Genomic DNA, 57,671 nt, shown 5'->3' on the forward strand with positions numbered 1-57,671 from the left:
GGTGGAGGTGAATGCCGTCTATGGGCTCACCGTGAAGGGGGACAGCGCGACGACCGTGGGGGGCAATCAGATGGAGATGGATGGCAATCCCATCCAGGCATTGCTCTCGCTCGCCGTGAAAGCCGCAACGGAGGCGGCCAAGGCGGAGGCGGAGCGCGCGCTCCAGAAGCTGGATCAGGCGGTCGCCGCGAAGGTGAACCAGGTGATGGGGCCGGTCCAGGCGCTCCAGGGCAAAGCCGAGAGCCTGGGCGGCGCCATGGAGGCCGTGAGCCGCGGGAACCTCGGCGCCACCGCGAGCGTCTTCGGCGCGGCTTCGAGTTTGCCTTCGCCGTCCGCATTCGGCGCCTCGCTCGGCGATGCAATGGCCGTCGCCGCGCCTGCCGCGTCGGGGAAGGCCTCCAGCGCGCTCGGGCTCGATACGCTGGTGAAGGGCGCGATTGACGCGGGCGCGGCGGGCCTCGGCGAGGCGCTCGGGCTCGACGGCGGCGGTGGCGGCGGTGCTTCGGCGGCGAACGTGGCGGGGCCGGACGGGGCCGTGGGAGGCAATTCGGGCTCCGACAGCGCGACAGGGCCGGGGCATTCGGTCAACGTTTGCTCGTCGACCCACGACGAGACGATCGGGAGCCTCAAGGTGACGATCGCCGCGGCTGGCATTCATACGACGGTGAATGGCGCGCGCACGCAGGATGTCGGCGCCGCGCGCGTCGAGCTCGTCGCGGGCACGCGCGCGGAGACGTGCCTAGCCGACAAGACCGAAAAAGCCCTCGGCCTCGTCGTCGTCAGCGGCGCACCAGAATCGGAGACCGTCGGCGGGAGCCGGACGACGATGGTGGGCGGGGCCGTGCTGGACAAGATCGGCGGCTCGCATACCGTCGTGGCCAAGAGCAAAGGGATGTTCGTCGGAGCATTCCACAAGGTGGATGCGTCGGAGTCCATCGTGTTCAAGTGCGGCGCGAGCGAGGTGGTGATCGACGGCGGAGGGATCACCATCAAGTCGCCGCTCGTCACGATCACGGCGCCGAACGTGAAGGAAAAGGGGAACGTGTCGCAGCTATGAGGAGAGCATGGACGCGCCGCGCTTGAACAACAAGAGCGAGTTTCGAGTCTCGCCCCTCCCGCTGATCGGCAAGGACGGCGAGCGGCTCGTCGTCATCGTGAAAGCGACGTTCGTGCTCGTGCCCGGGGAGGGAGAGGTCGAATTCGCCGAGCGAGCGCAGCAGCGCGCCATTCGCGGCGCGGACGTGCCCTGGGGGGATCCGGAGAAGAGCAGCATCAAGTATCCTTCGGACCTCTGCGTGACGAAGCCGGGTACGGACGTCATCGTGGTCGCGTCGGCGCATGCGCCCGGCGGGAAGGCGGTCCCTTCGTTCGACGCGGGGGTGCGGGTCGGGCCGCTCGAGAAAATCGTCCGCGTCTTCGGCCTTCGGGTCTGGGAGGCGAAGGGCAGCGGGCTCTCGGCGCCGCGTCCCACCACGGGAATCGAGCTTCGTTATGATTACGCGTGGGGCGGGCTCGATACGAGCGACCTGATTCGCCCGGTGGAGGAGCCTCGCAACCCCGTGGGCCTCGGAATCGCGCGTGATCCGGAGATGTTGACGCACAAGCCCGCGCCCTTCATCGAGGATCCCTCGCAGCCCATTCATTCGGTGAGCACGCGCCCGCCCCCGGCGGGGCTCGGCGCGATCGGCCGGCACTGGGAGCCGCGGCGGCGTTTTCTCGGTACCTATGATGACGCCTGGCGAAAGCAGCGCGCGCCCCTCTTGCCGCTCGATCACGACGACCGAGCGAATCTCCGTGCGTCGCCGGGGCTCACCGCCGTGCCTCCGTTGCGTGGAGGCGAGGACGTGGCCTTGCTCAATCTGACGCCCGGCGGAGGGACCACGAGCTTTCGGCTGCCGAAGATCCGTGTCGCGGTGACCCTGAAAGCAAAGGATCGAGCGCCCGAGACGCTGGCTCCCCATGTCGATACGGTCCTCATCGATACGCTCGCATCGAACGGGGTGGCCGTGGAGCTCGTGTGGCGCGCCGCCTTTCAGCCCCCGCGTCGCATGAAAGACGCCGAGATCATCGTCGTCGAAAAGGAGGCCGCGTGAGCGCCGTCGGGGTCGTGAAGGTCGGGGCGCGGACGCCGATCGGGCTCGATGCCCGGCAGACCGGTTTTCTGCTCCGCGCCGGATTTCCGGCAATGACAGAAGCGCCCCTCGCGGACGCGGCGGGTGAGCCCATCACGATGGGGTTCGTTCCGACAATCGACCCGCGCATCATGGGGCCCGAGCGGCTTTCGCTCCTCGCGAGGCCTGCATTCGAGGAGGTGGCTTCGCCGCTTGGCCACACGAAGACGCAGGTGCACATCACGCTGGATGAGGGATATGTCGAGGCGCGGGCGGCGGCGCGGGAGCTCGCCGCCGTCGTGCGACGCGCGTTGCCGGATGCGACCGTGGAGATATTTCCCCGGGGCGAGGCGGCCCTCGGCGCGCTCCTACCGGAGGCGCTGCGCGCGCTCGCATCGAGGGAGACCGACGCCGTGGTGCTGGGGGGCGTGCACAGCGATTACGATGCCGCCGCGATCCGCACGCTCGAAGAGAGCGGGCGATTGTTCTCTCCGGACAACCTCGACGCCCGCATCCCGGGAGAGGCGGCGGCATTCTTCGTGCTGATGCGCTACGCGGACGCGCGCCGCCGGGGATTTTCGCCCCTCGCGCGCGTGCTCGGCGTGGGGAGCGGGAGGGAGCGTGCACGGCCCGATAACGAGGCGCCGGCCTACGAGGCGTTCGGACTGACGAACGCCGTGCAGCAAGCGGTCGAGCCGCTCGCGAGGTCCGGGGCGAAGGCCGGGTGGATGCTCACGGATCTGACGGGCGAGATGCGTCGGCTCAGCGAGTGGCAATCCGCGTTTGTCAGGGCGCAGGACGGGCTCGAGTCGCCCTATTTCATCGATTCGCCGGCGCAGCGCATCGGGTATCTGGGGGCTGCGGCGATACCGCTGTTCGTCGTGATGGCGGCGACGGCCTGGGAGCATGGATATGCGCCTTCGCCCGTCGCCATGGCGATCGCGGGGAGCGACGGCGGAGAGCGGGCCGCGGTGGTGCTGTCGAGCGCAAAGCGAGACTGAGGCAGGAGGCACGGGCATGAGCGTCACGGCATGCATGATGGATTGCGTCACGTCGAAATCGGGTCACCAGATGGTGCCGCTCGCGGTGAGCGTATGCACGACCCCAGCGGCACCGAGCCCGATCCCGGTGCCGTATCCGGTGACGGCGCAGTCGATGGCCGGCATCAAAGACGCTCCCGTGCGGACGAAGATCGAGGGCGGGAAGATCCTGACGGTGGGGGCGTGTTTCAAGATGTGCATTGGCAATCAGCCCGGGACATTGAAAGAGGTGGTCAGCGTCAACACGGGCGGGCCGTGCTTCATCGTGATGGGAGCGCCGGTCGTGTTCGTGGAGCTCGGGATGCAGGGAATCACGGGGAGCCCGGGATTCATGAACAAAGGGGGAGGCTGAGCCATGCCCACGTCACCGGCGCCGGATGCGGCGGCCCCGCCGGGGATGTGCCCGGGCGTGGTGGTCAAGGGCGGGGGAATGGGGAGCGGGGGCGGGGATGGAGATGGGAGCGGGGGCGGGAGTGGGAATGGGGGGGATGGGAGTGGGAATGGGGATGGGGCTGGCGGGGATGGGAAGGGGGCGCAGGGGGCGCCGGACTACAAGAAGTATCCCGAGTGCGGGTATGCGTCGCATCCGGTCGATGTGGTCACTGGGCGCGCGTTTACCCACCCCATCGTAGATCTGGAGCTTCCGGGTCCGCTGCCGCTCGTCTTCCACCGGATGTACAGTTCCAAGATGGCCGATCGAGACGTGGGGCTCGGTTACGGCTGGGGACACACGTTCGGCTGGGAGGTCGAGGTCGGGCGGCGTGGGATTCGCGTGTGGAATGAGCAGGGGATCGCCGTCGATTTTCCCATGGTCCCGGTCGGCGGCGAGGTGATCGGCCCGTGGGGATGGGTGCTGCGCCGTGAAGCGTGGGGGTTCGTGGTCGACGCGGATGACGGGGTGTGGCGCTCGTTCTCGGCCAGCGCCTCAGGCAGCAAGCGTCATCGCCTCGTTTCCATTCACGATCGCAACCGGAACGAAATCCGCTTGAAGTACGCGGAAGAACGCATTGTAGAGATCATCGACAGCGCCGGCCGGAGCGTCCGTGTTCGAACCACGCCCGACGGGAGAATGACCTCGATCGAGGTCAATAACGCTCTTTCGCAGGGAAAGTGGATCGCGTTCGCGCGGTACGAATACGATGAACGCGGGAATCTCGTGAAAGCCACAGACGCCTGCGGTTACAGCTCGACGTACCGATACGATGAGCACCATCGGATGACGATGGATACCGATCGTGTCGGGTTGACGTTCCATTTTCGCTACGATGAGCAAGACAGATGCGTCGAGTCGTGGGGGCAATACTTGGGAACGGCCGATCCGAGCCTGGGATCTCGCCCATTGCCTGCACGCCTGCGCGACGGCGTCACGACTGCCAAAGGCATCCATCATTGCGCATTGTTTTACGGACCCAATGGCTACACGGAGGTGTCCGATTCCACCGAGGTGCGCCGCTATTTCGGGAACGAGCACGGCACGCTCGACAGGCGCGTCGAGGGCGGGGCGACGATCTCCGCCACCTACGATGACCATGGCCACATGCTGTCGCGCACGGACGCGATGGGCGGCACCGTGGTCTACAAACGCGACGCTCGCGGGCGGCTGCTTCAGTTGACCGACGTTCTCGGACGAACGACGACCTTCGAGCGTGACGCGTACGGGCTCGTGACCCAAGTCATTTCACCCGCAGGCGGCGTGCGGAAGATCCAGCGGGACCGCTGTGGAAATCCCGTGCTGCAGGTAGACGAGGTCGGCGCCATCACTTCGTGCAAATACGACGATCGCGGGGCCCTGATCGAGCTGACGGATCCATCGGGTCACCTGACCACGTACGCCTACGACGCCCACGGCAACCTCGCGTCGGTGAAGCACGCCAATGGGGCGGTGTACCGTTATACCTACGACGCGCTGGGCCGGCGGCTCTCGGAGACGGATCCGCTGGGGGCGACACGCCGTTACACTTATTCGGACAGGGGCGAGCTCGTCGCCATGAGCGATCCCCTCGGTGGGGTGAGCCGCTACGCTTACGACGGCGAAGAGCGGATCGTGGCCATGACGAGTCCCACGGGCCGCGCGACGCACGTGGTATGGGGTGGATACCACAAGGTCTGCGGGGTGCAGGACGGGAACGGCCACTGGGTGAAATTCGTCTATGACGCGGAGGGGCAGCCTCTCGAGATCCACAACGAGCTCGGGGAGGTGCATCGCTACGAATACACTCCGAACGGGTTCATCCTCTCCGAGACGACGTTCGACGGGACAGAGACGCAATACCGCTACGACCACGCCGGACAGCTCGTCCAGATCAGGGACGCGCTCGGCAGGGTGACGCAACTCGTGCGTAATGCGGTCGGCGCCGTCGTCGAGCGCCACCTGCCCGGCGGGATCATCGAGACGTTCGAGCACGACGGGCTCGACAATGTCATTCGGACCAGCAATGGTCACAGTACGGTGCTCCTCGAGAGGGACATCACCGGGCGTATTCTCCGCGAAACCCAGCTGTTCGGCGACGTATCCCACTCGATCGAGAGCCGGTGGAGCCCCTGGGGGGATCGCCTGGAGCGGCGGACCTCCCTGGGCAGCCATATCCAGCACCAGCACGACACCAGCTCGGGGAAGGACCACCTGCTCCTGGCACCGCGGCAGGCGGTGCGGCGGGAGTTTGACCTTCTCGGTCGCGAGGTCGCCCGGAACCTCCCGCGTGGAGGTCGGATCGAGAGCGCCTTCGACGTGGCAGGGCGGCTGGTGCGCCGCGGCGTATCCTCACCGTTTCCGTCACACGACACCGGGCAGGGACACCCCGAATGGGTGGGCGAGCGAAGCGATGGCCGTACCTTCCAGCAGACGTACATCTACAATGCGGAGGGAGAGCTCGAGGCGATCATGGATCACCTCCAGGGACCGCGGCGATACGTGCACGATCCCATCGGCCAGCTGCTCGCCGCGACACCTGCGTCCATGCATGGTGAGCTGTTCCGCTTCGATGCGGCCGGCAACATACACGAGGTCACCCCGCACGGCCCCGTTCCCACCGAATATGGTCAGGGCAATCGTCTCCTGCAGTGGGGGCCGTCACGGTACCGCTGGGACGAGCTCGGGCAGCTCGTCGAAAAGAGAACCTTGACGGATCGTGGCGCCGAGCGCGTGACACGTTATGCGTGGGGGACAGCAGGGCAGCTCCTGGCTGTCGAGCGTGATGATATACGGGTCGAATTCACGTACGATCCCTTTTTCAGGCGCATCGAGAAGCGAGTGCTGAAAAGGACCGCGCCGGATCGCTCGGCCGTTCTCGTGTCGCGGACTCGTTTCGTATGGGATGGCAACGTCCTTGCGCACGACGTCGAAGAAACGCTGACGGCGGCCGGCGATCCCGTGGTCTCGGAGAGATCTTATTGCTTCGAGGAGGGGGGATTCGTACCGCTGGCACAGCGGGAATCACGGCGCTACAAGAATGATGTCGTCGAGGGCGACTGGATTTACTACGTGAACGGCCCCGCCGGTGCTCCGGAGCGCCTCGTGGCGGCGGACGGCACCATCGTGTGCGAGATCCGGTTGTCCGCGTGGGGCCATGCGGAGCTCGCGCGGTGTGAGTCGACCAAGACGCCCATTCGTTTTCAAGGTCAGTACGAGGACGAGGAGACCGGCCTTTATTATAACGGATTCCGCTACTACGATCCCGAGACGGGCCGTTATATCAGCCAGGATCCGCTCGGCATCGCCGGCGGCCTCAACCTGTATCGATACGTCGAGGATCCGCTGGGCCGGATCGACCCCCTGGGGCTCGCTGGTCGATGCACGTGCACGATCATCACCAAGGAGCCTGTTGGCGGAAAAAAGAAGTTCACGGGCGACAGCTCCGACGCAGAGGGGCACCACAAGGCCGTGAACAAGGCCCTCAGCAAGACGGCGCTCCCCAAAGGGGTTGACAAGCCGGGACACCCCAAGGGTGTTTGTGCCGAGCCCCGGGCAATGACCGGCTATCTCAACGCCTGGGAAGCGGAGCACGGTAAGATCGAGAACCACGCAGATCTGCAGAAAGCGCTCAACAACATCAAATCGATCGATCCCCACGACAACGTTCTCGATAAACGCAAGAAGCTATGCAACTGGTGCAGACAATTCTTGCCGGCACTTGGTGGGAAGAAGTTGCTCGACAAGGCGAAGCAGGACGGCGCTGTCGATTGATGCACGCACCCCCAGTGCCCATTGTGGTCTAAATGGGCCATGTCACGATGGTATTCCGATGACGCTCAGCTCGAAGACGCTCGCATTGTTCTCCCCACGCGCGCAGACGATCCTGCGGCACGCGCACCGCACCGCCCCTGCGCGGCGGCAGGACATCATCGCGAAGCTCGCAGCGGTGGGGCGCCCGGCGTTCGAAGCGGTCGTGGACTTCGAGCGACAGTTCGGAGGACTTCGTTTCCTTGTGGGACCCGCTGGCGAGAAGCAGGAGTTCAAGCTCGGCATCGAGTGGCACGAGCCTCGGCCCAAGCCTGGCGACAAGGACGATCCGGAACGGACGATGGTCCCCATCGGCTGGGGATGGAACGAATACGAACAGCTGTTCATGAACGAGCGAGGCGAGGTGGTGAGTTCCTTCGACACCATCTCGATGAAGAGCTCATCCATCGTTCGTTACATCGAGCAGCTCGCCATTGGACTCACACCCCGCTGGAAGCCCCCGAGCTTCACGGTGGTCCTGAGACCGGCGCTCGGAGAGCGCTTGGCGCGGGCGCTTGCCCTGCGCTGCGTGGAGGAGGCTTCGGACGAATACAAGGCTTGGTGGCGTGGCCACGGGCTCTTCCTCCAGCAGGTGCTTTTCCCGGCGAGCTGGCAGGCTGGTCATACCACCATCCAGGCCCGCTCCATCGATGACGCGGTCCGTGCAATCGAGATGGCGGGCGCCCTCGAACCTGGGCTGATGGTCGAGGTCGGGTCGAACCCGCTGAAGATGACACGACCGACGAAAAGCCGGCGGGCTCACGCGCCATCCATCGACGCATGGGCGAGCGTTCCAGGCGCTCGCCGATACCCGTACGCAAATGAGTCGCCGCACATGAAGGGCGCCGTGTGGATGCTGAAGAAGCGCGGGACGCACATCATTGAGCAGTATCGCGTCTACGAGGACGAAGACGGTGAGCAAGAGTTGCTCGCGTGGGATACCTTCAAGGCGAGCGGCGGGACGTCTAGGGATATGGAGGGCTAAACGTCACCTCATAAACCGTCCAGGAGGTCGATTCGCTCCAACATCCTACTTTATGGGTTCAATCTAACGAGCACCTGTCCGGTCGTCGGCACATTTGATTGCACGACAGATGCAGGTGTGGACCTGACAGACCCTCCGTGGGCGCTTGGTTTGTCCCCGGAGCTTGTTGAAATTGGAGGCAGTTCGTAACGGACTTCCTGAAGAAAGGTCAGGTACCCCCGCCGAAGTTCGTGCCTCCCGAGGACGAGTGATCCGCGCAATCGAGCAGGCTCGCGCGCAGTCCCCGGGTGGAGAGCCGTCCGACCTGCGCCCTCTCGTCCTCCACGCGTGGAGCCGCGCGCACCACGCGCTCGAAGGCGCGGTGTCGCGAGAGGAGCGCGTCCCGTGGCTCGCGCGCTCGCTGGGAGCTCGCACCCTCTTCGAGCGACTCGGGGCACGATTCCCGAGCTCCGGGTATGCGCTTTATGATGTCTTCGCCATCGCAGAGCGCCTGTCATTCCCGGCACGCGAGCGTGTGCTGGGCATCGCCGCTCGCCAGGTCGAGGCGCGCGCGGGGGAAGAGTATTTATCGTGGTTGGCCATGCTCGCGCGCCTCTCCCCGGACGGGCGGAGGGCGGAGCTGCTGCGCGAGGTCGATGCTCGGATTTCTGCGCTGCCGGAGCTGAAACACCGCGTCGCCGCCGCTGCCGAAAGGCTCGATGCCGTGCCGGAGGGCGCGACAGGCCTCATCCGCGAGGTCCTCCGGTGGCTCCTCGCGTGCAAGCGTCTGCCGCCCTTGGCGCGTCGGTTCTTTATGCGGATCCCCGAGGCCGACTGGGCTGCTCTGCCAACCGACGAGGCGCGCGCGGTCGTTGCACGCTGGCAGGCGGACACGAACAGCTTTTGGGAAAAGACAGGGCCTTTCCGGGTCGGTCATGTCCCTGGCTGGCTGAAGGAGGAGCTCGAGCAAAGCCTTCTCCGCGAGGCCGTAGCCATGGATTCGTCCGACCGGCTGCAAGCCCTCTCGGAGCTCGTCGAGCACGTCGGGGGAGCGGCGCGCGCGACGATGTCGCAGGCGTTCCTCGCGGAGCCCGCGCCCGTGCTCCGCGAGAATGCCCGCGCCGTCCAGAACTGGGCTCCGGTGGCCACCTTGGAAGAGCTTCGTCACCTCGAGCGCGAGCTCCTCCCGCTCACGGGCGAGTGGGATGACGAAGCCCTTCTGGCCTTGACCGAGCGAGCGGCAGCGCTCGGCGAAATGGAGCTGGCCCGCGTATTTCAGGCGGCAATCGTGGATGAAGAGACCCAGCGCTATGGGCGGCTCTCCATCGTCTTCCGGAGCGGAACGTTCCAGGAGGTAGAACCGCTGCTGCGCCCCTATCTCGACGAGGAAGAAGCGTCGGGTGATCTCCCCTGGGTGGCCGAAGAGCTCCGGGACGCCGTCGATGTCGCTCGCTTTGCGGATGTCATTGCCACGGCCGCGTCGGGGGCCAATCGGCTCTCTGCATGGGCGGTTGCCTTTCCCCGGCTCTCGGAGGCGCAACGACAGGCGCTCGCACCGGCGGTATCCGCGGCCGTCGAGGACGCGCTCCGCGCTCCGGCCGAGGAGTCCGACGGCTCGCTCTACGAGATGCTGCCGTGGTTCTCGGAGGAGAACTTGCTCACGATATGGCGGAGGCGCGCGGATCCGGCCGTCTGGCAGCCGACCGACGCCGAGACGACGCGCCTCTTCTCCTATGACCGCGGGTATGTCCACCCGGAGTGGCTTTCAGCCATTGTCCTGCGCCTTGGCGGCGAAGATGCTCTCGTCGACTGGGCACGGGCCGAGGACCAGGTGGAGGGATTGATTTCGGGAATGCGCGTTGATAGCTGACCTCGCGCAAACGCGGAATTGTGGTTGTACGCTTTCTTGCACCCGGCGCTGACCGACCAACTCAACGCCTGGGAAGCGGAGCACGGTAACATCGAGAACACGCAGATCTGCAGAAAGCGTTCAACAATATCAAATTGATCGATCCTCACGACGCACCAATCGAGTGGCTGGCATGACGCCCGGGGTCTTCGGAGGGTCTGGCGAGAACAACGACTGGGGGCCCGTTTGACGGCGCCGCGAGGTTCTGCTTGACCACTCGTTTCTCATACCCGCTCCTCTGCAAACGACGCCGGCCGGCCCTGGGGTCCTCATGAGCTTGCGGGACATCGACCACTACGACATCAACGCATGCCTCGCGGAGGACGGCACCATGTGGCGCTACGACTCGAATTGGGACGAGTGGTCACGAACCAGTGACTCCGCGAGCACCTTCGTCGCCCGCATGGCGCTCTGGGGGCATCCCGACGAAGCGCCCATTCACAGTTCGTCGTCGTCGTTCGGCCAGCCGCTCGCACGTGCGCTCGGCCTCGAAGAGATCGAGGAGGCCAGCGATTCCGTAGCGACGTTCTATGCGGGTGAAGCCGCGCTGGTATTCGAACGGAGGACGCCCGACGGCACCGTGACGCGAATGCGGGAGCTGCGCCCCGAGGCGGTGCTCGCCTGGGACGCGCTCACGTCTCCGACATGAAGTGACGGCGCTTCTTCACCTCCGCACGACCCCCTCCCACCCCCGCAAGCTCTCCACCTGATCCGCCACGAAATCATGCGGATCGAACCGCACCCACCGCCCCGTCCGCGCCGCGAGCTCCCGCGCGAGCCGCCGCCGGTCCTCCGCCGAAAGCGAAAGCCTGTCGAGCTCGTACAGCGACACCGACGTCGAATACGTTTGTCCCCGCCGATACCTGAGCTTCCGATCGAACCGCCCGCCATGCTCGGCCCAGTACGCGCGCCATTTCTCCGGATCGGTCGACGGCGCCTCCACCGTATCCATCGATCCCGCCGGCGGCCGGTCTCGCGCGTCGCTCACGAGCTCTGCCAGCGAGACCCGCCCCCGCGCTGGCTCCGGGTTTGGATCGACGAACGCCGCCTCCTCGAGCGCCTCCGGCGCAAGCTCGATCTCCTCGATCAAATTTGCACCGAGCATCCGATCGAGCGCCTCCGCTGCGGCGAATCGTACCGCCTCGTCGTCACCCTCCAGCCGATCGATCAGCGTGGGAACCGCTTCTCCCAGCCCCGCCCACCCGACGGCCTCGATCGCCGACGGCGTCGGCGATCGCCGCATCCTTTCGAGCAACCACGACGCGTCGCTCTCCCGCGCCACGATCGCGAGCCGCACGAACGCGCGCTCCCCGAGCGCACCTTCCGCGGCCGCGCGCGCCGCCGCCGCTGCCCGTGGGTGCGCTGCGATCGCCATGGCGTCGAGGGCCGCTGCCTGCACGTCGAGATCCTCGTGCGCGAGCGCCCGCGTGAGCGCCCGTTCGAGGCCCGCATGCCGCTGCATCGCGATCGCAGGCAATGCCAGCGCGAACACGCGTGCATCTTCCTCCACGCAAAGCTCCTCGAGCTCGCTCGCCGTCAGCCAACCGCGATGGCCGAGCACTTCGACTGCGATGGCCCTGCATCCTAGCTCGGGAGATCGGTACAGCGCGCGCAGCACATTCGGCACGAACGGGTTCGGCGCGAGTTTCATCGCCGACACGAACGCCTCGGCGACCGCGGGATCACCCGGCCCGAATCGATGGAGCACTCGCTCCGCGCACGACAGCGCGTCGCGCCCTTCCAGGCAGCCGCCGACCATCGCGGCCGCGAAGATCCGCATGGGATCCGCGGCAGGCGCGTCCATCGCCCACGGCTCGAGGTATGCGACCGCGGGAGATCCCAGCGCGGCCACCGCGTCGATGGCTGCGATCATCCGTAGCTCCAGGCTTTGACACGCGCGCCAATCATCGCCGCGTAGCGGGGCTCGTTGCACCCCGAGCATCCCGATCTCCTCGAAGCACGAGCGCGCCCAGCGGCGAACGAAGGTCTCTTCGGAGATCGCTCCCTCCGGCGCGAACGCGAACCCGGGCGGAGCTTCCTCGTGGGCCGCGACGGGCTCCTGCCGCGCCGCGCGTTTTGGCGGCGCGAGGGGGGCTTTCGCCTTTTCTTTCGTGAGGCGACGCATCGCCTCGGCGGCCTCTCGGAGCTCCTCGAACGTTTTCGGCTCCGGCAGCGCGAGCGCGGGCGTCTCGGGTTCGGGCGCGGGCACGTCCGGCGCGCGAAACGAGGGCGCGAGCGACGCTCGTTCGAGGGCGTGGAGCGGAGGCCTTTCGGTCCCCGCGCGGAGCGGCTCCACGCGCGGACCGGCGAGGGGCACGCGCGGGAAACGTTCTTCCGCGGCGACGAGCTCCACGCACGCGTCCCGCAGCGAGGTGACCTCCCTGGGCAAACCCGCGCGTGAAAGCAGAATCGCTGCTTCCCAGATACGCCCGTGCGCGACGCCGATCGCCGTGACACGGTCGGCGCGGCCGTCGAACGCGTCGTACATCGCGGACAGGCCTCGCTCGAGCTTGCGCGCCGCGGGCGCGAGGTGCGCCGAGGGCTCGCTCTCCTCCTCGAGAAAGCGCGCCACGGCGTGGATGAGGCTGTGTGCGCGCTCCAGATGGGAGACCCAGGGCGCGTTTGCGTCGAGGGCGGCGATCACGTTGGCCATGTCCGCTCGTTTTACCGGCTTTTTGCCCGGCGCACGAGTACGATTCCCGCATGGACCTCGACCTCGAAGCGTACGCGACGGTGATGGCCGAGCTCGCCGCGGCTGGCAGCGCGCGCGACGAGGTGCTCGCGCGCCGAGGCCTCTCGGAGGAGCGCTGGGAAGCCATCGATGCCCATTGGCAGGAGCGCCTCACCGAGGCCTTGGCCGAGGACGACGACGGCGTGCCGGCCTTGCTCGCGGCGTACACGGCCGCCTACGAGGTCGCCCAGCGCGCGCTCGCGCCCCCGATCCCGCTTGAACGATTCGCCAGGATCACACGGCTCTTGCAGGCCACGGGTGATCTCCAGGCCGCGCTCGCCAAGGTGGGCGTCACGCTCGCGGATTACGCCCGGAGCAATGAACACTGGAGCCGGCGGATGGCCGAGGATCCGGATGACGAGCGTCGCTTCCAGGCAGCGCTGCGCGGCGATGGATGAACGTGCGATCCCCTCCTGATTTCCAGTAGCATGATCCCGATGAGCAGCACGTCCCTCACCATCGAGCGCTACGCCGAGATCCGCGCCGAGATGGAGGTCGGCAGGTTACGTGACGAGGTGCTCGCGCGAGCCGGCATCGGCATCGACGCCTGGACGGCCGAGCAACGGAGCTGGCTGCAGAAGATGAGCGCAGAGCTCGAGCGCGGGCGGTTCGAATTGACGAACCGTTACACGCAAGCGTTCCTGGAGCGTCAAAACGCCCTTCAGGCGAAGAGCCCTGCTCCCGCCGAGGCCGAGCCGATGGAGGCGCGGACGAAAGCACCTGCCGCAAGCCCAGAGGTGTCTCGCCTCCAGCCGCGGATCCCCGAGCCGGTGCGTCGTGACGTGGTGCCGCTTCTGCCGACATCTGCCGCGGTGGCGTCGGTGTCCTGGCAAGGCGGAATGCCCGCGGCAGAAGCCGCTGACGCCCAGGCGCCCGCGCCGCGGACGGCAGAGCCAAGTGCAGCCCTGCCCTTGGGCGACCTTTCGCACCTCGCCAGGCTCGTCCGTTTGCCCGCGGGGACCGATCTCGGGATGACGCTGCCTCCGATCCAGCCGGCCGGCGCGCCGAATGCGCTTCCCTTCCAGGCGGGCGAATCCGCGAGACCCAGACAGCCTGCGGCGAAGCCGACCGGGGCGACGACCACGCCGTCCGTTCGTGCTCGGCTCATGGAACCATCGCGAGACGACAGCGTCGAAGACCAAGCCGCGCGCACACTTCCTCCGGGAGGGCTCGTCCGCCCCGCGTTGCCTTTCGAGCAACAGCAGGACGAGAACGAGGACGATCCCCTGATGAGGACGATGTTCGTCTCCCCTGAAGCGGCACAACAAGGCCCAGCGCTGCCTTTTCAAGCGAAGCACGAGCCTGGCCACGACAAAGGCGACGATGCGGCGAACACGTCGCCGTCTCCTCCCGTCCCGGAGCTTTCGCTCGAGGCCCACGCCGCGTTGTGCGCCAAGCTCGCGCTCGCCCCTGGGGACGCGGAGCATATTTTCGCTGCCTACGGGCTCGCTTCGCGCGACAAACGTACGACTGTCGATGATGCATGGAAGCGACGGCTTCAGCAGGATCCCAAGCTGTACGAACAATGGCAGCAGCTCTATCGCGCGTTTTACGCGCAATGGAGTGCTCACCGGACACGCTAGACGGTCAGATTCGTCCTCGATCGCGCAAGAGCGGCGCGAGCGCTTTGCCCATCGCCACGGCAGCCGCTCGCAGCCTCGCGGGCTTGAACGCGGCAAAACCGAGCAGGAGCCCGCCGCGCTGGAGCGGGCGTATCGCGTGCGGCGAGAGCGGCGTGGCGACCACCGAATGGGCAGCGAGCGCAGAGGCCGCCGCGCGGTCGTCCACGCCGGGAGGCAGCCACACGCAGAGATGGAGGCCGGCATTCGAGCCGATCACCTCGACGGCATCCCCGAGCTCGGACGCGAGCGCTTCGAGCAGCGTCGCGCGCCGCTCGGCATAGAGTTCGCGCATGCGCCGGAGGTGCGACACGAAATGCCCCTCGCCCATGAATTCGGCGAGCGCCATTTGCGCGAGCGGCGGCGTGAAGCGATCGAGCACGCTCTTCGCCGTGACGAACCGGTCGAGCAGCGCGTCGGGCACGATGACATAAGCGAGCCGCAACGCCGGGGATAGCGTCTTGCTGAAGCTCCCCGCGTGAACGACGACCCCCGCGCCATCGAGCCCCTGGAGCGCCGCGAGCGGATGGCCCTCGTAACGGAACTCGCTGTCGTAGTCGTCCTCGAAGATCCACGCGCCGCGCGCCGCAGCCCAATCGAGCAGCGCGAGGCGGCGCTCGATGGAAAGCGTGAAGCCGAGCGGCGCCTGGTGCGCCGGCGTGACATAAGCAAAGCGCGCATCCGGCGCACGCTCGATGCCAGCGGCGACATCGATCCCGCCCCCGTCGATGGGCAGCGGGACGAGCTCCGCGCCCACGCCTTCGAGGACGGGACGCACGCCCACGTAGCCGGGGTCTTCGATCCAGGCGCGATCCCCTGGATCGAGGACGAGCCGCGCAGTGATGTCGAGCGCTTGCTGCACGCTGGGCGTGACGATCACCTGCTCGGCCGAGCACGAGACGCCCCGCGCGACGCGCAGGTGCTCCGCGATGGCCTCGCGCAGCGCGCGCACGCCGCGGATGTCGATGTCGGCGAGGCGCGTGCCCACGGCGCGCCGCGCGGCGCGGGCCACCATCCGGCTCCACGCCTCGTGGGGAAAGACGTCGAGGGCCGGGAGGTGCGCGGTGAAGGGCCGCAACGCGCCGGAACCGGCGAACGGGTTTTTCGTGCCGTCGAGCCCTGCACCCCAGCGCGACAGGTGCGGCGCGCGCGCCCGAGCGCGTCGCGTCGCGCCCGGGGGTTTGGCCTGGAGCCACGCGTCGGGCAGATCGCGCGTGACGAAGGTGCCGGAGCCCCGCCGGCCGACGATGTAGCCCTCCGCCGCGAGCTGGTCGAACGCCGCGACGACCGTGCCGCGCGCGAGGCCGAACTGCTGCGCGAGATCACGCGTCGAGGGCAGGCGCGCGCCTGGCCGGAGGCGTCCTTCGAGGATCGCGCCGCGAAGCGCGTCGTAGGCTGCGCGGTGCAGGGGGACACCGTGCTCGCGAAGGGGGATTGGGAACTCAGGGACACGCGTGCGGCGGCTCATGGCGGGCGAAGTGGTCCAGTCTGTTATGGGGAATGTGGAGCTTACACGTGGACCGCTGCGACGCTATCCCCTTGCACAAGGAGGAACTCATGACGCAACGCCTCGATTACAAAACCGTCGCCCCTCAAGCCTTTCGCACGCTCGTCGGCCTCGAAGAGCACGTGCGAAAATCGGGCCTCGAGCGCAGCCTCGTCGAGCTCGTCTATCTGCGGGTCTCTCAGATCAACGGCTGCGCATTCTGCATCGATATACACACCAAGGATCTGCGCGCCGCCGGGGAGGCGGAGCAGCGGCTCTATCTCCTCTCCGCGTACCGAGAGGCACCCTTCTACTCCGATCGCGAGCGCGCCGCGTTTGCGTGGGCCGAGGCCTTGACCCAGCTCGGCCGCGATGGCGTGCCGGACGCGGTCTTCGAGGAGGCGCGCCGGCACTTCAAGGACGAGGAGCTTGCCGAGCTGACCTTGGCCGTGGCCGCCATCAATGTCTATAATCGCATGGCCATCGCCTTCCGGATGCCCGTGGGCACGAGGGCCCGATGACGCTCCGCGGCCGCGCCGCTCGCTTCCGCGAGCTGCATGCGAAGGGCCGCCTGCCAAGATCCGCGCGTGCAAGCGCGAGGCGAGGCTCGTGGACGTGTTCATCAATGCGCGCATCGTAGCCCTCCGCGCGAGCTGGTCGAACGCCGCGACCGTGCCGCGCGCGAGACCGAGCTGCTGCGCGAGATCACGCGTCGAGGGAAGGCGCGCGCCTGGCCGGAGTCGTCCTTCGAGGATCGCGCCGCGAAGCGCGTCGTAGGCTGCGCGGTGCAAGGGGACACCGTGCTCGCGAAGGGGGATCGGCAGCTCGGGGACACGCGTGCGGCGGCTCATGGCGGGCGAAGTGGTCCAGTCCGTTGTTTGGAAAGTGGAGCTTACACGTGGACCACTCCGGCGCTACATCCTCGGTCATGAAGCAACGCATCGCCTACAACGAAGTCGCCCCGAAGGCCTTTCGCACGCTCCTCGGCCTCGCGCAGCACGTGCGCACCTCCGGCCTCGAACCGAACCTCGTCGAGCTCGTCAATCTGCGGGTCTCCCAGATCAACGGATGCGCGTTCTGCATCGACATGCATACGAAGGATCTCCGCGCCGCCGGGGAGACGGAGCAGCGGCTCTATCTCCTCTCGGCATACCGGGAGGCGCCCTTCTACTCCGATCGGGAGCGCGCCGCGCTCGCGTGGGCCGAGGCCGTGACCGAGCTCGGCAAGGACGGCGTGCCGGACGTGGTCTACGAGGAGGCGCGGCGCCATTTCGGGGAAGCGGAGCTCGTCGAGCTGACGCTGGCCGTGATCCACATCAATGCGTGGAATCGCATGAACGTCGCTTTCCGGATGCCCGCGGGCACCTACACGCCGGTGGCCAAATGACGGTCCGCGACCTCGCCGAGCGATTTCGCGCGCTCCACGCCGAGGGGCATCTGCTCGTCCTGGCGAACGTCTGGGATGCGGCCTCGGCGCGCGTCGTGGAGGCCGCGGGCGCCGAGGCGATCGCGACGAGCAGCGCCGCGCTTGCCTGGGCGCACGGAGTTCCGGACGGCGAGCGCCTGCCGCTCGACGTGCTCGTCGCGGCCGTGCGTGAGATCGCCGCGGTCGTGTCGATTCCGATCACCGTCGATTTCGAGCGTGGCTATGCGGACGAACCCTCCGCCGTCGTCGCGGCGGTCGCGCGGGTGGCGGATGCGGGGGCCGTCGGCGTGAACCTCGAAGATCGGTCCGGGCCACCCGACGTCCTCGCGCAAAAGATCCGCGCGTGCAAGCGCGAGGCGAGGCTCGCGGACGTGTTCATCAACGCGCGCATCGACGTGTTCCTCCACGGCGCGGCGCCGGAGAATGCGCTTGGCGAGGCGCTCGCGGGCGGTCGTGCCTATGCGGACGCGGGGGCGGACGGCCTGTTCGTCCCGAAGGTCACGGCGCCGGCGGCGATCGAGGCCCTGGTGCGCTCCACGCCGCTGCCGCTCAACGTCATGGCCGTGCCTGGATTGCCGAGCGTGCCCGAGCTCAGGGCGCACGGAGTCCGGCGTCTCAGCGCCGGCCCTTGGTTGGCTCTCGCGGCGCTCAGCGCGGCGCGGAGGGCCTCGGTCGAGCTCCTCGCGCACGGCTCGTACGAGAAGCTCTTCGACGCCGACCTCTCCTACCTGGCGTTGAACGAATTGCTCGCGAGGTGACGCACCTCGGCCTCGGTTCCCTCGACGAGCTCCCTGCAGAACGCAAAAATCACGCTCATCGGGGGAACGGGGACAACGACCGACAGAGGAAGGTCGCGCCGGAGCCGGCGCACGGGAAGCGCGCTCGGCGTCGAGATGCGTGAATCCCGATTTCTTCGTCCTGCATATCCGGAGCGCGCCGCAGCGCCGGGCGTCGTGGGGAGCGCGTCGTCTCGATCGGGCCACGATGCCTCCGCCGTCGATCGAGACAAGCCTGCCGCGATGAGCACGTTCCGCGCGACCTCGGGGAGGGCCGGCGGTTCTTGCACGACGCTGCCCGCCCTCTGCGCCTCGCATTCACGGATCGGGGAGCCCGTATGTCCCGTCTGTCGGATCGAAGCTTGCAATATCGACGCGGTATCCACGGAGGTGTCTCCGGGGATGAACTGCAAAAGGAGAGTCCTCATGAAAACCTGCTTGGCGACCTTCGCGTTCTTCACCTCCATCGCGTGCTGGTCCGGCAGCGCGCTTGCGGAATCCTGGCACTGCCTCGCATGGCCAGGATCGGACACGTCGGACACGCATGAATTCTTCGGCCCCAGCAGGCACAACTCCCGCATGTTCGCGCTGCGGCAATGTGAAAGGGCCCATGGCAGGGGAAACTGTTCCGTGGACTGCCACCGCGATCATGGTGGTGGTGGCGGGGATGATGACGATGATGATGATCATGATGATGATTAGCAGCACCCTCCCTCCAGCGAGCTCACGTTCTCCGACGAACCGATGCGTTGCCGTGCTCGCCCCGATTGCGGCGCAGGGTAGCCATCTCATGACCTCGTGACGCCTCGCCGTGCCGCGCGTCCACCGGCACCGCCTTCCGTGGTTGGCTCCGCGGCGACACTCCACCGGCCCGCTTCCACGCTGCACCGCCATACCGACGATCGGAAAGAATACGTCCGACCTCCCGAGCGATCGCGGTGACGCCGTCTCGAGCCATCCGCTAGGATGCGCGCCTCGTCGCCTGAACCGGAGATGGCTCGATGCCGATTTGCTCATTTTTCCAGCGCAGCGCGCTGGCTGCGTTTCCCGTGCTCCTCGCAGGGTCGTTTTCCGCCTTTCTCGGCTGCAGCATCGAAGCGCCGCCGCCCGTGGATCCGGCCCCGCCCGGCTCCTCCCCCACAGCCTCGCGCCTGCGCCAGCAGTTCCCGGAGCGCGCAGGCGCGGTCCTCGACCACGGGGAGATCTTCGCCTCGCAGAATGACGCATTCGTCCGCGCCTCACCGCCGCCCGGGGAGGCCCACTGGGGCGGCCTCGGTTTCGAGCTCCCCCACGCCGCGGGCGCGGCCATGCGGTTTTCCCTCCCCGAAGGTTTTTCCTTCCATGTGCGCGAGATCGGCCGTGAAGGCGAGGCCGAGCCCGCCGATCGCGCCGTCGCTTTCCGCCGCGCGGGCGGCACCTCGTTCTGGACCGTGGGGTCGGGCGGCGTCGAGGAATGGCTCCACGTCGAGCCGGAGGCGGTGCGCGAGGACGCGCCGGTCGCTGCCTGGGAAATTGACGGCGCGCGCCTCGAGCAGGACGGCGATCGGGTGCTCGTGCTCGACGGCGAGGGCCGCGCGCGTGTCGCAGTGACCGCGCCCGAGGCATTTGCCGCCGGAGGCAGCGCCGTCGCCGTGCGGCTCGCCGCGCGCGGCTCGACCCTCGAGCTCTTCTTGCAGCCCGGCGCGCCCCGCGGCGAGAGCCTGCTCATCGATCCCTCGTGGACGCCCGCAGGCTTGCTCAACGCGGCGCGTAGCTATCACGCGGAGAGCCGGCTCATGGATGGCAGGGTCCTCGTCACCGGCGGCATCGGCTCGGGCAGCACCGGGAGATTCGCCGAGCTCTACGACCCGGCCACGAACATGTGGACGTTCGCCGCCTCGATGGCCAATCTCCGGTACAATCACACCTCCACCCTGCTCCCGGATGGCCGAGTGCTCGTCTTCGGGGGGCAGAGCAGCGTGGGGTACTTGGCCGAGCTCGAGATCTACGATCCGACAGCGAACACCTGGACCAGCGGCCCTCTTGGCGTCGGCGCGCGCGCGCAGCACACGGCCACGCTGCTCGCGGATGGCCGCATGCTCGTCGCCGGGGGATATTCGGCGAGCTATGTGGACACCGCATCCATCTACGATCCCGCGGCAAACACATGGAACGCCACTGCGAAAATGAAGAAGGCCCGCTCCATGCACGTGGCGGCCCTCCTCCCGAATGGCAAGGTGCTCGTGGCTGGCGGCGACAGCTCGCTGCCGGTCGACACCATTTCAGCGACGGAGATTTACGATCCCGCCACCGACACCTGGACGACCGGGCCCTACATGAACCAGGGCCGTTATCGCGCGGCGGCCGTGCGCCTCGCGAACGGCAAGGTGCTCGTCACCGGCGGCGAGATCTCGGGGAGCAACCCCTTCAATCTATGCGAGCTCTACGATCACACGACAAACACCTGGACGCTCACGGGGTCCATGCAGGTTGGCCGCGTCGATCACCGCATCACGGCGCTGCAGAATGGGCAGGTCCTCGCCACGGGCGGCCTCACGCTGCAGCAAGCGAACTGGGTGACGGCGGAGCTCTATGATCCCACGCTCGGCGCGTGGTCGTCGACGGCCTCGATGAGCAATGGTCGCGCGGGGCATTCGGCCACGCTGCTGCAAGACGGGAGGGTGCTCGTCGCCGGCGGCGCGGCGGTGCAGTCGTACATCGCAAGCGCCGAGCTCTACACCGGCCCCGCGATCGTCTCCTGCACCCAGGCGGCCGATTGCGCGAATGGTAACTGCGTCGACGGTTATTGCTGCAATACCGCCTGCGGCGGCGGCGCGGCGAACGATTGCCAGGCCTGCAACGTCCCCGGCTCGCTGGGCACGTGCACGCCCCTCGCCCAGGGCACGCTTTGCCGCGCCGCCGCCGGGCTCTGCGACGCGCCGGAGACCTGCAGCGGCAGCGGGACCGCGTGCCCCGCCGACGGCTTCGCCCCGGCCGGCACGCCCTGCCGCGCCGCCGCGGGCGCATGCGACGCAGCGGAGGTTTGTTCGGGCAACGGCGCGTTGTGCCCGGCCGATGGATATGCATCCGATGGCACTGCTTGCAATGACGGCAATGCGTGCACGCAGGTCGACGCCTGCAAGTCGGGCATGTGCAGCGGGATGAACCCCCTCGAATGTCCTGCGCCGGACGAATGCCACGAGGCCGGAACGTGCAATGCGCAGACCGGCGCGTGCGCGAACCCGCCCAAGGCCGACGGGACGCCGTGCAACGGTGGAATGTGCCAGGTGGGTATGTGCGTGCCGCAGGGCGGCGTCGGCGGCGGGGGCGGCGCTGCGGGCGCGGGCGGGAGCGGAGGCGGCGGCGGAAGCGGAGGCGGCGGCGGGAGCGGAGGCGGCGGCGGAGCCGGAGGCGTGGGCGGGAGCGGAGGCGGCGGCGGAAGCGGAAACGGAGGCTCGGGCGGTACCGGAAACGGAGGCTCGGGCGGCACCGGAGGCAGCGGCGGAAGCGGAAACGGCGGCGGCACCGGCGGCACCGGCGGCACCGGCGGCGACGGAGGTGCCGGTGGCAGCTCCTCCGGCAATTCGCCCGATCAGGAAGGCAGCTGCGGCTGCGGCGTGGAGGGATCGCCCGTCAGCGGGGCGGGCTGGGCCGCGCTCGGCGCGCTCCTCCTGCTGCGGCGACGTTCGTTGCGAATGCGGATCCGCGCGGCCCGCTCGTAGCGGCGCTCCTCGTCCCGGGGCGCCCCACGAGGGCGCCTTCGCCGGCGCGCCGACGATCCCGAGAGCGCGCGACCGTTGACGTCGTGCGCTCCAGATGGTCCCATCCGGCGCGGCGCGCCGTCGCGTGCGGAATCGATTCGAGCGAGGGACCACGATGACCAAGACCTTTTGCAATCTCGAAGCGCTCGCCACGATCTCCGCCGGCGCGCTCGGCGAGCTGCTCACCAGCGCCGACTGGAGCGCGTTCGTCCCCGCGCGCGACCTGCCCGCGCTGCGCGCGCGGCTCGAACGCCTCGAGCGCGAGGAGGGGGTGACGTCGCTCCACCGGCTCGCCTCGGAGCGCGTCCTCCGCGGCGCGCGCTTCCTCCTCGCGGCGCCGCACGGCGCCGCGATCACCGCCTTCGCGATGAGCCCCTGCGGTCGTTACCTCGCCACCGGGAGCGAGTCACCCCACGACGACTATCGCGCGGGCGGCGTGCTGCTGATCTGGGAGATCGCGACGGGCCGCGTGGTCCGCGCCTTCGAGAGGATCGAGGGGGGCGTGGGGTGGACGGAGCATATCGCGTGCATGCAATGGAGCGCGTCGGGGCGGTGGCTCGGAGTCGCGTTCAATACCAACGTCGTCGGCGTCTTCGATTCCTTCGAAGGTGAACCATTTCAATTCGAGGGGGTGGTGACCGACGGGTGGGATTCACCGCCGGCGTGGTGCTTCGCGCCCGATGAGGCGCATCTGTTCATCGCGGCCTGGGGCCCGGACGAGGCGCCTGGCTGTGTGGTGCCGTTCGCTGACGGCGGCGTCTTTTACGACGATAGCGACGAGGTGCGCTGGCTCGCGGCGCAGCCCAAGGACGAGGACGACGGGGAGCATGCCGATCTCCAGCCCTTCAAATGGGTGCGCTGGTCTCCGGACGGCGCTCATGTCTACGGCCACAACAACCATGATCAGGCCTACGCCATCGACGCCAAGACGGGCGCTCTGCGTTATCGGACGCAGGTGGAGCCGCCTGTCGCCTGGTCACCCGACGGCGCGCGCATCGCACACAACCCCGCGGGGCTCGTCTTCTACGACGGCCGGAGCGGCCTCCCGACCCTCGATCTGCCCATGATCGTCGGCGCGGGCGCGGTGGTCTTCTCGCCGGACGGCGCGCGCCTCGCCATGCTTGTGCACGCCGACAACACGTTCGGCGCCGACCCGGGCGTGCACGTCTTCGAGGGGCGCGAGGTGCGGGCGAGCCTCGAGCTGCGCCCCGCAAAGGGGCATTGGATGTTCCCGGACGCGTGCGCGTTCGCATTTTCGCCCGACGGGGTGCGCGGGGCGTGCCTGACCGACCAAGGCACCATTGAAGTGTGGTCGCTCGGTGCGGACGCGAAGCGGCTCGTGACGATCGAGGGCGTGGAGGGCGGGCCCGGGCTCGCGTGGGGCGCGGGGGATACGCTGGTCGGCGTCGGGCGGGGCGAGGTCGCCTTCTGGGACGCGAAGACGGGCGCGTTGCGCTCCCGCCATTCGATGCTCGCGCCCCCCGGCTACGCGGGGCCGCCGACGCAGCTCGGCCCGTATTGGGGCACGGCGCTCGTGCTCGCGTTGCCGACCGAGCAAGGGTGGGCGTGGGTGGTCGCGAACGAAGGCGGCGAAATGGTTTGTCCTCCCGATCATCGCGCCGCGGTGGCGCCGGCCGCCTCCTTCGTGGTCGACAATCGTTTCGCGTGGCCCTGGGCGTGGGCGGTGGGCACGCCGCTCGCGCCCGTGTACGACGATGACGCCGCGGTGCCGCAAGGATCGCCGCTCCGCAATCGGATCCGGCCGACGCGGGAGGTGGCGGGCGCGCCCTTCGTCACCGTGGAGGCGGGAGATCCGCGGCCGAAGGGCGCCGACCCTTGGGCCGAGACGCTCCACGAGCAGCGGCAGGGGCTGATCGACAAGGCGCAGCTGCTCTCGTTCGAGCTCAACGCGCTCCCGGCCACCCATTATCGCGCGATGCCGACGCTTCGAGGGAAAGAGATCACGAAGGAGCGGCTCGAGGCGTATGTCGGGAAGGTGGTCATGTTCGCGGAGGCGTGGCGTCCGGAGCACGTGACCATCGGCGTGCTCGCGGCGATGCGCGACGGCTATTTCGAGTACTATTACGAGTCCCGGCAGGGGAGCTCGGGCGGCGGCGGGCAGACCCTCGCGGAGCTCGCGTGGATCGGGCCCGCCGTGCCCGTTTGACTTCCTATTTCGCGATCACGCGGCCGGTCGCGAACTTGAAGAAGGACGAGTAGGCCGCGGCGTTGAGGCAGGTATTGAGGTCGACGGTCTGGTTGTTCTTGTCGCGGCAGGCGTTGACCGCCTTCGTCATGGCGTTCGTCGTGAGCGAATAGGGGCCGCCCGCGCCCGCGACCGGCGCGTTCGGATCAGCCTCGTCGGGCTGGATCGCGCTGATGACGTTGACGAAGCCGAAGACGGTGCATCCGCTGACCATGACGTCGAGAAGGGAGTTCTGCGTCGTGTATCCCTGATCGCACGCAATGGTGCCGCCCGCGGCGAGGTCGGCGGGGACCGGGACCTGGTCGAGCGAGGCCGCGCTGACGTTGCCGCAGAGCCGGCCGGCGCCGCTGTCGTCCGGTTGCCCCGTGCTCGCGAACGTCTGGAGCGCCGGGTCGAGGTGCTCCGAGGCGAGGTGGCCCGGCGTCGTGCCGCCCGACACGAGGGGCGTGCTCGCGTCGCCGACGGACATCGTGAGCCGCGCGCTGCTCAGCTTGAGCGACGCAGGCGTGCCCGCGAAGTTGATCCCGATCGAGAGTTTGCCCGGGCCCGCGGTGAGCGTCTTGGCGGAGATGAAGCCCGTCAGCTTGTCGAGCGGGTTGCGGTTCGCGTCGACGGAGACCGCGGCGATCGTGTACCACCAATCGAGATCGGCCGTGCCGTCGTACATGGCGCCCATCGGGACGACGGGATTGCCCGTGATGACGCCGAGCTCGATCGACGGGTCGGACGTGCCGCTGAGGTCGCTGAGGCCGAGCGTCTTCAGCAGGATGTTGATCGTGCCATTCTGGACGCCGGTGTCGAGCGAGGTCTGGAGTTGGCCCTGCGCAGCGGCGGAGATGGCGCTGCCGAGGCGGTTCGCGGCGCAGAAAGGCTCGGTGCCGAACTGCATCTTGAGCCAGGTCGCGCGCTGGACCTGCTCGAAGTTGCACGCGGAATCGCAGCCGTCGAGGTTCTTCGTGTTGCTGTCGTCGCATTGCTCGTCCGCGTCGCGGACGCCATTGCCGCAGACCGACCCCGACGAGGGCAGCATGCAATCGGCTTCGCAGCCGTCGCCGCCCATGGTGTTGCCGTCGTCGCATTCTTCGCCGGGATGGACGACGCCGTCGCCGCACACGATGGGCGAGCAGGCGCCATTCACGCAGACGGAGGCGAGCGCGCAGACGTCGCCGTTGCCGACGGGATTGCCGCAGGTATGTGTGGCGTCGTCGCAGGTGTTGCCGAGGCACGGGTCGAGCCCCGAGCAGTCGCGGGCAGGGTCGTCCGAGGCGCAACTGAACTTGCAGGAATCGCAGCCGTCGCCGTTCGCCATGTTGGCGTCGTCGCACTCCTCGTCCTGGCTGACGAAGCCGTCGCCGCAGATGTCGTCGAGGCAGGCGCCCGAAATGCAGATCTTCCCCGCGCCGCACGAGTCTCCGTCGACCTCGTTCACCCCGGGCGCGCAGGCGTGGTCGTCGCCGCAGGTCTCGGCGCCGTTGCAGGGGTCGCCGTCGTCGCATTTCGCGTCGCCGGTGTCGGGGTTCTTGTTGTCGCAGGTGTAAGAGCAGTCGGCCTCGCAGCCGTCGCCGCTCACGCTATTGCCGTCGTCGCAGGCCTCGTTGGCGTCGACGACCCCGTTGCCGCACGTCTCGCCACCCCCGCCGCCCGCGCCGCCCGCGCCACCTGCGCCGCCCGGGCCCGTGGTGTTGATCGCGTCGTCGCCGCCGCACCCGGCGACGGGTGCCATCACGACGAGCCCTGCGATCGCCATCAGGGCCGCGAGTCCAAGCGAATTCGAATGCATCCGCACGTCATACCTCCTAAGCGCCGCGGCCCGCGCCAAGCGGAGCCGCTTCGCCATCCTAGCCGGATCCGTGCACGCGGGGTGGGAATCTCGCGGCCCGCCCGGCGGCTTCCCGGTCGGATCGAGTCGAGGCCCGCGCACGGGAAGGGGGTTGTGCGGGGACCGTTTTCGCGGTTACATTGAAAATCCGGGTCTCCCATGAAATACCTTGCCGACTTCCTTCCCGCGACCTTCACAGCGCTGCTCGTCCTCGCCTGCTCCTCGAGCAACACAGGCACCCCCAGCGGCACCGGCGGCGCGGGCGGCACCGGCGGCGCGGGTGGCTCCACGACGAGCACCGGCGGCGCAGGCGGTGCGGGCGGCTCCGAGAGCCGCCCGTTCGCGATGGGATTCACGCCGTTCCCCTACGACATCACCGAAGCCGCCGTGCTCGACGTCTACGACAAACTCGCCGACGAGGGCGATCTCTACGCGTTCCACACGCTCTCGGGCGTGCCCTGGGTCGAAGCAGGGCAAGGCCTCGGCCTCGACGACTATGGCCAATCCGTCAAGGATGCATGGTCCTTCCAGAGAGACCACATCGCGCCAAACCACAAGATCTATCTGGGACTCACCCCGCTCGATGACTCCCGTTCCAAGATGGCAGATTATTGGGGCACCAAGGAGCACATGCCCCTGCCTCCGCCATGGGATGGCTACGAATTCGACGCGCCCGAGGTGAAAGCCGCCTACCTGAGCTTCTGCGAGACCGCGATCGCCAACTACAAGCCCGATTTCATGGGCACCGGCATCGAAGTCAACCTGCTGAAGAAAAACTCCCCGGCGCGCTGGGCAGCGTACGTCGAGCTCCAGAAGTCCACCTACGAAGCCCTGAAGAAATCGCACCCCGATCTGCCCGTCTTCGTGACGCTCACCGGCGTCGACCTGCTCGAGGGCTGGACCGACGCAAACCACGCCGACCAGATGGCCGCCCTCGCCGACATTCTGCCGTACACCGACATCCTGGCGATCTCGCTCTATCCTTACATGAGCAAGTACCTCGCCGACTCGCTCCCGCCGACCGTCTTCGCCGACCTCGCGGCCCTCGCGCCGGGCAAGCCCATCGCCATTGCCGAGAGCGGATATCCTGCGCAAGTCACGACCCTGGCGATGGCAGGCATCACCTTCAATGGCTCCCCGGAGAAACAAGACGAGTTCGTGAAGCTCCTCGTCAGCGAGGCGCAAAGCCTGAAGATGCCCTTCGTCGTGAACTTCGTGGTGCAGGATTACGACATCCTGTGGCAGAAGGCAGGTGGCGGTGATCTGCTCACGGTCTGGCGTGACACCGGCTTCCTCGACGAAAACGGCGCCGCACGCCCGGCGATAACCACCTGGCGCAACGCCCTCGCGCGTCCGCTCGCGCCCTGAGAAGGTGTTTTACACTCCTTGCCACCAGGCGGCCGATGAGGAACTCTGCGCCTTCCAGATGAAGATCACAAGGCTCACGAACGTCCTCCGCTGCTCGATTCCACGGCGGATCGCTGCGCTCGCATGTGCTGCGTCGGTCGTCGGTTGCACGCAGGCACCGGCGCAAACGCCGCCGCAGGCGCGACAGGAGGCGGTGTCTCCCTCACCCGCGACCGCTGCGGCGCCGCCCCCCGCTGCGCCCGACGTCGAGGGGCCGCGCATCCGCATCGCGTTGAAGGAAATCCGCATCGACGATGCAGCCGTACCTTGGGCCCCCGCGCCCATTCGCGATCGGCTCCACAAGATCGATCCGCTCTTCGATGCGCTGCGTGAGCTTCGCAAGCCCGGGCTCGACCCGTTTGCCAAAGGCGAATGCGTCTTCGAGATCGAGCCCGACGTCCCCTTCATGGCAGCGGCCAGCGCCATCATGACGGGCGCATTCGCAGGCTGCCCTGTGGCATGGGTGTCGACCGGCTCGGGGTGGCTGAAGCTGCGGACGCCCGTTCCGCAGCCTCCCGGCAAGCCGCCGGCGCCCGAAAGCAGGGTTGCCTCGCGCCGGCAAACCGCGCTGCACATCGGCCCGACGGCGTTCGATCTCACGGTCTTCGCGGTCGTGCCGCCCGCCTCCGGCGCAGGCCGAGAGGAGGTCCAGGAAGTCGCGAAACGCTCGGTCGCGCGTGGGACGTCGGCGGCCCGCGAGCTCGGCAGCGTGCTCGCCGGGGCCTGCGAGCAGGCTCCGCGTCCCTGTCCCGCAGGCCTGTGGTTGACCGCGGACACCGACGCGCTTTTCGGCGAAGCCGCGCGCGCGCTCGGGGCGATCGTCCACGTGCAGAATGCAAATCCCTCCGCCGGCGGTGAGGCAGCGGAGGTCTTGGTGAGCTTTCGGCCCCGTGGCTCCGGGCCGATCGATCAGCTCCCTCCTGCCATCCGGCTCGCGGGCACCCAGGTATCCGGTCGACTCGCGCCGGAGGAGATCCAGCGCGTCGTTCGGAGCCATTTCGGCGCATTCCGGGCCTGCTACGAGGAGGGGTTGAAGCGGAATCCCAACCTGGAAGGGCGCGTGAGCGTGCGTTTCGTGATCGGAAACGACGGTCGCGTCATGCAGGCCGGCGCGCCCCCGGAAACTTCCCCGAACCCCGCGGGCCAGGCATCCGCGCCGCCGATGCCGGATGAGAAGGTCGTCGCGTGTGTCGTCGGGGCGTTCGAAAAACTCGTTTTTCCTGCACCGGAAGCGGGGATTGTGTCCGTGGTCTATCCGATCCAATTTTCCCCGGGAAGCTGAGCGCCCCCGCGCGCAGCAGAGGATGGATAGCCGACGCTGAGAGCCGAAATTTCGGCCTGGAGGATAGAAGACGCGTGCGAAGAGCGCCTTGCGCGTGACCCCGTTCCAGCTATCTCGACCGCTGCGATCCGTGGTCATGTTCGTCGAGGCGATGCCGTATGAAGTCTCCTGATCAGGTCGGGCGTGGCGCGCGCCCGCTATCGGGAGCGAGCGTCACCGCGGATTTCGCTTCTCGCGAGAGGACAGGGCGCCCGGCGCACCTTGTTTCGCCATCTTCCGCGTCCGGTGAGCGCGTCGTGTCCCGCGACGCCTCCCTTCCGCTCGAAGGCTTCCTCAAGCACTACGAGATCATCCGCAAGCTCGGCGAAGGCGGCATGGGGATCGTGCTGCTCGCGCGGGACATCAAGCTCGGGCGCCTCGTCGCCATCAAGCTCCTCCAGGACAGCGGACAGGCGACCTCGCGCCTGCTCGCCGAGGCGCGCGCGACGGCGCGTTGCAGGCACGAGAACATCGTGGTGATCCACGACGTCGACGAGATCGACGGGCATCCGTACATGGTCCTCGAATACCTCGAGGGCCGCACGTTGCGCGATGTCCTGTCCTCGGGCGCCCGAGGAGCACTCCCGCGGGGCCTCGCGCTCGACATCGTGATCTCGGTCGTCCGCGCGCTCGTCGCCGCGCACGAGCGCGACGTCGTGCATCGCGACCTCAAGCCCGAGAACATCATGATCCTCGATGCTGGGGGGGTCAAAGTGCTGGATTTCGGGCTGGCGAGGCCAGGCGATGGCCTGTACTCGAGCGACGGCGGCACGCTCGCGTACATGGCGCCCGAGCAATGGCTCGGCGAGAAGGTCGATGCGCGGGCCGATCTCTGGGCGGTCGGCGTGCTCTTGTACGAGCTCGTCGCAGGCGCGCATCCGCTCGCGCCGATCACGATGGAGCGGCTCGAGAGCGTCGCCGACGTTTCCGCGCCCATGCCCAGGCTCCGGGACGTCCTGCCCGAGCTGTCCGCGCTTTCCGACGTCGTGGAGCGCTGCCTGCGCAAGCCCCCGGAGGAACGATTCGCGTCGGCGGACGAGCTGCTCGCCGCGCTCGCGCCCTTGCGCGAAGGCGGAAAGGCTCTCGCGCTCGTCGAGGGCGAGCTGCCATTCGCGGGGCTCTCGGCATTTCAAGAGGCGGACGCGGGCCGCTTCTTCGGCCGCGAGCGGAACGTCGGGGCGCTCGTGGGTCGGCTCCGTCGTCAGCGGCTCGTCGCGGTGGCGGGCCCCTCCGGCGCGGGCAAATCGTCGTTTCTGCGCGCCGGCGTGATCCCGGCCTTGAAGCACTCCGGCGAGGACTGGGATGTGCTCGTCCTGCGCCCCGGCCGCGCCCCCGTGTCGGCGCTCGGCGACGCGCTCGGCGAGGTGCTGCTCGCCGAAGGCGGAATGGACGGCCCCGCGGCCCTCGGCGATCTCCGCGCCGAGCCGGGTCTGCTCGGCGCCCACCTTCGCGCGCATTGCCGCGCGCGCGGGCCCGGGAGCCGCTCGCTCGTCTTCGTCGATCAATTCGAGGAGCTCTATACGCTCGTTCCCGATCCGGCCGAGCGCGCCGCATTCCTTCAATGCCTCCTCGGCGTGGCCGACGACGCCTCGTCGCCGCTGCGGGTCATCGTGGCCATGCGCTCCGATTTCCTCGACCGCGTCGCGGAGGACCCCCATTTCCTGGCCGAGGTGACCCAGGGCCTCTTCCTCCTGCCGCCCATGGGGCGCGAGGGCCTGCGGGAGGCCCTGGTGCGCCCCGTGGAGGCCGCCGCGCATCGCTTCGAGGACGAAGCGATGATCACCGACATCCTCGACGAGCTGTCGCGCGCCAAGACCCCGCTGCCGCTCCTGCAATTCTCGGCCGCGGAGTTATGGGAGGCGCGGGATCGGGACGCGAAAACCTTGACGCGAGCGAGCTACGAGCGGCTCGGCGGGGTGGTCGGCTCGCTCTCGACCCACGCGGATGCCGTGTTCGCGGGGCTCTCGCTGCCGAGCCAGCGCCTCTGTCAGGCCGTCTTCCTGCGCCTCGTCACGCCCGAGCGGACGCGCGCGATCGTGAGTTTGTCCGAGCTCGCCTCCCTCACCGAAGAGCCCTCCGTCATGGAGGCGCTCGTCCAGCATCTCTGCGGCGCGAGGCTTTTGCTCCTCGAAGTCGGCGGTCTTCCGGGCGCGGTGACGGTGGAGCTCGTCCACGAGTCGCTCATCGAGCGCTGGCCGAGGCTCGCGCGGTGGCTCGACGAGGGCACGGCGGAGGCCCAGTTCATGGCCCGGCTGCGCGCCGCCGCATCGCAATGGCAGGCGGGTGGAGAGGCGTCCGGCTTGCTCTGGCGGGACCGCGCCGCCGAGGAGGCGCGGACGTTTTACGAACGACGGCGCGCGAACCCCGAGGCGCCGCGAGGTTTGCCGCTCGGCCGCGCGGAGGAGCGGTACCTCCGCGCCGTGATCGAGCTCCAGGAGCGCGCGCGGCGGAGGCGACAGCGCTCGATCGCCGGGGCGTTCGTGGTTCTCGGCACCGTGTCGGTCCTCGTGTTTTTCCTGGCCATGCGCGCCCAGGCCCAGGCCCGGCGCGCGGACGCCGAGGCCGCGCGTGTCAAGGAGCAGAATGCCGAGCTCGCGCGGGAGGCGCTGCGGGGCCGCAATGCCACGCGAATGCTCGCCGCACGCAAACGGATGGACGATCCCACACTGGTCCTCGCGCTCGCGCGGGAGGTCGAGGCCGCGGATATCCCGAAGGAGTGGGCCGAAATCGTGAGCGGCGCGCTCTCCTCCGGCGTCGCGCGGGACGAGGTCTCGGAGATCCACGGGGGCCTGCCGATCTACGCGGCGTACATCAGCCCGGATGGCGCGCGTTTCGTCACGGCGTCCCAGGACCGGACGGCGAGCATCCTGGCGGCCGGCGATTTCCGGAAGCTCGCCACGCTGCGTGGCCACGACGCGCACGTCTGGCTCGCCGCGTGGAGCCCGGATGGCGCGCGCATCGTCACGGCGTCCGGGGACAAGACCGCGCGGCTCTGGAACGCGGATGGCTCCGGGGAGCCGCTCGTGCTGCGGGGCCACGAGGGCGCGCTTTTTTCGGCGCAGATGAGCCCGGATGGGCAGAACGTCGTCACGGCTTCGGAGGATGGGACCGCGAGGGTGTTTCGCGCGGCGGACGGGAAGCAGATCGCCCTGCTCGAGCACGAGGCGGAGGTCACGAGCGCCGCGTGGAGCCCGGATGGCAAGCGCATCGTGACGACCTCGGAGGATGGGCTCTCGCGCGTATGGAGCGCGGACGGCACGGGCGCGCCGCTGCTCCTGCGCGGGCATACGAACGAGGTTGTCACGGCAACCTGGAGCCCGGACGGCGCACGCATCGCCACCGCGAGCAAGGATGCCACGGTGCGCGTATGGGATGCCTTCGAGGGCGCCGAGCGCCTCACGCTGCGCGGCCACGAGGACAAGGTCATGAGCGTCGCGTGGAGCCGAGACGGCAAGCGCATTGCTTCGGCGTCGAAGGACAAGACCGCGCGCATCTGGAATGCCGACGGCGCGGGCCAACCGATCGTCTTGCGCGGCCACAAGCACTGGGTCTACACGGCGGATTTCAGCCCCGATGGCCGCCACGTCCTCACGGCGTCGCTCGACAGGACGCTTCGGTCCTGGGATCTCGACGAGGTCGTCGCGCCGAGGCTGCTCGAGGGCCACACGGAGATCGTCAACGGCGCCTCCTTCAGCCCCGATGGTGCGCGGCTCGTCACGATGTCGGGGGACGGGACCGCGCGGGTGCGGCGCGCGGAGGGGGAGGGGAGCCCGGTCGTCTTGCGCAGCGCCGAGGGAATCGAAAGCATGAGGTGGAGCCCCGACGGCGCGCGGCTCGTCACGGGTTCGCGGGACGGAACCGCGCGGGTGTGGCGCCTCGACGACCCCTCTTCGCCCGTCGTCCTCGGCGGCCATCGGTCGCTCGTCTGGAGCGTCGATTGGAGCGCCTCGGGCGACCGGATCGTCACCGCCTCCAAGGACGGAGGCCTGCGCGTGTGGTCGGGCGACGGCTACGCGCTCCAGGCGGAGACGAGAATTCCGGTCGAATCCGAGGGCGTGGTGCAAGTGTGGTTCGAGCCCGCGGGCGCGCGGGTGCTCGTGTCGCACGAGACCGGGGGCATTTACCTGTGGAACCCGGGCGAGGGGGGCGAGCCCGTCCTGCTCGCCCGGGAGCCCCCGAGGCCCGCGCCGCCCTACTTCACCGGCGCGCGATGGAGCCCGGACGGCTCGCGCGTGCTCGCCCCGTTCGCGGACGGCACCGCGCGCATCTGGGACGTGCGCGACCCTCGGGCTTCGCTCGTGCTGCGGGGGCACGAAGCTCTCCTCACCTTCGCGACGTGGTCGTCCGACGGCGCGCGGATCGTCACGACGTCCCTCGACAGGACCACGCGCGTATGGCGCGCCGATGGCTCCGGGCAGCCCGTGGTCCTCCAAGGTCACGGCGATCGGGTCTCCTGGGCGAGCCTCAGCCCCGACGGCACACGCATCGCCACCGCATCCGCGGACACGACGGTACGCGTGTTTCGCGCGGACGGATCCGGGCAGCCGTTCGTGCTCAGCGGCTCTTCATTCGTCGCCGCGTTTACCGAATGGAGCCCCGACGGCAAGTACATCACGCAAGTCTCCGAGGAGAAAGTCGCCCGGGTATGGCGCGCCGTGGAGCCCTTCACCGGCCCCGACGACGCCCGACTCTGGCGGGCGACCTCGTATTGTATTCCTGTAGAGATTCGAAGAGAACTGCTCCAGATTACCGAAGCCGAGGCGCAGAGGGACCAGCGAGCGTGCGTGCGCCGCGTCGCGGAGGCGCGCGCCGCCGAGTGAGAGCCAGGCCGCTCGTCGCCTTGTGATACGGTGGTCAGCGCATCATGCAGAAGCCGATCTCGCTCGGTACGACCCAGAAGGCCGTGCGCGAGGGGCCGAGGGAGCAGACCCTCGCGCGTCCTTTCCTCTTCGTCGTGCTCCATTGCGACCAGCCGTCGCTCGGCGGCGCGCGGTATTGCCTCTCGGAGATCGACGTCGTCGACATCGGCCGGGGCCCCAAGCGCGTCGCCTCGCGTGACCGCGAGGGGGGCGTTCGGCGGCTCGATCTTCGCTTGCCCGACGGGGCCATCTCGAAGGCCCACGCGCGCCTCGTCCGGAGCGGCGATGGGTGGGCGTTCGAGGACATGGGCTCGCGGAACGGCTCTCATGTGAATGACCAGCCCGTCACGAGGACAGCGCTGCGGGACGGTGACTTCATCGAGCTCGGCCACGTCATCCTGCGTTACCGCGCGGGTTTGCCCTCGTCGCCTGACGCCAGTGCGGATCTCGATTTCTCGCGCCCGGCGGTCGGGGACCTCTCCACCCTCCTCCCGCCGCTCGCAGACAACCTCTACGCGCTGACGCGTGTCGCGCGAGCGCACATCCCGGTGCTCCTCCTCGGCGAGTCGGGCACGGGCAAGGAGGTGCTCGCGCGAGCCGTCCACGCCCACTCGGGGCGGACAGGGCCGCTCGTCGCGGTGAATTGCGGGGCGCTCACGGCGACGCTGCTCGAGAGCCAGCTCTTCGGCCATGTCAAGGGCGCGTTCACGGGGGCCATCCGCGACGAACCGGGGTACGTGCGCAGGGCGACCGGCGGCACGCTCTTCCTCGACGAGGTGGGCGATCTCCCGCTCCCCGCGCAGGCCGCGCTCCTGCGCGTGCTCGAAGAGAACGAGGTCGTGCCCGTCGGCGGCACGACCCCCATCAAGGTGGATCTGCGCGTCGTCGCGGCGACGCACAAGCCGCTCGACAAGATGGCCATCCGGGGCGAGCTTCGGGTCGACTTGCTCGCGCGGCTCTCCGGGCATCGGCACATGCTCACGCCGCTGCGGGAGCGGCTCGAGGACATGGGGCTCCTCGTCAGCGATCTCTTGCAGCGCTCGAAGGTGCCGGGCGCGAGCGAGCTTGGTTTGACCATCCAGGCGGGCAAGTGGCTCTTGTCGCAGCCGTGGTCGCTCAACATCCGGGAGCTCTCGCAGGTCCTCGGGGTCGCGGCTGCGCTCGCGGACGGGCCGCTCATCGAGCGCGGGCACCTGATCGAGCGGGGCCTCGGGACCGTCGCGCCGCCCGAACCCGAAGAGGAGAGCGTCGTGCCGCCGGAGCCCGAGGAGGAGAGGGACACGGCGCCGGAGGCGCTGCGCGGGCGTATCGTGGCGCTCCTCGAGAAGCACAGGGGCAACGTGAGCGGGGTGGCGCGCGACATGGGCAAGTCGCGCGTCCAGATCCACCGCTGGATACAGAGGTTCTCGATCAGCGTCGACACGTATCGCGGGTGATCGCGACCGATTCACGGCATCGGGCACGTGTCGGGCATCGACGGCTCGCAGAGCGCGTCCTTCTTCACCTCGAGGAGCTGCATCATGCCTTCATCCTCGTGCTCGAGGATGTGGCAGTGCAGCACGTACTTGCCTTCGTAATGCAGGAAGCGTGACAGGAACACGAGGGAACCGTCGACTCCCTCCATGCCGCTCGTGGGGATGAGAACCGTATCGCGCCAGATGGGCTGCGCCGGCTTCTTCCCGTTGATGGACGTCAGGAGGAACGAATTGACGTGGATGTGGAAGGGATGGATGGACTCTCGTCCCACCATGTCCCACTTGTTGACGATCGTCCATTCCTCCACGGCACCCAATGCCATGCACTGATCGATGCGGGTCTCGCAGAACGTCCTGCCGTCGATGGTGAAGTGGTTTGTCCCCTGATCATCGACGGATACAGTGAACTCGAGCTGGCGGTTGTTGTCGACCTGATTGCCAGGCTTCGCCATGTCGTCGAAGGACGGGTAAAGCGCAGGCGGCGTGAGCGCCTGCGGGATTTCGAGGCTCTTGTCCGGCTCCCCCGAGACGATCACGGTGGCGAGGACCTGCGGCGCCCAGCAGACGAAGTCGAGGTAGCCGAGCGCCACCATCTGGTAGGTGCCCGCTTCGAACTGAGTGAGCAGGTCGACGCGGCCTCCCGGCGGGACGACGAACTCGACGTCCGAAACGGCGTCGGCCATTGGCATCTTCAGGGGAGCCGCGTAGGTGATCCCGTCCGTCGCGACCTGGTAGTACGGGACCGACTTCGCCCGCACCCCGTCCCGGTCGAGCACGGGTGGCCCCCCGTTGCTCGCGCAAGAATAGCCGAAAGGATCATAACCGGGCTTCGGGAGCGACGTCGCGGCGTCGAGCTGATCGTCCGGCACGCGGAGGAAGGCGATGTCGAGCGGTGCACGGAAGCCCGTGTGAAGGACCCGGAGGCGCTGCACCTCGCTCGGGCGCATGCGAAGGATCGGGTTGATCTGGCCATTGACGTGGAAGAAATCCACGACGCCGGCAGGCAAGGGGCCGGCCGCGCCCATTTCTTTGTACGTCGCGAGGCGGGTCTTCCCCGTGCATGCATCCTTGGTCTGGAGCATGAGCTCGCCGACGACCAGGAGCTGCTCCTTGCCCTGCCCCGCCTCGGGCTCGGGTGAAAACATCTTGTCGAGGTCGTCTTGCCATTCGTCGCGAATGATGATCGCCCCGGCCATGCCACCGGCCACCTGGATGGCCGTCGCTCCGTGGAAGTGCGGGTGATACCAGTAGGTCCCGGCCGGATGATCGGCCATCGTCCCATCCGGCATGACGGAGCCTTTGGGGATGTCGATGACGAAATCGTAGCTTTCGCCAGGGCCAATCTCCAGGAAGACGTCATCGCCGGGGGGGCCGGGGTCGACGTGCAGACCGTGCGTGTGGAAATTGGTCGTGTTGTTCTGCATGCCCGGGCCATGCCCGCCATGCCCGCCGGTGGTCCCCATGCCGCAATCGCCGGGGTCCACGGCGCTGCCGTCGTCCGGAAGGCCGTTGATGAGCTTGAGCTTGAGCCGATCCCCCGGGGCAAGCTCGATGCTCGGGCCCGGGATCGTGCCCGTATACGTTCCCTCGAAATTCGCGTTTCCCGCATTCACCTTGAGGCCGGTGTACGCGCGGGTCATGAACGTATACTGGCCGATCGTCACCTCGACCTCGGTGATCGTGATCTCGATGTCGAGCAGGCCGTCCTTGGATCGGACCTTGGCAGGGTTCGAGAGCTCTCGGCTCGGAGCCGGCGTCGGCGGCGTGGGCGGCTTGTCGTCGGAGCTGCAACCGATGGTATCGGGCAGCAAGAGGCCAGCGCCGATCATGGCGCCCATGCTCAAAAAAAAGCGCCGGTCGAAGGTGACCGTGGCGCGAGCCCGATTCTTGTCAAAGGAAGGTTTGTTCTGGGACGTCACGAGTGGCTGCTCCGAGCGGCGCGCCTTGCAACGCTCGGGCCATCTGTCCGACCGAGAACACCCTCCCGCCGGTGAGCATGCACGCACGAAAGCAGGCGGCCACCAGCGGAGGGCCGCCGACGGGAGCGACCTGTACCTGTAACAGGGACCTGTAACAGGGACCTGTACCTGTAACAGGACCTGTAACAGGTCCCTGTTACAGGTCCTGATACAGCGGTCGGACCCTGTCACCCCATGCTGTCATGACACCGACGCGTCCGGGCTGATCTCCGACGCAAGCAAGACATCTCATGGGCTGGCATCTCGCTTGCTACGTCGTGGGCGTAACGTCTACCCCAAGAGAACCTAGATAGAGCGCCACCCCCGAGCGTGCGCCAAAACAAACGTTCGCCATCAGCGGTATCGCCTGTTGGGCGACATCCAAGGTGATCTTTCGATACCGGGGTAGCAATAGGACCCACGATGAGTGTCTTCGACGACGCAGATGCCACCTTCGAGGTGGTCGTGAACCACGAGGAGCAATACTCCATCTGGCCTGCCGGCCGGGAGATGCCTGCGGGCTGGCGCCTGGCAGGGAAGCGTGGGACGCGCGCGGAGTGCCTCCAGTATATCGAGGAGGTTTGGACCGACATGCGGCCGCTCAGCCTGCGCAAGCAAATGGACGCGGCCGCGGCTGCGGCCAAGCCGCAGGCCTGAATCGAAGGTTTCATGGAGCCGATTCCGGGCGCGTGGTTCTGGAGGCCCAGGCCCGTGGCATTGCCGCGGGCGCGGCTCTTTTGTTTCCCCTACGCGGGGGCGAACGCGATGGTCTTCAGGACCTGGTCCGCTCACCTGCCGCCCGACGTGGAGCTCGTCGCCGCGCAGCTCCCAGGTCGAGGGCCGCGAATCCGAGAGGCGCCCATGACGAGCATGAGCCCCCTGGTGGAGGCGCTCGGGCAGGCGCTCGCCCCGAGCCCTATCCCGTTCGCGATGTTCGGGCACAGCATGGGCGGGCTCGTCGCGTTTGCGCTTTGCCACTGGCTACGCGCGCGTGGCTTTCGGGCGCCGATGCACCTCTTCATTTCCGGCCGCCGCGCGGCGCAGTTCTCGGACTCCCGTCCACCCACCGGGGAGCTGACCGACGCGCACATCCTCTCCTGCATTCGAGGGTATGGCGGAACGCCCGCGAGCATCCTGGCCGAGCCGGGGCTCATGAAGCTGCTCCTGCCCGTTTTCCGGGCGGATTTCGAGGTCCTCCTGTCCTACCGCCACGTGCCGGCAGAGCCGCTCGATGTTCCGCTGACCGCGCTCGGGGGCACGAAGGACGATACGGTGCAGCCGGCAGAGCTCGAAGGATGGCGCGAGCAAACGAAAGGTCCGTTTGCGCTCCGCATCCTGGAGGGCGATCACTTCTTTTTGCATTCCGCCGAGGCGGCTCTGCTGCGCGTGGTCGGGCAGGCTTTCGAGGGGATATGACGTCGGAGATCGAATCGAACGACGTGCGTCCGCACGCCGGCCGTGCGGAGGCGATCATCCGGCGGAACGTCCTCTGGTCGCTCGTGGGGGGCGTCCTTCCCGTGCCCGTCGTCGACGTCGTCGCAATCAAGGGTGTTCAGCTCAAGATGCTCAAGGAGCTCGCCGATCTTTATGAAGTGAGCTTCACCCGTGACATCGCAAAGACGCTCGTTGGCACCCTCATCTCCAGCACCGGGAGCGTGGGCGTGGGGGCCACACTCGGATACGGATTCGTCAAGCTCGTCCCCGGAGTCGGCACGGCTCTCGGGATCATCTCGACGTCGGTCGTCGCGGGTGCGGCCACGTACGCGCTTGGCAAGGTCTTCATGATGCATTTCGAGACCGGTGGTACGTTCCTCGATTTCGACGCGGCCGCCATGCGGTCGCATTTCTGGTCGGAGCTCGAGAAGGCCAAGGAGACCGTCGCCAAGATGCAGCAGGAGCCGTAGGCCTGCTGGTCGGTCCTCGGGCGCGGATGGATACCAAGAATCAATCACGACATACGATGAGCATGCACGACGAGAGCGACGAGCTGCGCCAGATGGCGGCGTGGAACGACACGGCGGTGACGTATCCCGAGTGCAAGTGCATTCACGCGCTCTTCGAAGAGCAGGCGGCACGGACGCCGGACGCGGTGGCATTGGTGTTCGCGGAGCAAGAGCTCAGCTACCGGGAGCTCGACCAGCGCTCGAATCAGCTCGCCCACCATCTGCGCGCGCTGGGCGTGGGCCCGGAGGTGCGGGTCGGGCTTTGCGTCGAGCGTTCGCTGGAGATGGTGGTGGGGCTGCTCGGCATCCTGAAGGCGGGCGGCGCGTACGTGCCGCTCGACCCTGGTTATCCGCGGGAGCGGCTGGCCTACATGCTGACGGACGCGCAGCTCGCGGTGCTGCTCACGCAGGAGCGCCTCGAGGGCCGGCTCCCTGCGCACGAGGTTGTCACGGTACACCTCGATGCGGGCGCGGCCGCCTGGCAGGAGCATCCGGTCACGCGTCCCGACGCGCAGGTAGGGCCGGACAACGCGATATACGTGATTTACACGTCGGGCTCGACGGGTCGGCCGAAGGGGGTGCTCAACACGCATCGCGGGGTCGACAACCGCCTGCGCTGGATGCAGCGCGCGTACGGGTTGAAGGCGAGCGACGGGATTTTGCAGAAGACGCCCCTGTCGTTCGACGTGTCGGGCTGGGAGCTGTGGTGGCCGCTGCTCGAGGGCGCCCGCATGGTGATTGCGGCGCCCGAGGGGCACAAGGACCCGCGTTATCTCGCCGCGCTCATCCAGGAGCGTGGCGTCACGGTGGCGCATTTCGTGCCGTCGATGTTCGGCGTGTTCCTGGAGGCGACGGAGCCGCGGGAGCGCGTGTCGTTGCGGCTGGTGTTCACGAGCGGCGAGGCGCTGCCGGCGCACCTGCGTGCGTCCTGGTATGCGGGCAACAAGGGCGAGCTCCACAATCTGTATGGCCCGACCGAGGCCGCCATTGACGTGACGAGCCACGCCTGCCGGCCGGAGGAAGAGGGGCCGGTGCCGATCGGGCGTCCGATCGACAATACGCGGACCTACGTGCTCGACGACGAGCTGCGCCCGGTGCCCGTGGGTGTTGCGGGGGAACTGTATCTGTCGGGCGTGCAGCTCGCTCGCGGCTACCTGAATCGCCCCGAGCTGACGGCGGAGCGGTTCGTTCCGGATCCGTTTTCGCCCGAGGCGGGAGCGCGGATGTATCGCACGGGCGACCTTTCGCGCTGGAACGAGGACGGCGAGCTGGAGTTCTTGGGCCGCATCGACCACCAGGTGAAGATCCGCGGATTCCGGATCGAGCTTGGGGAAATCGAGGCGGCGCTCGCCGCGCACGCGTCGGTGCGCGCGTGCGTGGTGGTGGCCTTGGAGGATGCGTCGGGCGACAAGCGGCTGGTCGCCTACGTGGTGGCTGCCGAGGAGGCGTGGGCGCCGGGGGCATTGCGTGAGCACCTGGGGACGACGCTGCCGGAATACATGGTGCCGTCTGCATTCGTGCGGCTGACGGAGCTGCCGCTGAATCCCAGCGGCAAGGTGGACCGCAAGGCGCTGCCGTCGCCCGAGGCGACGCGCAGCGCGGCGGAGACGTCGTACGTGGCGCCGCGGACCGAGACGGAGCGCGCGCTCGTGGCCATCTGGGAAGAGCTGCTCCACGTGCGGCCCATCGGGGTCCGAGACAATTTTTTCCTGCTCGGCGGCCATTCGCTTCTGGCCTTTCGCTTCGTATCCACCGTCGAGGCGCGGCTCGGGGGCGCGCCGAGCGTAGCGACGCTGTTTCGGCACCCGACGATCGAGGCATGGGCAGCGCTCTGGGACACGACATCGGAGCGATCGGCATTCGCGCCGCAGATCAGCCTCTCGCCGCGCGCGGCGGGTGAGGCTCCGCATGAGGGTTTGTCGGGCACGGAGCGGCGCATCTGGTTTTTGGAGAAGCTGTCGCCCGAAGCACGATCGTACCAAATTCCGCACGTATTCCAGGTGGCGTCCGCACTCTCGGAGCCGGCGCTTCACGAGAGCGTGCGTGCGCTGGGATTGCGCCACGAAATCCTTCGCACGACGTATCCGGAGGTGGACGGCACGCCAAGGCGGCGGGTGTTGGACGACGTGTTCATTCCGATCCGCGTGGAGGATGTCTCGTCCCTGCCCGAAGAGGAGTGCGTCGCCGCATTGCGGGCGCTGCTCGCCGCGGAGGTCGGGACCCGCTTCGACCTGGAGCGTGGCCCGTTGACCCGGGTCCTGGCCGTGAAGACGGCTGCGGACAGGCATGTCGTCGTCGTGCTCCAGCACCACATCATCACGGATGAGTGGTCCTGGGGGATCTTGCTCGCGGAGCTTTCGTCCCTGTACGAGGCGTCGCGCTGCGGGGGGACGGCCGCGCTGCCTCCCCTCGTCGACCAATACTCGGATTACGCGCGCGCAGAGCGGGCGGCGCTCGCCGGCGATGGGCTCGCGGCGTCGCGCGCGTACTGGAGGGACGCTCTCTCCGGCGTACCGCGGCTCGACCTGCCAATGATGTATCCTCCCTCGGGTGCGGGCTCGGGGCCGGAAGGGTGCGTCTCGCTCCATTTGTCGCGGGAGACGAGCCGACGAATGCTGGCGCTCTCGCGCGAAAGCGGCGCGACCCCCTTCATGGCTTGGTATGCGGCCCTTGCCGCTGTGCTGGCTCGGTACAGCCGGCAGACGGACTTTGGCCTCGGCGCGGTCCTCGCGAATCGCCAGGTCGCTGGGACCGAGGCGATTCTCGGGTTCTTCACGAATACGGTCGTCCTGCGGACCGACCTTTCGGGAGACCCGACGTTTGCGGAGCTGCTCGCGCGTGCGCGGCGGACTTCGCTGGACGCGTACGAGCACCAGGCGCTGCCATTCGACGTGGTGGTGCAGGATCAGGGGCTCTCGCGGCAGGCCGGAGAGAATCCGCTGTTCGACGTGACCTTCTTCGAGGTGACGCCGCCGAGCACCGGAGCCGCGGCCGGCTGGTCACCGCTGCTCGGTGCGGTGCCGGAGGGCGGGACGACGGCGAAGAACGCGCTCGCCGTGACCGTGCGCCATGGCGCCGAGGGGACGGTCGTGGAGGTCCTCTACGACACGAGGCGTGTCTCGCGCACGGCAGCGGAGCGGTTGTGCGGGCATCTGAGGACGCTGGTGACGGATGCTGCGGCGCACCCGGACAAACGTTTGTCGGATCTGGATCTCCTGACCGAAGAGGAAACGGAGAAGCTCGCCGCGTGGAATGACACGCCCAAGGTGGACCCCGCCGCCCGGTGCATTCACGAGCTCATTGCGGAGCAGGCGTTGAAGGCGCCGGAGGCCGTGGCCCTCGAGCAGGACGGCCGGCAACTGAGGTACGAGGAATTCGAGGCGCAGGCGAACCGGCTGGCGCATCACCTTCGCAGCCTGGGCGTCGGGCCCGAGGTGCGCGTGGCGCTGTGCGTGGAGCGGTCGTTCGACATGGTGGTGGGCCTGGTCGGGATCCTCAAGGCCGGCGGAGCGTTCGTGCCTCTGGATCCGGCGTATCCGGCGGACAGGCTCTCCCTCCTGCTCTCCGAGGCGCATGCGCCGGTGCTGCTGACGCACGAAAACCTCGAGGACCGGTTCACGGCGCCTGGCGTGACCGTGGTGCGGCTCGACGCGGACGCGTCGCTGTGGGCGTCGCAGCCGGCGACGCCCCCCGAGAGCGGCGTCATGCCGGAGCATGCGAATTACGTGGTGTTCACCTCGGGCTCCACGGGCAAACCCAAGCCGGTGGTCAACGAGCACCGGGGGCTGGCGGCGCGTGTGGTATTCCAGCGCGAGCATTTCGTGATCCATCCGAGCGACCGCGTGCTGCAGAGCGCGGCGGTGGCTTTCGACGGTGCGATCATCGACTGGATGATATCGCTGTGCAACGGCGCCGCGTGCGTGCTCCCGAGCAATGCCTACGGGGCGGTCGATGGCATTGCAGAGTGCCTGGAGAACCGTGGGATCACGGTGTCGTTCATCCCGCCCGCGATGCTGCGGGTGCTGAACTGCCACGCGCCGCATCTGCGGCATATCACGCTGGCGGGCGATGCGGCGTCGCCCGCGCTCGCGGCGCAGTGGGCGAAGGGTCGGAACGTGCTGAACTCCTATGGCCCTACCGAGTTCAGCATCTTCGGAGCGCAGGGGTATTTTGATCCCGAGCGGCCGGAGAGGTTCTCGATCGGCCGACCGATCTATGGCGTGCACATCTACTTGCTCGATGGCGCGAAGAGGCCGGTCCCCATCGGAATGGCAGGGGAGATCCACCTCGCGGGCGTGGGCCTGGCACGTGGTTATCTGAATCGTCCCGGCATGACGGCGGAGCGGTTTGTCCCGGATCCGTTCTCGAAGGAGCCTGGCGCCCGGATGTATTGCACCGGGGATCTCGCGCGCTGGAACGAGGAGGGGGAGTTGGAGTTCTTGGGTCGCGCCGACGACCAGGTGAAGATCCGAGGGTTCCGGATCGAGACCGGCGAAATCGAGGCAGCGCTCGGCTCGCACGCCGCGGTGGGGTCGTGCGTGGTCGTGGCGCGTGAGGATACGTCGGGGGACAAGCGCCTCGTTGCGTATGTCGTGAAGAAGGACGGCGCGGCCGCGCCGGGCGCGTTGCGCGAGCACCTGCAAAGCAGGCTTCCCGATTACATGATCCCGTCGGCCTTCGTCTTCCTGGACGCGCTGCCGCTCTCGCCGAACGGCAAGGTGGACCGCAGGCGGCTGCCTGCGCCGGAAGACACGCGGCAGGCCACGGAGGCGGCCTACGCCGCGCCGCACACGGATGCGGAGCGAGCGCTCGCGGAGATCTGGTCGGAGGTGCTGCGCGCCACGCCCGTGGGAATCCACGACAATTTCTTCGCGCTCGGAGGCGATTCGATCCTCGCAATTCAGGTGGTGGGTCGAGCCAAACGCGCCGGTTTGCACTTGACCGTGCGCGACATGTTCGTGCACCAGACGGTCGCGGAGCTTTCGCAGGCGGCGCGCAGCTCGAGCGAAGCTCTGGTGGAGCAGGGCGCGGTGACCGGCAGGGCTTCGCTGACGCCGAGCCAGCATTGGTTCCTGGGCAAGAATCCCGAAGAGATCCATCATTTCAATCAGGCGATGATGTGGACGCCGTCGTCCACGCTGTCGCCCGAGACCGTGGCGGAGGCCTTGCAGGTCGTGCTCCGGCAACACGACGCGCTGCGATTGCAATATCACCACGCGGAATCCGGGTGGGTGCAGACCCATGCGGAGGAGGTGGCGCTGCCGCTCGAGCGGGTGGACCTCTCGGCGGTGCCGTCCTCGGCACGCAAGGCCGCCGTGCAGAACGTGGCGGACACGTTGCAAGGAGGTTTGTCGCTCTTCACGGGCCCGGTCGCCCGCGCGGCGTGGCTTCATCTCGGCGAGGAAGGGACGCGGCTCCTGCTCGTCGTGCACCACCTCGTCGTGGACGGCGTGTCGTGGCGCATTCTGCACGAGGACCTCGAGCGCGCTTGCCAGGCTCGGATGGCCGGACAAACGCCCGCGCTCGCCGCCAAGACGACCTCGTTCCGGCAATGGTCGGAGCGGCTGCACACATTCGTGGCCGGCGGCGGCCTGTCGGAGGAGCTCGGCTACTGGCAGGCGCAATGCGCGCGCGGCGTGGCGCCGCTCCCGCTCGACCGCGAGGCGGCGCCGGGCACGGTGGGCGAGAGCCGCACGGTGGACGTGGAGTTTTCGGCGGAGGAGACCCGAGCGCTGCTGCACGGCGTGAGCGCAGCCTACCGCACCGAGATCAATGACGTCTTGCTTTCGGCGCTCGCGTTGGCGCTGAGCGCGTTTTGCAAGACGAATACCATCTGCGTCGACCTGGAGGGGCACGGGCGCGAAACGGTGGTCGAGGACGTGGACGTGTCCCGCACCGTCGGATGGTTCACGGCCATGTTCCCGGTCTGGCTGATGGTGCCGGATGACGCCGATCCTGCGGCGCTGCTGAAGGGGATCAAGGAGCAGCTCCGGTCGGTACCGAGCCGAGGCGTGGGATATGGCTGGCTGCGATATGCGCATCCGGACGCGGCGGTGCGTGCCTCGCTGTCGGTCGATTCGCCCGTGGTGTTCAATTACCTCGGGCAGCTCGACATGGCGGCGCAGGGCCGAGGGTTGCTCGGGCCGGCGGGCGAGTCGACGGGGAGCGACACGAGCCCACGGATGAGGCTGTGGCACACGCTGGCGGTGAACGGCGGGGTTTGGCAGGGACGACTGCGGTTCGAATGGACGTACAGCCCCGTGGTGCACGACGCGTCCACGGTGGAGCAGCTCGCGGCACGGTTCGTCGCTTCGCTACGACGGCTCATCGCCCATTGCACGTCGGGCGAGGCATTTGGATACACGCCCTCGGACTTCCCGCTCGCGCGGCTCGGGCAAGAGGCGCTGGACGGCCTCTTCGGGACCCTGCGCGGCGTGGAGAGCGTCTACCCGCTCTCGCCGCTTCAGGCAGGGCTTTTGTTTCACGCTCTGCGTGAGCCGGAATCGCCGACCTACACGGTTCAGCTTGCGCTCGAGCTGGGCGGCGAGGTGGACGCCGCGGCCCTCGAGAGCGCATGGAAGACCGTATTCGCACGGTATGCGGTGTACCGCACGTCGTTCGTGTGGCAGGGGGTCCCGGAGCCGCTGCAGGTGGTGCGGCACAGCGTCTCCTTCGCAATGCCGAGGTACGACTGGTCGTCCCTGGACGCGGCCGAGGCGGAGGCGCGGTGGGAAGCGCTGCAGCGCGAGGAGCGCGCCGCGGGCTTCGAGCTCACGTGCGCGCCGCTCGCGCGTGTCGCGCTCGTGCGGATGCCGGGAGGTCGGACGTGGATGCTGAAGACCACACACCACATCCTGTCCGACGGCTGGTCGATGCCGGTCGTGCTCGGCGAGCTGCAGGCCGCTTATGCCGCATTTCGCGGCGGGAGCAGGCTCGTATTGCCGGAGCCGGCGCCCTACGAACGTTATATCGCATGGCTCGCGACGAGGGATGAACAGGCGGCCGCAGCGTTCTTCGCCGATTACCTGGCCGGCGTCGAGGAGCCGACGCGGCTGCCTTTCTCGCCGCCCGAGGTGATGCACGCCGAGGCGACGCGGGAACACGCGAATCGTATTGCCTCGTTGACCGCCGTCGAGACCGCGGAGCTCACGGCATTCGCGCGACGGCACGGCCTGACCGTGAACACGGTGGTGCAGGGGGCGCTCGCGCAGATCCTCGGCCGTTATGCGGGACGAAGGGATGTCGTCTTTGGCATGACGACCTCCGGCCGCAGCGCGCCCATCCCCGGCATCGAGCGGATGGTCGGCCTGTTCATCAACACGCTGCCGCTCCGGGCCCGCTGGTCGGGAGCGGAGGGCGTGGTCGAATGGCTCGAGCGGCTGCAAGCCGAGCAGGCCGAGCTGCGCGCCCACGAGGCGACCCCGCTTTACGAGGTGCAGCGATCGTGCGCAGTGGGCGGCGGCCGCGCGCTGTTCGACACGCTCCTCGTCTTCGAGAACTACCCGGTGGACGAAGCTGCGCAGCAGGCCGAGGTCCTGCCGATCGTGAGCTTCCGGAGCTTCGAGCAGACGAGCTATCCGCTCGCCATTGCGGTGGTGGTGAGCAAGACGCTCGACCTGCACTCGATGTGGGATCCCGCGGTGCTTCGCGAAGAAGACGTCGCGCGGATCGGGGGGCACCTGCGCGCCATGCTCCTCGACATGATCGCGCACCCGGACAAACCTCTGTCCGAGCTCGATCTCCTCACCGAGGCGGAGCGCAGGCAGCTCGCTGCCTGGAATGCCACGGCGGCGTCCCCCCCGGAACACTGCATTCACGCGCTCTTCGAGGAGCAGGCGGCGCGGACGCCGGACGCGGTGGCATTGGTGTTCGCCGAGCAAGAGCTCAGCTACCGGGAGCTCGACCAGCGCTCGAATCAGCTCGCCCACCATCTGCGCGCGCTGGGCGTGGGCCCGGAGGTGCGGGTCGGGCTTTGCGTCGAGCGTTCGCTGGAGATGGTGGTGGGGCTGCTCGGCATCCTGAAGGCGGGCGGCGCGTACGTGCCGCTCGACCCTGGTTATCCGCGGGAGCGGCTGGCCTACATGCTGACGGACGCGCAGCTCGCGGTGCTGCTCACCCAGGAGCGTTTGCAGGACAGGCTCCCTGCGCACGAGGTTGTCACGGTACACCTCGATGCGGGCGCGGCCGCCTGGCAGGAGCATCCGGTCACGCGGCCCGACGTTCCGGTAGGGCCGGACAACGCGATTTATGTGATTTACACGTCGGGCTCGACGGGTCGGCCGAAGGGGGTGCTCAACACGCATCGCGGGGTCGACAACCGCCTGCGCTGGATGCAGCGCGCGTACGGGTTGAAGGCGAGCGACGGGATTTTGCAGAAGACGCCTCTGTCGTTCGACGTGTCGGGCTGGGAGCTGTGGTGGCCGCTGCTCGAGGGCGCCCGCATGGTGATTGCGGCGCCCGAGGGGCACAAGGATCCTCGTTATCTGGCCGCGCTCATCCAGGAGCGTGGCGTCACGGTGGCGCATTTCGTGCCGTCGATGTTCGGCGTGTTCCTGGAGGCGACGGAGCCGCGGGAGCGCGTGTCGTTGCGGCTGGTGTTCACGAGCGGCGAGGCGCTGCCGGCGCACCTGCGTGCGTCCTGGTATGCGGGGAGCAAGGGCGAGCTCCACAATCTGTATGGTCCGACCGAGGCCGCCATTGACGTGACGAGCCACGCCTGCCGGCCGGAGGAAGAGGGGCCGGTGCCGATCGGGCGTCCGATCGACAACACGCGGACCTACGTGCTCGACGACGAGCTGCGCCCGGTGCCCGTGGGTGTTGCGGGGGAACTGTATCTGTCGGGCGTGCAGCTCGCTCGCGTCTACCTGAATCGCCCTGAGCTGACGGCGGAGCGGTTCGTTCCGGATCCGTTTTCGCCCGAGGCGGGAGCGCGGATGTATCGCACGGGCGACCTTTCGCGCTGGAACGAGGACGGCGAGCTGGAGTTTTTGGGCCGCATCGACCACCAGGTGAAGATCCGCGGATTCCGGATCGAGCTCGGCGAAATCGAGGCGGCGCTAGCTGCGCACGCGTCGGTGCGCGCTTGCGTGGTGGTGGCGTTGGAGGATGCGTCGGGCGACAAGCGGCTGGTCGCGTACGTGGTGGCGGCCGAGGAGGCGTGGGCGCCGGGCGCATTGCGTGAGCACCTGGGGGCGACGCTGCCGGAATACATGGTGCCGTCTGCATTCGTGCGGCTGACGGCGCTGCCGCTGAACCCCAGCGGCAAGGTGGACCGCAAGGCGTTGCCATCGCCCGAGGCGACGCGCGGCGCGGCGGAGACGTCGTACGTGGCGCCGCGGACCGAGACGGAGCGCGTGCTCGTGGCCCTATGGGAAGAGCTGCTCGAGGTGCGGCCCGTCGGCGCGCACGACGACTTCTTCCTGCTCGGCGGCCACTCGCTCCTGGCGATACGCATGGTGTCCGGGGTGAAGGCGACGTTCGGGCGCGAGCTGACCGTGGCAACGCTATTTCAACAATCGACGGTGGCGGCCCTGGCTGCGTCGCTGGACGGGATGGAGAATCGATCGGCGCCCGCGGCCGCCCTCTCTCCCGCCGCGCGTGGCGTGGCCGAGCCCGCGTACACCGAGCTCTCGGGGACCGAGCGGCGGACGTGGTTCGCCGACAAACTCTCGCCCGAGGCGCTGTCGTACCAGGTCCCGCAGATGTTCGTCGTTCGAGGCGCGCTCTCGGAGGCGGCGCTGCGAAAGAGCGTGACGTTGCTCGCGGAGCGGCAGGAGATCCTGCGCACGACGTATCCCGAGGTGGACGGGGTGCCGAGGCGCGTGGTCGCGGAGAGCGTGTCGATTCCGGTGCGCGTGGAGGACGTCTCGCCCGAAGCATCGCGGGAAGCTGCATTGCGCGCGCTCCTGGAGGCCGAGATCGGGGTTCGTTTCGACCTCGCAGCCGGACCGCTGACGCGTGTGCTCGTCGTGAGCACGGCGGCCGAGCACCATGTCGTGCTCATCCTACAACACCACATCGTCACCGACGAATGGTCCAGCGGCGTACTGCTCTCCGAGCTCTCACGCCTGTACGAGGCGTGCTGCCGGGGCGAATCTGCGGGTTTGCCGCCGCTATCGTACCAGTTCGCCGATTACGCACGGGCGGAGCAGGATGCGCTGACCGGAGGCGGGTTCGGGGCGTCGCGTTCGTACTGGAAAGACAAACTCGCGGGCGTGCCGCGGCTCCAGTTGCCCATTCTTCGCCCCGCCTCGGGGGGCGGCCCAGGCCGCGAAGCGAGCGTGATGCTGCGCATTCCAGCGCATGCGAGCCGCGCGCTGCATGCGCTGGCGCGTGACTGCGGTTGTACGCCGTTCATGGCGTGGTATGCGGTGCTCACGTCGGTCCTTTCGCGATACAGCGGCCAGAAGGACTTCGGATTGGGCGCAGTGATCGCGAACCGCGAGGTGCCGGGCGCGGCCAACCTCCTGGGCTTCTTCACGAATACGGTCGTGCTGCGGACCGACCTCTCGGGAGACCCGACGTTTGCAGAGCTGCTCGCGCGTGCGCGGCGGACGTCGCTGGACGCGTACGAGCACCAGGCGCTGCCATTCGACGTCGTGGTGCAGGATCAGGGGCTCTCACGGCAGGCCGGAGAGAACCCGCTGTTCGACGTGGGTTTCTTCGAGGTGACGCCGAAGGCCACCGGAGCCGCGGCCGGCTGGTCGCCCGTCGTTCATGCGGCGCACGAGGGCATGACGACGGCGAAGGACGCGCTCGCCGTGTCCGTGCAGCACTCGGCCGAGGGGACGGTCGTGGAGGTCCTGTACGACACGAGGCGTGTCTCGCGTACGGCAGCGGAGCGGTTGTGCGGGCATTTGAGGACGCTGGTGACGGATGCCGCGGCGCACCCGGACAAACGTTTGTCGGCTTTGGATCTTCTGACCGAAGAGGAAACGGAGAAGCTCGCCGCGTGGAATGACACGCCCAAGGTGGACCCCGCCGCGCGGTGCATTCACGAGCTCATTGCGGAGCAGGCGGCGAAGGCGCCGGAGGCCGTGGCCCTCGAGCAGGACGGCCGGCAACTGAGGTACGGGGAATTCGAGGCGCAAGCGAATCGGCTGGCGCACCACCTTCGCAGCCTCGGCGTCGGGCCCGAGGTGCGCGTGGCGCTGTGCGTGGAGCGGTCGTTCGACATGGTGGTGGGCCTGGTCGGGATCCTCAAGGCCGGCGGAGCGTTCGTGCCTCTGGATCCGGCGTATCCGGCGGACAGGCTCTCCCTCCTGCTCTCCGAAGCGCATGCGCCGGTGCTGCTGACGCACGAAAGCCTCGAGGACCGGTTCACGGCGCCCGGCGTGACCGTGGTGCGGCTCGACGCGGACGCGGCGCAATGGGCGTCGCAGCCGGCGACGCCCCCCGAGAGCGGCGTCAGGCCGGAGCATGCGAATTACGTGGTGTTCACCTCGGGCTCCACGGGCAAACCCAAGCCGGTGGTCAACGAGCACCGGGGGCTGGCCGCGCGTGTGGTATTCCAGCGCGAGCATTTCGTGATCCATCCGAGCGACCGCGTGCTGCAGAGCGCGGCGGTGGCTTTCGACGGTGCGATCATCGACTGGATGATATCGCTGTGCAACGGCGCCGCGTGCGTGCTCCCGAGCAATGCCTATGGCGCGGTCGATGGCATTGCAGAGTGCCTGGAGAACCGTGGGATCACGGTGTCGTTCATCCCGCCCGCGATGCTGCGGGTGCTGAACTGCCACGCCCCGCATCTGCGGCATATCACGCTGGCGGGCGATGCGGCGTCGCCCGGGCTCGCGGCGCAGTGGGCGAAGGGTCGGAACGTGCTGAACTCCTATGGCCCGACCGAGTTCAGCATCTTCGGAGCGCAGGCGTATTTTGATCCCGAGCGGCCGGAGAGCTTCTCGATCGGCCGACCGATCTATGGCGTGCACATCTACTTGCTCGATGGCGCGAAGAGGCCGGTCCCCATCGGAATGGCAGGGGAGATCCACCTCGCGGGCGTGGGCCTGGCACGTGGTTATCTGAATCGTCCCGGCATGACGGCGGAGCGGTTTGTCCCGGATCCGTTCTCGAAGGAGCCTGGCGCCCGGATGTATTGCACCGGGGATCTCGCGCGCTGGAACGAGGAGGGAGAGCTGGAGTTCTTGGGTCGCGCCGACGACCAGGTGAAGATCCGAGGGTTCCGGATCGAGGCCGGCGAAATCGAGGCAGCGCTCGGCTCGCACGCCGCGGTGGGGTCGTGCGTGGTCGTGGCGCGTGAAGATACGCCGGGGGACAAGCGCCTCGTTGCGTATGTGGTGGCGAAGGGGGGCGCGTGCACGGCAGGCGATCTGCGGGCGTGGATCCGCGCGAGATTGCCGGAATACATGACGCCGTCGGCGTTCGTGTTCCTCGACAAACTGCCGCTCTCCGCGAATGGCAAGGTGGACCGCAAGGCGCTGCCGTCGCCCGAGGCGATGAGCGGCACGGAGACCTCGTACGTGGCGCCGCGGACCGAGACGGAGCGCGCGCTCGTGGCCCTATGGGAAGAGCTCCTCGAGGTGCGGCCCATCGGCGCGTACGACGACTTCTTCCTGCTCGGCGGTCACTCGCTTTTGGCGGTGCGACTCGTGTCCGCGGTGAAGGCGCGGCTCGGGCTCGGGCTGACCGTGGCGACGCTGTTTCAGCAATCGACGGTGGCGGCCCTGGCAGCGTCGCTGGACGGAACGGAGAAGCAATCGGCCCCCGTGGCCGCCCTCTCTCCCGCCCCGCGCGGCGCGGCCGAGGCTGCGTACGCCGGCCTCTCGGGGACCGAGCGACGAATGTGGTTCGTCGACAAACTCTCGCCCGAAGCGCTGTCGTACCAGGTCCCGCAGATGTTCGTCCTTCGAGGCGCGCTCTCGGAGGCGGCGCTGCGAAAGAGCGTGACGTTGCTCGCGGAGCGGCAGGAGATCCTGCGCACGACGTATCCCGAGGTGGACGGGGTGCCGAGGCGGGTGGTCGCGGAGAGCGTGTCGATCCCGGTGCGCGTGGAGGACGTCTCGGCGCTGCCCGAGGCATCGCGGGAAGCCGCATTGCGCGCGCTCCTGGAGGCCGAGATCGGGGTTCGTTTCGACCTCGCAGCCGGACCGCTGACGCGTGTGCTCGTCGTGAGCACGGCGGCCGAGCACCATGTCGTGCTGTTCCTGCAACACCACATCGTCACCGACGAATGGTCCAGCGGCGTACTGCTCTCCGAGCTCTCGTGCTTGTACGAGGCGTGCTGCCGCGGCGATCTTGCGAGTTTGCCTTCGCTCTCGTACCAGTTCGCCGATTACGCACGGGCGGAGCAGGATGCGCTGACCGGAGGCGGTCTCGGGGCGTCGCGTTCGTACTGGAAAGACAAACTCGCGGGCGTGCCGCGGCTCCAGTTGCCCATTCTTCGCCCCGCTTCGGGGAGCGGCCCAGGCCCCGAAGCGAGCGTGACGCTCCGTATTCCAGCGGATGCGAGCCGCGCGCTGCATGCGCTGGCGCGTGACTACGGTTGTACGCCGTTCATGGCGTGGTATTCGGTGCTCACGGCGGTTCTGTCGCGCTACAGTGGCCAGAAGGACTTCGGGCTGGGCGCGGTGATCGCGAACCGCGAGGTGCCGGGCGCGGTCAACCTCCTGGGCTTCTTCACGAATACGGTCGTGCTGCGGACCGGCCTTTCGGGAGACCCGACGTTTGGCGAGCTCCTCTCGATGGCGAAGCGCACGTCCGTGGAGGTCCACGAGCATCAGGCATTGCCGTTCGACGTGGTGGTGCAGGACCAGGGGTTGTCCAGGCACGGCGATGAGAATCCGCTGTACGACGTGCTCCTCTTCGACGTATCGGCGCCACACGCCGGGATCGCGGCCGGGTGGTCGCCGCTCCTCGAAGCGGTGTCCCCCGGTGTGACAACCGCAAAAAACGCGCTGGTGTTCGCCGTGGTCCATGACGCGGAGGGGACCGGCGTCCACCTGGCCTATGACACGACACGCGTGGACGATGTCGCGGCGAAGCGGCTGGGCGAGCACCTGCGCACCTTGCTCCTCGACGCGGTGGCGCACCCTGACAAACCCCTGTCCGAGCTTGCCTTCCTGACCGAGGTGGAGCGCGGGCAGCTCGCTGCGTGGAACGATACGGCGGCGGCGTATCCCGAGGGCAAGTGCATTCACGACCTCTTCGAGGAGCAGGCCGCGCGGACACCCGACGCGGTGGCATTGCTATTCGACGAGCAAGAGCTCACCTACCGAGAGCTCGACGAGCGCTCGAATCAGCTGGCCCATTACCTGCGCGCGCTGGGCGTGGGTCCGGAGGTGCGGGTGGGGCTATGCGTCGAGCGCTCGCTGGAAATGGTGGTGGGGCTGCTCGGCATTGTCAAGGCGGGCGGCGCGTACGTGCCGCTCGACGCCGGCTATCCGCGGGAGCGGCTGGCCTACATGCTGACGGACGCGCGGCCCGCGGTGCTGCTCACCCAGGAGCGCTTGCAGGACAGGCTATCTGCGCACGAGGCCGTGACGGTGCACCTCGATACGAGCGCACCTCCTTGGCAGGAGCAGCCCCTCACGCCTCCCGATATCCAGGTAGGGCCGGAAAACACGGCTTACGTCATCTACACGTCGGGCTCGACGGGGAGGCCCAAAGGCGTCCAGGTTCTGCACGGCGCGCTGAAGAACCTGCTGCACGATTTCGCCGAAACGATGGCGGTCGGGCCCCGGGACGCGATGCTTGCCGTCACGTCGCTGTCCTTCGATATCGCCGGGCTGGAGCTGTTCATGCCCTTGATCCGGGGAGCGTCGGTCCACCTCGCGTCGCAGGAAGACGTGAGCAATGGGGAAGCGCTGGTGAGCGCCCTGGAGCGCGCGACGATGATGCAGGCGACGCCTGCGACGTGGCGCATGATCCTCGACGCCGGCTGGAAGGGCGGAAGGCCCCTGCAGGTGCTGTGCGGCGGAGAGGCGATGACGCCGGATCTCGCGGCCAAGCTCGCACTCCGGGCATCGTCGGTCAGGAACGTGTATGGGCCGACGGAGACGACGATCTGGTCTGCGCAATATCACGTCGGCGCCGAGCCGAGCTACGTCCGGATCGGCCGAGGTATCGCGAACACGCAGTTCCACGTGGTCGACCGCCATTTGATGCAGGTCCCGGTGGGCATCCCTGGGGAGCTGTATATCGCGGGCGCCGGGCTCGCTCGCGGCTATCTGGGGCGCCCCGGGCTGACCGCGGAGCGCTTCGTCCCTGACCCGTTCTCGAATGTGCCCGGGGCACGGATGTACCGCACGGGTGACCTCGCCCGGTGGGACGCGAATGGAGAGCTGGAGTTCCTCGGACGCATCGATCACCAGGTGAAGATCCGAGGTTTCCGTATCGAGCTCGGGGAGATCGAGGCGGTGCTGTCGTCCCACCCGGCATTGCGAGCGTGCGCGGTGGTCGCATGGGAGTACGCGCCCGACGACAAGCGGCTGGTTGCGTATGTGGTGCCCGGGGAAGGCGAATGCACGGAGGGCGCGCTGCGCGAGCACCTTCTGGCCTCGCTGCCCGCGTACATGGTACCCTCTGCATTCGTGCGGCTGGCGGCGTTGCCGCTGAATCCCAGCGGCAAGGTGGACCGCAAGGCGCTGCCGGCGCCGGAAATGACGCGTGGCGCGGTGGAGACCTCGTACGTGGCGCCGCGGACCGAGACGGAGCGCGCGCTCGCCGAGCTGTGGTCGCAAGTGCTGCAGATCTCGCCCGTCGGGACCCACGATAACTTCTTCACGCTCGGAGGGGACTCGATCCTCGCGATTCAGGTGGTTGGGCGCGCCAAACGAGCCGGCCTCCACCTGACCGTGCGCGACCTTTTCGCGCACCAGACGGTGGCGGAGCTCGCGCATGCGACGCGCCGAGAGAGCGCGGTCCTCGCGGAGCAGGGCGCCGTGACCGGGACGGTCCCGCTGACGCCGATTCAGCACTGGTTCCTGGATGGCGATCCCGTGGACGCCCATCATTTCTGTCCGGCAATGTCGTGGACCCCGCCGTCCGCGGTTTCGCCAGAAGTCGTCGCAGAGGCGCTGCGGATTCTGGCGGAGCAGCACGACGCATTGCGACTCCGATATCGTCGCACCGACGCCGGGTGGGTGCAGGAGCACGAGGAGGGGGCGACCCTGGGGCTCGAGCGGGTCGACATGTCGTCGCTTCCGCCCTCGGCTCGTGATGCCGCGTTGAAAAAGGTGGCGGAGGTCCTGCAACGAGGCATGAACCTGTCGAGCGGCCCGATTTTCCGCGCTGCATGGGTGGATCTGGGCGACGGCGGGGCGCGGCTGCTCCTCGCCATGCACCACCTCGTCACGGACATCGTGTCATGGCGCATCGTGTGCGAGGACGTGGAGCGCGCCTGCGACGCGCTGAGCGCTGGGCGTACACCGAATCTCGGACCCAAGACGACGTCCCTTCGCCAGTGGTCCGAGCGATTGCACGCGTTTGTCGGGGGCGGTGGCCTATCGGAGGAGCTCGCGTATTGGCAGACGCAATGCGCCCGCAGCGGGACGCCTGGCGCGCAGGGCCGCGACGGCGCGGTGGGGACCTTCGGCGATAGCCGGACCCTGGAGGTGGAACTGCCTTCGGCGGAGACCCGCGCGCTCCTCCACGACGTGGGATCGGCGGGTGGGACGGAGATCCATGCGGTCCTGCTATCGGCGCTCGCAGAGGGATTGAGCGCGTCCTCCGGGACGGATACGGTCTGCGTGGCGCTGCAGCATCATGGTCGCGAGCCCTTGGTGGAGGACGTCGACGTGTCCCGCACCGTGGGGTGGTTCTCGTCGCTGTTCCCGCTCTCGCTGCGAGTTCCTCCGGGGGGAGAGCCTGCTGCGCTGCTGAATGGCGTGAAGGAGCAGCTCCGGTCGGTGCCGGGGCGCGGCGTGGGATACGGATGGCTGCGGTATGCGCACCCGGACGAGGCCGCACGCGCGTCGCTCACCGTGCCAATGCCGGTGCTGTTCAACTATCTCGGGCAGCACGAGCCAGGCTCGGCCTGGGAGTTCGCGGGGACGGAGCATACGAGCGCGAGCCCAAACATGGCGCTGTTCCATGAGCTCGTATTGAGTGGCATCGTGATGCAAGGGCGCCTGCGGCTCACGTGGAGCTACAGTCCCACGATTTACGAAAAATCGACAGTGGAGAGGATCGCGGAAGGGGTCCTCTCGTCGCTGCGACGCCTCCTCGCACACTGCACCTCGCACGACGCATTCGGGGACGCGCCTTCGGGCCCCTCGACCGCATGCGAGGGGGGCGCCTCCACGGGCGTGGATGCTCGCTTGATCGCGGGGCAGCAATGTACGTCCTAGACCTCCTCCGCGAGGAGGCGAAGGGGCAGCGGGCTGCCATTCTCGCCGTCGCGACGATGGCGGGCATCGCGAACGCGCTCCTCCTCGTCGGCGCCAATGTCCTCGCCGGGTCCCCGGAGAAGGCGGACGTGCGGGCGCTTTTCCTGTTCGGTTTGACGATGGCCGTCTACGTCCTCGGCGCTCGATCGACGTTCCACCGGACGACGTCCCTCGTCGAGGCTGTGCTCCACCGCATTCGGACGAGGATCGTCGAGAAGATCGAGCGAACGGAGCTCGAGGGGCTCGAGCGCGTCGGGACCGCAGAGATCTTCGACCGCGTCACGGAGAACATGTCCGTCGTGTCGGAGCAAGGGTGGGTGCTCGGGAGCTTTTTGCAGGCGCTCTTCGTCCTCGTGTTCGGGCTCATTTACATTGCGACGATCTCGCTTCCAGCCTTCGCGCTGATCGCGCTCATGCTGGTGTTCGGATTCTTCATCGTTCAATACAGATTCGAAGAGGTCGTGGATGTGCTGCGCCAGATGGGGCAGCTGCGGCTCGAGTTCTTCGAAAGGGTGATGGATCTGCTGAAGGGCTTCAAAGAAGCCAAGTTCAGCCGCCGGCGTGGCCGCGAGATCCACGACGATATCGTGGGGATGGCCGAATCTCTCCGCACCGGCGCCGTGAGGACGGCCGACGGGCTCAGCGGCGTCCTGGTCATGCCCAACTGCGTCCTGTACATCTTGCTCGGGGCGGTCGTTTTCACCCTGCCCAGGTACATCGACGTGGATACGCAGACGATGGCCAGCCTGGTCACGTGCACCGCGTTCGTGTGGGGCCCCTTCACCAGCGTGGCCGGAGGGCTCAATGCGGTGTTTCGATCCAGCGTCGCATTCGAGCAGATCCGGACGCTGGAGGGGAAGCTCGATGAGGCCGTTCAGCGAGCGGCCGTCCAGAAGACCGAGGATCCGTGGAACGGTCGCATCGGCACCCTCGAGGCACACGATATCGTGTACGAGTATCCCACAGGCAACGGAGACAAGAGCTTCCGCGTCGGCCCCCTGAGCCTCGACATCGAGCCGGGCGAGGTCGTTTTCCTCGTCGGTGGGAACGGGAGCGGCAAATCGACGCTGCTCAAGGTGCTCACGGGGCTCTACCCGCGGAGCGGCGGAGAGCTGCGCGTCGGCGGTGTCCTCGTCCAGCCGGAGAACGTGGCGGCATATCGCGAGATGATTTCGGCGATCTATTCGGACTTCCACCTCTTCTCCAAGCTCTATGGCATGCTGGACGCGGAGCCGGGGGCGGTGCGCGCGTTGATCGCGGAGATGGGCCTCCAGGGGAAGACCTCTTTCGAGGCGCAGCAATTTACCCGGCGCGCTC

29 protein-coding genes and 1 pseudogene (2 of these 30 only partly in view) are annotated in these 57,671 nt (G+C 68.1%); 25 read left to right on the forward strand and 5 right to left on the reverse strand.

Features of this window, described 5'->3' with window-relative positions:
• The 8 genes from tssI to QHF85_RS05980 all read left to right on the forward strand — a co-directional run.
• Window positions 1-1,057, forward strand: the 3' end of a protein-coding gene (gene tssI / locus QHF85_RS05945; RefSeq protein WP_281326081.1) for a type VI secretion system tip protein TssI/VgrG. 1,643 nt of this gene lie to the left of the window's left edge; 1,057 of the gene's 2,700 nt are visible here — the last part of the coding sequence; its start codon lies beyond the left edge, outside the window; it ends in the stop codon at window positions 1,055-1,057.
• A 7-nt stretch (window positions 1,058-1,064) separates the two neighbouring features.
• Window positions 1,065-2,093, forward strand: coding sequence for a DUF2169 domain-containing protein (locus QHF85_RS05950; protein WP_281326082.1), 1,029 nt, complete (start codon window positions 1,065-1,067; stop codon window positions 2,091-2,093).
• On the forward strand, window positions 2,090-3,112 hold the full coding sequence (locus QHF85_RS05955) for a hypothetical protein (protein WP_281326083.1): 1,023 nt from the start codon (window positions 2,090-2,092) through the stop codon (window positions 3,110-3,112). Before QHF85_RS05950 ends, QHF85_RS05955 begins: the two co-directional genes overlap by 4 nt.
• 16 nt (window positions 3,113-3,128) lie before the next feature.
• The gene (locus tag QHF85_RS05960) at window positions 3,129-3,503 is read left to right on the forward strand and encodes a PAAR-like domain-containing protein (RefSeq protein ID WP_281326084.1); all 375 of its coding nucleotides are present in this window, start codon (window positions 3,129-3,131) and stop codon (window positions 3,501-3,503) included.
• Between the two features lie 78 nt (window positions 3,504-3,581).
• On the forward strand, window positions 3,582-7,334 hold the full coding sequence (locus tag QHF85_RS05965) for an RHS repeat-associated core domain-containing protein (RefSeq protein WP_281326131.1): 3,753 nt from the start codon (window positions 3,582-3,584) through the stop codon (window positions 7,332-7,334).
• A 202-nt stretch (window positions 7,335-7,536) separates the two neighbouring features.
• Window positions 7,537-8,355 (forward strand): hypothetical protein, encoded by an 819-nt coding sequence (locus tag QHF85_RS05970; protein WP_281326085.1) that lies wholly within the window; start codon window positions 7,537-7,539, stop codon window positions 8,353-8,355.
• Between the two features lie 247 nt (window positions 8,356-8,602).
• The gene (locus QHF85_RS05975; RefSeq protein ID WP_281326086.1) at window positions 8,603-10,204 is read left to right on the forward strand and encodes a hypothetical protein; all 1,602 of its coding nucleotides are present in this window, start codon (window positions 8,603-8,605) and stop codon (window positions 10,202-10,204) included.
• 310 nt (window positions 10,205-10,514) lie between these two features.
• Window positions 10,515-10,892, forward strand: a complete 378-nt coding sequence (locus tag QHF85_RS05980; protein WP_281326087.1) for a hypothetical protein — start codon at window positions 10,515-10,517, stop codon at window positions 10,890-10,892.
• Between the two features lie 15 nt (window positions 10,893-10,907).
• Here the strand turns inward: QHF85_RS05980 and QHF85_RS05985 are convergent, their stop codons facing one another.
• Complete coding sequence (locus QHF85_RS05985) at window positions 10,908-12,896, reverse strand: hypothetical protein (RefSeq protein WP_281326088.1); 1,989 nt, start codon at window positions 12,894-12,896, stop codon at window positions 10,908-10,910.
• A 50-nt stretch (window positions 12,897-12,946) separates the two neighbouring features.
• Here QHF85_RS05985 and QHF85_RS05990 point away from each other — a divergent pair, with 50 nt between their 5' ends.
• The gene (locus QHF85_RS05990; RefSeq protein WP_281326089.1) at window positions 12,947-13,372 is read left to right on the forward strand and encodes a hypothetical protein; all 426 of its coding nucleotides are present in this window, start codon (window positions 12,947-12,949) and stop codon (window positions 13,370-13,372) included.
• A gap of 39 nt (window positions 13,373-13,411) precedes the next feature.
• Window positions 13,412-14,557 carry a hypothetical protein gene (locus QHF85_RS05995; RefSeq protein ID WP_281326090.1) on the forward strand — a complete coding sequence of 382 codons (1,146 nt, stop codon included), beginning with the start codon at window positions 13,412-13,414 and terminating at the stop codon, window positions 14,555-14,557.
• Between the two features lie 4 nt (window positions 14,558-14,561).
• Here QHF85_RS05995 and QHF85_RS06000 read toward each other — a convergent pair whose 3' ends face one another.
• Complete coding sequence (locus QHF85_RS06000; RefSeq protein ID WP_281326091.1) at window positions 14,562-16,061, reverse strand: PLP-dependent aminotransferase family protein; 1,500 nt, start codon at window positions 16,059-16,061, stop codon at window positions 14,562-14,564.
• A 47-nt stretch (window positions 16,062-16,108) separates the two neighbouring features.
• Here QHF85_RS06000 and QHF85_RS06005 point away from each other — a divergent pair, with 47 nt between their 5' ends.
• Window positions 16,109-16,600, forward strand: coding sequence for a carboxymuconolactone decarboxylase family protein (locus QHF85_RS06005; RefSeq protein ID WP_281326092.1), 492 nt, complete (start codon window positions 16,109-16,111; stop codon window positions 16,598-16,600).
• A gap of 138 nt (window positions 16,601-16,738) precedes the next feature.
• Here the strand turns inward: QHF85_RS06005 and QHF85_RS06010 are convergent.
• Window positions 16,739-16,930, reverse strand: a pseudogene (locus tag QHF85_RS06010) (GntR family transcriptional regulator); the annotation flags it as partial.
• 77 nt (window positions 16,931-17,007) lie between these two features.
• On the opposite strand from QHF85_RS06010, the gene QHF85_RS06015 reads away from it, so the two are divergent.
• From QHF85_RS06015 to QHF85_RS06035, 5 genes are all read left to right on the forward strand, one after another.
• The gene (locus QHF85_RS06015) at window positions 17,008-17,466 is read left to right on the forward strand and encodes a carboxymuconolactone decarboxylase family protein (RefSeq protein ID WP_281326093.1); all 459 of its coding nucleotides are present in this window, start codon (window positions 17,008-17,010) and stop codon (window positions 17,464-17,466) included.
• Window positions 17,463-18,263 (forward strand): isocitrate lyase/phosphoenolpyruvate mutase family protein, encoded by an 801-nt coding sequence (locus QHF85_RS06020; protein ID WP_281326094.1) that lies wholly within the window; start codon window positions 17,463-17,465, stop codon window positions 18,261-18,263. Before QHF85_RS06015 ends, QHF85_RS06020 begins: the two co-directional genes overlap by 4 nt.
• Before the next feature lie 444 nt (window positions 18,264-18,707).
• Window positions 18,708-18,983, forward strand: coding sequence for a hypothetical protein (locus QHF85_RS06025; protein ID WP_281326095.1), 276 nt, complete (start codon window positions 18,708-18,710; stop codon window positions 18,981-18,983).
• Between the two features lie 299 nt (window positions 18,984-19,282).
• Complete coding sequence (locus QHF85_RS06030) at window positions 19,283-21,982, forward strand: kelch repeat-containing protein (RefSeq protein WP_281326096.1); 2,700 nt, start codon at window positions 19,283-19,285, stop codon at window positions 21,980-21,982.
• Window positions 21,983-22,136: 154 nt separating this feature from the next.
• Window positions 22,137-24,188 (forward strand): hypothetical protein, encoded by a 2,052-nt coding sequence (locus QHF85_RS06035; RefSeq protein WP_281326097.1) that lies wholly within the window; start codon window positions 22,137-22,139, stop codon window positions 24,186-24,188.
• 4 nt (window positions 24,189-24,192) lie between these two features.
• Here the strand turns inward: QHF85_RS06035 and QHF85_RS06040 are convergent, their stop codons facing one another.
• Window positions 24,193-26,007: a DUF4215 domain-containing protein gene (locus QHF85_RS06040; RefSeq protein ID WP_281326132.1), complete on the reverse strand. Its 1,815-nt coding sequence runs from the start codon at window positions 26,005-26,007 to the stop codon at window positions 24,193-24,195.
• A gap of 198 nt (window positions 26,008-26,205) precedes the next feature.
• Between QHF85_RS06040 and QHF85_RS06045 the strand changes: the two genes are divergently transcribed.
• The 4 genes from QHF85_RS06045 (at window position 26,206) to QHF85_RS06060 (ending at window position 35,069) form a co-directional block, all read left to right on the forward strand.
• Window positions 26,206-27,414: a hypothetical protein gene (locus QHF85_RS06045; protein ID WP_281326098.1), complete on the forward strand. Its 1,209-nt coding sequence runs from the start codon at window positions 26,206-26,208 to the stop codon at window positions 27,412-27,414.
• Window positions 27,415-27,472: 58 nt separating this feature from the next.
• The gene (locus tag QHF85_RS06050) at window positions 27,473-28,735 is read left to right on the forward strand and encodes an AgmX/PglI C-terminal domain-containing protein (protein WP_281326099.1); all 1,263 of its coding nucleotides are present in this window, start codon (window positions 27,473-27,475) and stop codon (window positions 28,733-28,735) included.
• 296 nt (window positions 28,736-29,031) lie between these two features.
• Entirely contained in the window at window positions 29,032-33,594 is a 4,563-nt protein-coding gene (locus tag QHF85_RS06055; RefSeq protein ID WP_281326100.1) for a protein kinase, read from the forward strand.
• A 44-nt stretch (window positions 33,595-33,638) separates the two neighbouring features.
• Window positions 33,639-35,069, forward strand: a complete 1,431-nt coding sequence (locus QHF85_RS06060; protein WP_281326101.1) for a sigma 54-interacting transcriptional regulator — start codon at window positions 33,639-33,641, stop codon at window positions 35,067-35,069.
• Window positions 35,070-35,080: 11 nt separating this feature from the next.
• Here the strand turns inward: QHF85_RS06060 and QHF85_RS06065 are convergent, their stop codons facing one another.
• Complete coding sequence (locus tag QHF85_RS06065) at window positions 35,081-36,937, reverse strand: multicopper oxidase domain-containing protein (protein WP_281326102.1); 1,857 nt, start codon at window positions 36,935-36,937, stop codon at window positions 35,081-35,083.
• Window positions 36,938-37,489: 552 nt separating this feature from the next.
• Between QHF85_RS06065 and QHF85_RS06070 the strand changes: the two genes are divergently transcribed.
• The 5 genes from QHF85_RS06070 to QHF85_RS06090 form a co-directional block, all read left to right on the forward strand.
• Window positions 37,490-37,723 (forward strand): MbtH family NRPS accessory protein, encoded by a 234-nt coding sequence (locus tag QHF85_RS06070; RefSeq protein WP_281326103.1) that lies wholly within the window; start codon window positions 37,490-37,492, stop codon window positions 37,721-37,723.
• Between the two features lie 12 nt (window positions 37,724-37,735).
• Complete coding sequence (locus QHF85_RS06075) at window positions 37,736-38,482, forward strand: thioesterase domain-containing protein (RefSeq protein WP_281326104.1); 747 nt, start codon at window positions 37,736-37,738, stop codon at window positions 38,480-38,482.
• Window positions 38,479-38,970: a DUF697 domain-containing protein gene (locus QHF85_RS06080; protein ID WP_281326105.1), complete on the forward strand. Its 492-nt coding sequence runs from the start codon at window positions 38,479-38,481 to the stop codon at window positions 38,968-38,970. Before QHF85_RS06075 ends, QHF85_RS06080 begins: the two co-directional genes overlap by 4 nt.
• 62 nt (window positions 38,971-39,032) lie before the next feature.
• The gene (locus QHF85_RS06085; RefSeq protein WP_281326106.1) at window positions 39,033-56,315 is read left to right on the forward strand and encodes a non-ribosomal peptide synthase/polyketide synthase; all 17,283 of its coding nucleotides are present in this window, start codon (window positions 39,033-39,035) and stop codon (window positions 56,313-56,315) included.
• Window positions 56,303-57,671: the 5' portion of a cyclic peptide export ABC transporter gene (locus tag QHF85_RS06090; protein ID WP_281326107.1), read on the forward strand. The gene runs 263 nt beyond the window's last position; only the first 1,369 of its 1,632 coding nucleotides appear in the window; its start codon is at window positions 56,303-56,305; its stop codon lies off the right edge, out of view. Before QHF85_RS06085 ends, QHF85_RS06090 begins: the two co-directional genes overlap by 13 nt.

It is taken from the genome of Polyangium sp. 6x1 (genome assembly GCF_029946515.1).
In the GTDB taxonomy this organism is placed as follows: Bacteria; Myxococcota_A; Polyangia; order Polyangiales; family Polyangiaceae; genus Polyangium.

Coding starts and splice junctions, on each gene's coding strand:
- QHF85_RS05950 (WP_281326082.1), top strand. CDS start 1,065: ATGGACGCGCCGCGCTTGAACAACAAGAGCGAGTTTCGAGTCTCGCCC.
- QHF85_RS05960 (WP_281326084.1), top strand. CDS start 3,129: ATGAGCGTCACGGCATGCATGATGGATTGCGTCACGTCGAAATCGGGT.
- QHF85_RS05965 (WP_281326131.1), top strand. CDS start 3,582: ATGGGGAGCGGGGGCGGGGATGGAGATGGGAGCGGGGGCGGGAGTGGG.
- QHF85_RS05980 (WP_281326087.1), top strand. CDS start 10,515: ATGAGCTTGCGGGACATCGACCACTACGACATCAACGCATGCCTCGCG.
- QHF85_RS05985 (WP_281326088.1), bottom strand. CDS start 12,896: ATGGCCAACGTGATCGCCGCCCTCGACGCAAACGCGCCCTGGGTCTCC.
- QHF85_RS05990 (WP_281326089.1), top strand. CDS start 12,947: ATGGACCTCGACCTCGAAGCGTACGCGACGGTGATGGCCGAGCTCGCC.
- QHF85_RS05995 (WP_281326090.1), top strand. CDS start 13,412: ATGAGCAGCACGTCCCTCACCATCGAGCGCTACGCCGAGATCCGCGCC.
- QHF85_RS06000 (WP_281326091.1), bottom strand. CDS start 16,061: ATGAGCCGCCGCACGCGTGTCCCTGAGTTCCCAATCCCCCTTCGCGAG.
- QHF85_RS06015 (WP_281326093.1), top strand. CDS start 17,008: ATGAAGCAACGCATCGCCTACAACGAAGTCGCCCCGAAGGCCTTTCGC.
- QHF85_RS06020 (WP_281326094.1), top strand. CDS start 17,463: ATGACGGTCCGCGACCTCGCCGAGCGATTTCGCGCGCTCCACGCCGAG.
- QHF85_RS06025 (WP_281326095.1), top strand. CDS start 18,708: ATGAAAACCTGCTTGGCGACCTTCGCGTTCTTCACCTCCATCGCGTGC.
- QHF85_RS06030 (WP_281326096.1), top strand. CDS start 19,283: ATGCCGATTTGCTCATTTTTCCAGCGCAGCGCGCTGGCTGCGTTTCCC.
- QHF85_RS06035 (WP_281326097.1), top strand. CDS start 22,137: ATGACCAAGACCTTTTGCAATCTCGAAGCGCTCGCCACGATCTCCGCC.
- QHF85_RS06040 (WP_281326132.1), bottom strand. CDS start 26,007: ATGCATTCGAATTCGCTTGGACTCGCGGCCCTGATGGCGATCGCAGGG.
- QHF85_RS06045 (WP_281326098.1), top strand. CDS start 26,206: ATGAAATACCTTGCCGACTTCCTTCCCGCGACCTTCACAGCGCTGCTC.
- QHF85_RS06050 (WP_281326099.1), top strand. CDS start 27,473: ATGAAGATCACAAGGCTCACGAACGTCCTCCGCTGCTCGATTCCACGG.
- QHF85_RS06060 (WP_281326101.1), top strand. CDS start 33,639: ATGCAGAAGCCGATCTCGCTCGGTACGACCCAGAAGGCCGTGCGCGAG.
- QHF85_RS06065 (WP_281326102.1), bottom strand. CDS start 36,937: ATGATCGGCGCTGGCCTCTTGCTGCCCGATACCATCGGTTGCAGCTCC.
- QHF85_RS06070 (WP_281326103.1), top strand. CDS start 37,490: ATGAGTGTCTTCGACGACGCAGATGCCACCTTCGAGGTGGTCGTGAAC.
- QHF85_RS06075 (WP_281326104.1), top strand. CDS start 37,736: ATGGAGCCGATTCCGGGCGCGTGGTTCTGGAGGCCCAGGCCCGTGGCA.
- QHF85_RS06080 (WP_281326105.1), top strand. CDS start 38,479: ATGACGTCGGAGATCGAATCGAACGACGTGCGTCCGCACGCCGGCCGT.
- QHF85_RS06085 (WP_281326106.1), top strand. CDS start 39,033: ATGCACGACGAGAGCGACGAGCTGCGCCAGATGGCGGCGTGGAACGAC.